Raw genomic sequence first — 57,671 nt, 5'->3', positions numbered from 1 at the left:
TTTACTGAATATAATGATAAAGAAGAATTTAGTGGTTTGGCTTATAAAATTCGTTATGACGAGAAAGGAAATCGGGTAACTCATATTAAAATTGATTGTGGTATATTAAATGTTAAGGATGAATTGAAATATATCAATGGAAATGAAATTATCTCTGAAAAAATTAATGAAATAAGAGTTTATAATGGAAGCAAGTATAAAATAGTAGATAAAGTTGCTGCAGGGGAATTATTTGCTGTAGTTGGGTTATCTAAGGTTACAGCAGGACAAGGATTGGGAACAAAAAAAGAAAATATAAATTATGAAATAGTGCCTACGCTAAAATCAAAAGTGATTTTTCATAGTAGTTTAAACATTAAGGAAGTGTTATCTAAATTTAAAATATTAGAGGCTGAAAATCCAAGTTTAAATGTGATTTGGAATGAGCAATTGCATGAGATACAAGTGCATATTATGGGGGTAATCCAACTAGAGGTACTTCAGCAAATTGTAGAAGAAAGATTTAACTTAAAGGTTGAATTTGGACCTTGTGAGGTATTGTACAAAGAAACTATTACTAAAGCAGCTAAAGGGTACGGTCATTTTGAACCATTAAAGCATTATGCAGAAGTGCATTTGCTTTTGGAACCAGGGGAAAGAAATACTGGAGTTACTTTTAAAAGTGAATGCCATGTAGATAATTTACCTACTGGGTACCAAAATTTAGTTGGATACTACATTCAGGAAAGAGAGCATAGAGGGATCCTTACAGGTTCAGGTATAACAGATATAAAGGGTACTCTTTTAATAGGAAGAGCTCATTTGAAGCATACCAGTGGTGGAGATTTTAGAGAAGCAACTCTAAGAGCGCTAAGACAAGGTTTAGAGAAGGCAGAGCCAAAGGTGTTAGAACCGTATTATAAATTTAAAATAGAAGTTGAATTGGAGCATATGGGAAGAGTTATTTCTGATATTCAAAAATTTTATGGAATATTTGAAGATCCAATAATAAGAGAAAATAAAGTAATTATTAGAGGGCGTGGGCCCGTGGCTACATTTATGAATTATGGTATGGAGCTAGTATCTTTCTCAAAAGGTAAAGGAAGTATATTATTTAGATATGATGGTTATGATTTTTGTCATAATGAAAGTGAAGTCATTGTAAATATAGGATATAATAAAAATGCAGATATAGAGTACACAGCAAATTCCATATTCTGTTCAAAAGGGCAGGGATATGTGGTGGAAGCTGATAAGGCAGAAGAATATATGCATTGTTTAAGATAGGAGTTGTGGTAATGAAGGAAGGTTATGTTAAAGCAATAGAAGTGGCAAAAGAATACAAGGTATATTTAAAGGTAGTTACGGCAGTAAGAAGTTTTGATAGCTATAATAGTTTCTTTAATATATACGATGAGCAGGAAGAAGCTTGCAGAAGAATAGCAGTATTGACTTCTTTTAGGGACTTAGAAGAAGTTTATGATAAAAATCCTAGTGAAAAAATAGAAAATAGTATAATAGTTGATGAAAACATATGGTTAACAGAGTATCCACTAACCACAAATCCAGCTAAAATAGTTTTAGATGATATAATGGTTGATGTAGAAATGGTAAATAAGGTATTTGCAAAAAAAATAATTTAAATAGATTAAAAATGCGAAGGGTAGTGAGTATAACATGGTTAAAATACAAAAACCAAAGTTTATTGATGAATTAGAAGAAGAATTTGATCTTGATGCTTATGATTTTGATGGAGATAAAATCCAAAATAAAATTGTACAAGGAATTACAGTAAGTGATAAGTACGGAAGAGGTGCCACTATCGATTCTTGTATTTTTAAAAATGTAATCTTTGAAGAGAGTGAGTTTAAGAATATTGAGTTAATAGATGTTAGATTTGAAGGTTGTGATTTATCAAATATATCATTTATTGGCGGAAGCTTGCATAGAGTTGAATTTGTAAACTGCAAGCTTATAGGAGCTAGATTGGATGAGACAAGTATGAAGGATGTTCTATTTAACAACGTATTAGGTAGATATGCTAATTTTTCTTATTCAAAGCTTCAAAATGTGAGTATTGAAGAATCTAACTTAGAAGAAGCAACATTTCAAGAAGTTAAGCATAAAAATTTGATATTCAAAGAAAGTAATCTAGCTAATAGCTATTTTAATAAAACTTCATTAAGTAAGGTGGATTTTACTACCAGTGAAATTACAGGAATTGATGTAGATTTAGAGAGTCTAGTAGGAGTTATAGTTACATCGTATCAAGCATTAGATTTAACTAGACTTTTAAGAATTACAATAAAATAAGAATTAGCACTTAAATGATATGCGTAACTAATATATTTATAATGAGGCATGTAGAACTATTCCACTTAAATGTTGGTAGAAAAATGTCGAATTGTTGTAGCTTGTCCACCAACATTATTATGGAACAGTTCTACATAGGTGGTAGGTATAACAATATAATCTACACATTCAAATATATAAGTCTTATTGCATAAATTAGAAACATAAAAACATAATCCAGATAGGTGATATAAGCCCCTGTCTGGATTATTTTTGTTAATAGTTAGTTATTTAGTTTATTTAATAAGTTTTCTAGCATTTCTTCTGTCATCTTGCCTTGAGAAAAACCTATAATTGTTCTTAATGGGAAACCATATATAAATGACAACATAGTAGCATCTAATTCATCTATTTTACCAAACATACCCAAAGCATCAGCAAAAGCTTTATCTGCAAGGACGTCTTTTCCACGTTGGTCATTTAGTATATCTCCTAAAAGTGAATTTAGTGTATAAGTTTTCTTTAATGATGTAGTAGATTTTACAATTACTTTTTCTTTTAATAAAATATCTTCTGATGACTTACCAACTAATATTTCAAAATCACCATCTTCTACATACCAATCATTTATATCTACATTATAGTATGCAAAAGCACGTTTATTTAATGTAAAAGTAATTTCCTTTTCTTCATTAGGCTTTAATTCTATTTTTTCAAAAGCTTTAAGTTCTTTTTCTGGCCTGATTAAAGAACTGCAAACATCACGAACATATAGTTGAACAACTTCCTTAGCAGTGATAGAACCTGTATTTTTAATACTTACAGTTACATTTAATGACTCATTATCTAAAAGTTCATTTTTATCAACTTTAATTGACTTATAATCAAAGTTTGTGTAACTCAATCCAAATCCAAAAGGAAATAGTGGTTTTAATTTCTTTTTATCATAATATCTATAACCTACAAATAGTCCTTCTTTATACTCTACTACATCACCTTCACCAGGGAAGTTTAAATAAGATGGATTGTCTTCTAATTTTATTGGGAAGGTTTCTGCAAGTTTTCCACTTGGACTTACTTCACCGAATAGTATATCTGCAATGGCTGAACCAACGGCTTGACCTCCTAAGTATGCTTCTAGTACACCTTTTGTTTTATCAATCCAAGGCATTTCTATAGGGGCTCCATTCATGAGGATTACTATAATATTTTTAGTTACAGAAGCTAGTTCATTAATTAACTTAATTTGATTTTCTGGAATATGCATATGATTTCTATCATAGCCTTCTGATTCGTAGACATCAGGTAATCCAGCAAATAAAATTGTTATGTCAGATTGTTTAGCTAATTCTTTTGCTTCTCCTATAATATTTTGATTTATATTATCATCAGTTAAATTATAACCACTGGCAAAAGCAACAGTGGCTTTTTCTTCACAAGTTTTGCAAATTTCATCGTAAGGAGCATCTATTTTAGTAGCATTTACTCTTGAACTTCCACTGCCTTGGTATCTAGGAGTTTTAGCAAATTCACCGATTACTGCTATTTTCCCTTGTTTCTTTAGAGGAAGAATATTATCCTCATTTTTTAATAGTACTGTAGATTCTATTGAAGCTTGTTTAGCTAGTTTATGTTGTTCCTCTTTACTATAGGATATATCTTTTTTATTCTCTTTTGTCTTTAATACTATTTGTAATATTCTTTTTACAGCTTCATCAAGAGTTTTCTCATCAAGAGAGCCATTTTGAACGGCCTTTACTACTTCAGCGCTGCTTGCACCATTAGTTCCAGGCATTTCTAGACTTAATCCAGCTTTTATTGAATGTACTAAGTTAACAACTGCACCCCCAATCAGATACAACAAAACCTTCATAACCCCATTCATTTTTTAATATGTCTGTTAGTAAATGATGATTTCTTGAAGCAAATTCTCCGTTAACTTGGTTATATGAGCACATAACTGTCCAAGGTTTTGCTTCTTTTATTGCAGTTTCAAAGCTTGCTAAATATATTTCTCTAAGGGTTCTTTCGTCAACTTGAGCATCTATACTCATTCTTCTATGCTCTTGATTGTTCACTGCAAAGTGCTTTATTGAGGTACCTACCCCTTGATTTTGAACGCCTTTAATGTAGCTGCATGCAAGGTTAGAGCTTAAATATGGATCTTCAGAAAAATATTCAAAATTTCTTCCTCCTAGAGGTGAACGCTTTATATTAACCCCAGGTCCAAGTACTACTGCTATGTCTTCTGCTTGTGCAGCTTCACCAATAGCAGCCCCCACCTTACCTAAAAGCTCCTTGTTCCAAGAAGCACTAAGTGCTGATGCTGTAGGAAAACATGTGGCCGGAACACTGTCATTTAAACCAGCATGGTCTGCTGCAGAAGCTTGTTTTCTTAATCCATGAGGGCCGTCAGTTACCATTACAGATGGAATTCCTAATCTTTCTACAGCATTAAGATGCCAAAAATCAAGACCAGAGCAAAGAGAAGCCTTTTCTTCTAAGGTCAATTCTTTTATAATATCGTTAACATTTTTCATAATTAAATCCTCCTAATATTGGTTCAAATATTAAATAATTAATAGGGTTATAAAAGGGAAGTATACGTTTTCCTTTGTAAAGTTTATATTGATTTCCCTATAAATGAATATTATCATTAATGTAGAGAAATTTTTATATTATTATCACTTTTTTATAATTATTTTATTTTAGAAGGGATTAAATTAATGTTTAAGGATGAAAATATAATTGAAAGTGTAAGGAAAAAATATAATCAAATATTAATACAAAATAGACAAAACTCTCAGTTTCATCATTCAGTAAATCGGGAGAAAAAAATATATAAGAGTATTATGGCAGGAGATAAACAAGCTTTAGCAGAGATTCATAAAGAACCTATGGATGGTCTAGTTGGAGTATTAGCAAAAAATAATTCACTTAGATCAGAGAAAAATCTTTTGATCTGTACAATAGTAGTTGCTACAAGAGCTGCTCTTGATGGGGGATTAGATCCTGAAGTGGCTTTTACTTTGAGTGATGCGTACATTCAAACTGTTGAAGAAATATCTGATATAGATACAATAAGACAGTTACATAATTGCGTTGATTTGGATTTTGCAGATAGAGTACATAAATTACATATTAATAAGTATTCAAAAGTCATTAGAGCTTGTGAGAATTATATAAAAAATAATATATATAATCCTTTGAGCTTATCTAATGTTAGTGAGTATGTTAAACTAAGTCCCAATTATTTATCTGGATTATTCAAAGAGCAGATTGGTATTACTATAAGTGAATATATCCTTAAAGAAAAAATAGAAGAAGCAAAAAAACTACTGAAAACATCTAGCAGCTCAATATTAGATATATCTGTTTTATTAAATTTTAATAGCCAAAGTTATTTTGCAAAGATGTTCAAGCGTTATACAGGTTTGACCCCTAAAAAATTTAGAGATTATAAATAGAAGAATATAAGTTAAAAAAGTCCTTGAAATCAAAATATAAATGCTGATTTCAAGGACTTAAATTTATCTTTTAGTTAATGCTAAAGTTTTTATCTGATTTTGAAGTCTTATAAGAACCTATTACAAAGAATGCCATTGCAAATAAAAGTATTATTCCAATGTTTACCCAGATATCACTAAAGGATGATCCTGCCTGCATATCAGTGAATGCTTGCATTGCCCATCTTGTTGGGGTCACATAAGATAAATTATTGAATGCTTTTGGCATAAATTCTAGAGGAATAAAGCAGCCACCTAACATTACAAGTATCATTACAATAACACTAAATATATTATTAGCTATACTTTGAGAATCAAAGAAGGATCTTATACAAACAGATAAAGCTACTGAAACTAAACCAAGAGCTAGCAATATAACTAAGGCAATTCCATAATCAATACCTAGATTTAGCTTTAATGCAGCTATGCCTAAAATTCCTAGAGTTGCTTGTGCTGATACTACTAGATAGTTGCTTAATACATCAGCTAAATAATATTGCCAAGTTTTAATTGGAGCTATAAATATTCTAGTATAAATATTTTCTTCTTTTTCATTATATTGATGACTTGCACCATCAAAACCTCTCTGTAGCATGAATAAAATCAAGAATCCTATAAAGACTAATCCATAAGTGTAATTATTATGAAGGTCAGAAAGACTTTGTTTTTGAATTTTACCATTATTAGCACTAATATAATTTTCTAAGGCTTTACGATAAGAATCAAGATTCCCTTGTGAAACTTTTCCTAAGTTGCTAAGGTTAGAAATTTCTTCTGAAAGCAATTTCTTTAACAAATCATTAGTATTGCTGTCCTCAGTAGAAGTTATATCTAAAGTAAGAGGAGAGGTTTTTATAAAGCTTTCTTCATAACCCTGAGGTATTTCTATTACTTCTGTTATTGATTTCTCAGAAAATCGGGTATCAATTTCTTCTTTTTTTACAGGAATAATATTTATACCATTGCCTTCTTTTAAAGTAGCAATTAAGTGTTTGCTAGTATTTGATTTATCATTATCTATAACGCCTATATTTAGGTATCCAGAGGAAGAGCCTAGTACATTAAGCATAAGTAATAAAATACCTATCGGAATTAATAAACCTAGAATAAATCTTTTAGGTCTTTGACCTATAGAGATCTTCAAGTTATTTTTTAGTAAAGTCCAAACATTATTCATAGCAGCGTTCCTCCCTTTTGCCAAAGATATAAATAAGAAGCATTAATATGGCTGTTGCAGCTCCCCCTATAATTAACCATTGTATTAATACAGAATTGTCAGAAGCGTATATGGATCTAAAAAGAGATTTATTGAACCATCTTAATGGTGACATATTTGTAAGAATATTTAGTACAGGGCCCATATCACCGTCCATAACCACATATCCACCTCCAAGGAAGTTTAGAATTATTATAGCTAGGTTTATAATAGTGTATAGAGCTTGAGATTTATCTTTATCTTTAAAAATAGTTGCACATAAAGTACCTATACCTATAATTATTCCTACGAAAGGAAGCGTAGCTAGTGGCAATAAAAATAAATTCGAACCATAATTTACGTTAGCCAAGTATTTGCAGGCTATAGCTGACAACATTGAGCTACAAAAAGCATATATAGAAAAGCCTATAAAGCAGCCCAAATAGTATTTTGTTGGTGAAATGCCGGCAATAATTATTCTATCTTGGATATTAATCTTTCTAGATGTTTGTATATATAATATTGGTATTTGTATAAAGTAGAAGATCATTAATCCTATTTCTGCAATTCCATAGTAGCTCATGGCATTTGGAATTGATTTTGATGGAATAGTTTTGAAATTAAAATATTTTTGTTCTGAATCACTTTTCATTATCTGTCCAGCCTTTGCTGGGTTGATTTTGAACATCTCAGTAACAGCATTATATTTATTACTAATAGCTTTTATTGTAGAAAATACAAATGAGGATTTAACTATAGATTGATCATTTGAGTAGAAGTCAATTTTATCTCCATTAAGGTGAAGAAGCATTTGCTTATCAATTCTAACTTTCTTTTTTCCCTCATCTAAAGAATTTATTTTAACAAAGTTTATTTTCAAAGTACTTGATTTTTGAGAAGTTACATCTTTAAATGTATCAAAGATTTTTTTTGTATTATCATTACTTGAATCAACATAGGATACTGTAATGGGTTTTAAATCAGTTCCACTAGTGAAGTAAGCACCTGATAAAAGATTTCCTAAAAGTATTACAAGGAATATGGGAAAGACAAGTAAAAATATTAAGTTCTTCCTGTCCTTAATTGAATGTAAAAGACAAGATTTAATTATAGATAACATAAATATACCTCCTAATCTCTTAGACTTCTGCCAGTTAAAGATAAGAATACAGTTTCAAGAGAAACTTCTTTAAAGCCTAAATCTAGAATTTTTGCACCTTGATCTTCAATGACTCTGATAATTTTATCTAAATTACTTACTTCTTTTGAAGAGTTAATTAAAATTGTATTTTCATCAATACTTACTTCCATTACTCCTTCAACATTATTGATTTTGTTTATATTAAGCTCATATACATCATTAACTGTAACAGCAAGAGTTCTTTTATCGCTAATCATATCTTTAAGCTCTTCTTTAGTACCTTCAGCTATAATCTTTCCTTTGTCGATTATAGCAATCTTAGAACATAAAGCTTCGACTTCTTCCATATAGTGAGTAGTATATATTACGGTTGTACCATTTTGGTTTAGCTCCCTTACTGCTTCCATGATATGATTTCTTGACTGAGGATCAATACCTACAGTAGGTTCATCCATTATTATTATTTTGGGTTTATGGATAATTGCACAAGCTATATTCAATCTTCTAAGCATGCCACCTGAAAAAGTTTTTGCCTTCTTATCTTTAAATTCTGATAATCCTGTAAAATTTAATGCTTTTTCGATTCCTTCTTTAAGGTTTGTACCTCTTAAACCATACAGTTCTCCAAAGAATTTAATATTTTCATAGGCTGTAAACTCTTTGTATAAAGCTATGTTTTGAGGTACTAAGCCTAAAGATTTTTTCACTTCTGTAGAATTCTTTTTAGCGTTAACTCCAAGAAGTTCTATGCTTCCAGAGGTAGGATGTAAAAGAGAGCATATCATGCTTATAGTAGTACTTTTACCAGCACCATTAGGTCCTAGAAGTCCAAAAATTTCACCTTTCTCTATGTTAAGATTAATATTATCAACCACTATTGTGTCATCAAACTTTTTAGTCAAATTTTTTATTTCTATAATACTCATTTTTATTTCCTCCAATCAATTTCTTTTCGGTTCCTAATCTATGATATAAGTATACAAAAAAACCTTTGCTGAAAAATCCAGCAAAGGTCATAATCGTACCATGACAAAAGTCATAAAATATTTTATTAGATGTAGACAAAAGGCATTCTTTACTTTTTTCCTGTTAAGTAGTAAATAGCTATTTGGGTTCTATGTTCTAAGCCTGTCTTTTGAAAAATGGAGGTAATATAGTTTTTAACTGTTCCCTCTGAGATGAATAAAGTCTTTGCAATGTCTTTATTGTTTAAACCATCTGCGATTGCCACCATGACTTCTAATTCTCTGTCAGTAAACAAGCTTTCATCAATATGGCTAGTTTTAGCTTCAGTTTTATTTTGAATGTTATCAGATATTTTGTTTAAAACCTCTTCTTGAAATACACAATTTCCCTCATGAACCATGTGTATGGTTTTAATAATTTTTTCTGGATGAGTGTTTTTTAAAAGATAGCCTTTAGCACCATACTTTAGTCCGTCTTTAATATACTCATCCTCATCAAAGGTAGTTAAAATTACAACCTTTGTTTCAGTTCTATTGGAAATTTCCTTCGTAGCTTGTACACCATTAAGCAAAGGCATTCTTACATCAAGGAGCGCAATATCCACTTGATTATTTAAAGTATAATCCACAGCATCTTTACCATTTTCAAATGTTTGTAGAACTTCAATATCTTTATCAGTAGATAAGATGATTTTTAAACTCTCTCTAATTAGTGTATCATCATCTGCTAAAATTAATTTAATTCCCATAATTTATCCCCGTTTCATAATTTATATTTTTTGTTATGTTTTAAAACAATGTTGATAAGCTTTGAAATTTTATAGTATTCAGATAACTCTCCAAAATATGATTATCCATATTACAATTTAATATGGAATCAATAGTATTGTTGAAAAACCATTATCACTATTTATAATAAGCTTACCGCCAGCAGAGGTGACTTTATCTTCTATATTGGATAATCCTATGCCTTTTTTGAATTTAGCTGTTCCGTTTCCATTATCTTTAACTTCAAGCTTAATTATTTTTCTTAGTATATCTATTTTAACTTCAATTAAATTACAACGAGCATATTTAATTGAGTTGGTGGAGAGCTCCATTACGCTGTTGATAAATAATAACCAGGTTGAAGCTGAAATATTATCCAAGTCTCCGTTATATGAAAGTTTAAAGTTTATGTTTGTATTTTTTGTTTTTTCTTCTAATATAAGCTTTATTCTATTTATACCTAGTTCTTCTTGAGCTGGTCGTATATTTCTTAGAGTCATTCGTATATCATCCATGCCTGAACGTAAGGTTTCGATAGAGCTATCTAACATTTCATTACCTTTTTTATTATCCATATTGATTATAAACTTTACAGCTTCTAGTTGGAGAAGCACTGCTGAAATTGTATGTCCAAGTTTATCATGTAGTCTTCCAGAAATTTTATTTCTTTCTTCGAGTCTAGCAGTATAAAGATCTTGACCGTGCACCTCTTTCTCTTGAATCAATTTACGTTCCAGAGAGTGTATTAAATTTCGCTTAATTTCATCATCCTCTCTTAAGTTTAGTATCTTAATTGTATTCCTATGATTACAAACTATAGTTATAATCAAAAGAAGGGTTATTAAGATTTGTTCTTGTGATATATTTTGAACATTGTTAAAAAAGAGAGGTATAAATGCACCTATAGAACCTAGCAATACCAAATTTCTTTCTACAATGAGATATTCCATTAAGGCTACAGAGCATATAAAAATTGCACAAGGAATATAATGGATTGCAAAGTAGGCTGATAATCCCACTTCAAATATACAAACTATAATTCTAAATTGCTTTTTTATAAATTTTCTGCCAAAAGATGAAATTATAAAAGATAGCATAAATCCTATTATTAATACAAGTGATAGATCATTGGTAAAACCATCTCTAACAATATATGCTATAAGTATTAATTTCAATAATATAATAAATTCAATGTTTTCTAAAATTTAAATTTCCCCCTGTCATTTAAACTTTTACCAATATGCTTAAAAGCAATTGGTAAAATATATAATAAATTATACTTTATACAGACACAAAATTAAATAGTTTATAGCAGATTTTATAACGATCTTCTAGGAATCTTAAGTTTGATTTTTGTTTCTATTTCTTCTAAAATTCTGGTGTCTTTTGGATCTACGAAAAGACAAGTGTAGCCTTCTTCACCGGCTCTACCAGTTCTACCAATACGATGTATATAGGTTTCTGATTTTTCAGGAATATCATAATTATATATATGGGTAACACCATTGATATCAAGACCTCTTGAAGCTACATCTGTGGCAATCAAGTATTGAATATCAGCATTTCTAAAAGCTTTCATTATACGTTCACGTTTAGGCTGAGGAACATCACTATGTATTTTTTCGCAGTCAAACCCACGTTGATGTAGAGCTAACTCTAATTCATCAGCTCTTCTTTTAGTTCTGCAGAATATAATAGCCATAAAAGGATTATCTTGCTCAAGAACTGTACATAAAGCATTACGTTTTTCTCTATCTAAAGTTTCAACAACTTCCTGATGTATGTTCTCAAGAGTGACCTTTACTTTTTCTATCGTAACTACTAATGGATCTGACATATATCTATAGGCTAATTTTTTCACAGCTGAATCCATAGTAGCAGAAAAACATAGGGTTTGATGTGATTTAGAACTTTCTTTAATTATTGATTCTACTTCATTTTTAAATCCCATAAGCAACATTTGATCTGCTTCATCTAAAACTAAGGTTTTTAGCTTTTTTAGGTTTACAGTATTTCTTTTTATATGATCTAGAAGTCTTCCTGGAGTTGCAATAATAAGGTGAACACCATTCTTTAATTTCTTTAGCTGAGCACCGATGTCCTTTCCTCCGTATGCAGCTAAAACATTAATGTTTTTACCATCCTGCAATTTTTTTGCTTGCTCAGTGATTTGGATAGCAAGTTCTCTTGTTGGAGTTATTATTAAAGCTTGCGTTTCATTTACAGAGGGAGAGATGTTCTCAAAGATAGGTAGTAAAAAAGCAAGGGTTTTTCCTGTGCCTGTTTGAGCTTCAGCTATTACATCTCTCCCTGCTTTTATGGCTGGAATGCTCTGTTCCTGAATAGGTGTAGCTTCGGTTATGCCTGATTTTTTTAATATGTCACAAATTTCATTGTTAATTCCTAATTCTTTAAAATTCATAATATTTTCCTTTCATTATGTATTATATATATTCTAATAAATAAACTATATATTTAAGTATACTTCACTGTTTATTGATGCGAAATGTTGTTTAAAACGTATATATTAAATTTATTTCATTCTATTATTTGAATCTCTTAATGATATCATACAATATAATAATTTACCAAGGGGAGAGAATATAAATTATTTTTACACATCCTTGTTAAAAATTTTAAGTAGTATTGACATAAGTATAATAATACTATATTATCATGTGTATGTACAAACAATATAAAAGTTCTTAGTTTAAAACGTAAGGTAACACTAATATTTGGTATAAATTTTACTGGTGGTATAATGTTATATAAAATATTAGATTATTAATTAAATATATAATTTTTATATAGAAAGAGAGAAATATATGACAGATATAAATGAATCATTAAGTGGATGTTTATATTTTGCTTCAAATAAGCTAGCAAGATCAATAAGTAAGATGGCAGACGAAGAATTTAGAATAACGGGGCTTTCACCAACTTATGCTTTTTTAATTTGTATTGTAAATGAAAATACAGAAATTAGTCAGAAGGAAATATCTGAAAAACTTCATATGACCCCTTCTACCATAACAAGATTTATAGATAAACTTGAAAATAAAAACTTGGTAATTAGAAGAAGTGATGGTAAAACTACATTGATTTCTTTAACAAAAAAAGGAGTAGAGCTAATACCTTGTATAAGTAAGGCGTGGCAGAACCTACATGAAAGATATTCAAGCATTTTATCTGAAGAAGAAAATCAAGAACTTGCCATAGCCATAAATAAAGTTGCAAACAAGTTTGAAGGCAAATGTTAGCTTTTAATAAGTAGGAAATATGTTAAGCTTATAGTTGTATGTACATCTAAATATAATATAAGGCATCTTCAAAAAATAAGTAAGTCCATATGATAGTCTATTTAGACTTGTTATTTATTTTCAGATGCTTAATTGGAGGGATTTATAATGAAAGAAATATTTAATAGAAGAAGTATAAGAAAGTATGAAGACAGACCAGTTGAAAGGGAAAAGATAGATGAGCTTTTAAGAGCAGCAATGCAAGCTCCTTCAGCAGCTAATCAACAACCATGGGAGTTTATAGTAGTTGAAGATAAGAACAATTTAAATAAATTATCATTGGTGAGTCCGTACTCAAAATTAGTTGCAGGTTCTGCAGTTACTTTTGTACTTTTAGCCAATAGTGATAAATTTAGAGTACCTACTGCTTGGCAACAAGATATGGGAGCTGCAGCACAAAACATTCTTTTAGAAGCTACACATCTTAATCTTGGAGCTGTTTGGCTTGGAGTTGCAACAGCAGATTCAGTAGTAGATAACGTAAAAGAGATGTTTAACTTGCCAGATAATATTAAACCTTTTGCTTTAATCTCAGTTGGATATCCAGACAATCAAAAGAATGAATTTGTGGATAGATATGATGCAGAAAGGGTTCATTATGAAAGTTGGAAATAGTAAATAACAATTCTATAGGAGGATACAGGAATGATTAAAGTTGTAGCAAAGCATTTTGTTAAAGAGGATAAGATCAATATATTTTTAGAAAGTGCTAAAAAATTAGTAGAAGCAACAAGAAAAGAAACAGGTTGCATAAAATATGAATTACATCAAGATATTAAAGATCCTAAAATTTTAACTATGATAGAAGAGTGGGAAGATAATCAATCACTAGACAATCATATGGCCTCAAAACATTTCCGTGAAATTGTTCCTATGTTAGGAACTCTAATGGAAAAGGAAGCAGAAATGAATTTATACAAAAAAGTTATATAAATTCATAATGATTTAATTCAACAAGTTAAAAATATATCTTCCTTTTTAGGAAGATATATTTTTTTGTACTATTTATGAGTTGTATGTACAGATGGCTCGTATTTTCCATAAGGACTATCTTGGATAGCCTTATTTTTTTCTATTTCACGATAATTAGGTGATGATGGATCAGAAGCTGTTGCACCCAAAGAATTATGTGATGATGGATCGGAAGTTGTTTCATTCCAAGAACTATCTTTAGTATTCTTTATATCTTTCATATGTATTTCCTCCCATTATAATATTTATTTTCAGATGCCTAATGCTCTCTAGTATATTGAGTTATTTATTATGTGATAATTTTGATCTCTTGGTGAATTTCTTACCATTTGCATGAGCGCCGTTCTTTTCGCCATGTTCAATTCCTATTTCAGCACCAGCCTCACAATACATTTTTCTTAATTCAGCATTTGATTTTGGTCGATCTTTAAGTCTATTCTTATTATTATCCATATAGAATCCCTCCTAATAAAATAATTAGGGCATCTGAAAGCAAATTGTTTTATATGCTAGTTTGTTTATTTTCAGATGCCTAGAATACTATATTAGCTTATCCACATTACTAAAAAATATTATTATTTATGCCTAGATAATAGAGGAATTACTATAGTTTAAACTCCTATACAAAGGAACAATTGTTAAGTGTGGTGAAGATTAAATGAATAATTAAGTTTAAGTATTTGAAACTTTACTTATTACAAAGATTTTTTAGTAATATGATATACTACAGTTGTAGGTAAAGAAGATAAGGCATCTGAAAATAAATAACAAGTCCAAATATGCGACGGATATTTTTAGTTAAACAAGGAAACAGGTTCCGCAGATAGCGAGCTATCTAAGGGTTCTGTTGACGCAGTATAACTGAAAATAGACTAGTATATGGACTTACTTATTTTTTGAAGATGCCTAAAGTTATACATAGGAAGAGAAGTGATAACATATGAGATTAGACAAATTTTTATCAGAATCATCTGTTGGAAGGCGAAAAAATGTTAGGAATTATATTAAAGAAGGCATGGTTAAAGTAAATGGAGAAGTGATAATTGAACCAGCAATAGAAATTAACGAAAAATCTGATGTTATTGAGTATCTTGGTAAAGTGGTTGTTTATACTGGAAAGGTATATTATATGTTTAATAAGCCTGCTGGCTATATTACTGCAAGAAGGGATAAAGTTAATAAAACAGTTTTTGATTTTTTTGATGATGTTAACATGAATGGAGTATTTCATGTTGGACGATTAGATAAAGATACAGAAGGATTATTGCTATTTACTAACGATGGTGAATTTGAACATAAATTAATGTACCCAGAAAAGCATGTTGAAAAAACTTATTTTTTTTGGGCGTTGGGTTCTTTAGACGAGGAAGATAGGAAGCAATTAGAGCAAGGAATTTACATAGGTAAAGGTCAAATACTAACGAAACCTGCGAAAATAGAAGTGCAGAAATGTGGAATGTATAAAGAACTTAAAAATGAAATGTCTATTGAGAATTTATCTAATATAGATTCAAACCAATATAATCAACCAGTTATCTCTGGATATCTTACAATTTCGGAGGGACGTAAGCACCAAGTGAAACGTATGCTAAAGGCAGTAGGCTGCTATGTGGTGTATTTAAAGAGAGTTTCTATTGGTGGATTAAGGTTAGATGAATCATTGGAAAAAGGGCAGTATCGATTGTTGACAGATGTAGAAATTAAAAAGTTATTCGAAAAGTTGTAATTGGAAAATTTTATTATAACTTTTTTATTTTTTGGAGATGTTTTATTACAAAATTGTTATAATTCATTAAACCTTACAGTAATATTTGGATTGTATTATATGAGTATGATGAATGACAGGGGGAAATTAAAATGGTTGTAATAAAAACTGAAAGATTAAGCAAGATTTATGGAAAGAAAGACAATAAGGTTGTTGCTCTAGATAATGTTAGCCTTGAGGTAAACAAAGGTGAGTTTGTAGCAGTAGTAGGTGCCAGTGGATCTGGAAAGAGTACTTTGTTGCATCAAATTGGAGGAGTGGATCGTCCAACCTATGGGAGTGTAATTATTGATAATCAAGATATATACAAGTTGAAAGAAGAGAGCTTAGCTATATTTAGAAGAAGGAAGATTGGTTTTGTGTTTCAATCTTTTAACTTGATTCCAGTTTTATCTGTAGAAGAAAATATAAAGATGCCAGCATTACTTGACCATCAAAAAGTTGATGATGAATATTTTAAGGATTTAGTAAAAACTCTTGGTTTAGAGGATAGATTGAATCATCTACCTTCAGAACTTTCAGGTGGACAACAACAAAGAGTAGCTTTAGCAAGAGCTTTGATAAATAAACCAGCTATAATTTTAGCAGATGAGCCAACAGGAAACCTAGACAGTGAAACTTCAAAGGAAATCATGGAGATGTTGAAACTTTCAATTAGAAAGTATAATCAAACAGCAATAGTTATAACCCATGATTTATCTATAGCTGAAAATGCAGATAGAATCATTAAAATAAAAGATGGAAAAGTAGTTGAGTAGGAGGTTCAAATGAAAAGTTATAGTGAAATATCTACAAGATATATAAAGCAAAACAAAAAAAGAACTATATTAACCATAATGGGTATAACTTTAGCTACAATTTTACTTTTTGCTATAGGAACTTTTCTATTAAGCTTTAGGGATGCAATGATTGAACGTGCCAAGAAGGATACAGGAGATTTTGAGTTTCAATTAAATTATCTAAGTAAAGAAGAAGCAGAAAAAGTTGTGAATAATGCAGAAGTTAAGAATACAGCAATAGAGAGAAATTCTGATACTCTATATTATTTATTGCAACAAAATCAACAAAGGCAAGTTGCAGTTATATATGTTGATAAAGGGTACTATGAAAGAATTTTTACATCAAAATTAGTTCAAGGTAGGATTCCATCTGCCTCAGATGAGATAATAATAGATACTTATAATACAAAGAGTCTTAATGTTAAATTAGGAGACACTTTGACGCTGACTACAAAAGGTGGAGAAGGTAAGAAGTTTAAAATAGTTGGAGTTACCCAGCCTGAATATTATCGTGGAATTAGTATATATTCATATTTTGATAGTACAAGATTAGAATCAGAGTACAAATACAATCTAAGTATAAATTTAAAGAGTGAAAAGCATAAACAACAAATTGTGCAAAAGATAATATCACAAGCAAATATAAAAGTAAGTGATGATACTAAACATGATAATAGTCAACTTTTATATTTAACTCAAAATGGAGGAAATCAATTTAAAGCAGAAGGCCTAGAATATATATCTATATTTGTTATTGGCATGATTATGATAAGTACAATCATTGTAATTTATAATTCTTTTAACATATCAGTTATAGAAAGGATGAGATATTTTGGTATATTAAAGGCTATTGGAGCTACACCAAAACAAATAAAAAGAATTGTATTTAAAGAAGGATTCTTAATGGGGGGGATTGCGCTTCCTTTAGGCTGTTTAATAGGATTTTTTTCTCTTAAGTATGGTATAAAGTTATTTATTGGTGATAAATTAGTATATTTTGATAACTTTAAGGTAGGATTCTATCCAATAATTATATTAATAACAGCAGTTTTAGTAAGTATCACTATATTTTTATCTTTGATTGGACCAGCTAGAAAAGCAAAAAAAGTATCAGCTGTTGATGCAATGAGAAATAAGAATGAAATTAAATTAGGTAAGCTTAAAAGAAGAAAGGGGAGAATAGTATCTAAATTATTTGGAGTTGAAGGTAGTATTGCTTACAAAAATATTAGAAGAACTCCTTTTAGATTTATAGTGACGACTCTAGCCTTAACTATTTCTATTATAATGTTTAATGTGTTTTATGGGACCATAGATTATGCAAAACAATCTATTTCGCAAGAGTTTGTTAATTCATCTTATGAAGCAAGGCTATTTAAAGGTGGCTCACAGCCTGTTTTTTCAGATAAAGAGATTAAAGAATTGGAAACTAAAGATTTCTTGAAAAATAGGTATGATTATATGACTTCTAATATTGATTTTGTTTTAAATAATCAATATATAAATGAGGAATACAGTAGTAAAACCCAAAATTCTCTTGATGATAAAACATATAAAAGTGCTGGATATACTAAAATAGAAGGGGCAAAAATAATTTCTAGTAAACTAAATGAACTTCAAATAGCAGAGAAATATATTAAAAAAGGAAAGTTTGATAAAGAAGCCTTGAAAAATGGAGGAGTAATTCTTCTTGATGGTTCTCAAAAAAGAAATAAAAACGGAGAATTAGATACTGTTAGAGTCACAAATTATAAGGTTGGAGACATAATAAAAATTCCAAAGATAAAAAAATATACTGATTATAATCAGTTGGAAGATAAAGAAATCGCTTATGAAAAATGGGATGAAGATATGAAAAGTCAAATTTCAATGGCTATAAATAAGGGTGAATTTTATGAATTTCCTATAATAGCTATTGCAGATAGAGAACCATTTGATGGTTATAGTGTAGATGGTGCAGGTTTAATGATGAATGAAGAGTTATATAGCAAGTTAATAGGAAAATCTGAACCTACAAGATTATTTTTTGATTTTGATAACAATAATGATAGGATAAAAGCAGTAGATTATTTTCAAAGTACACAAGCTTATACTAACTATATGTTTGCAGATATGAAAGCAGAAGTAGATCATGTTAATAACATATTTAAACAAATAGGTTTCTTTGTTTACTGTTTCATTATAATAATAACTATTATATCTATAGTTAATATATTTAATACTATTTCTACAAATCTTTTATTGAGAAAGAAGGAATTTTCAACACTTAAGGCTATTGGAATGACTGAAAAACAACTTAGAAAGAGTGCGATGTTAGAAGGGACTCTCTATGGAATAATTGCAGCTGTATTTGGAGGTGTTATTTCAGCTATACTTTTGGAAGTGATGGTAAAGCTAGTGTCAGGGCTTGCAGAGTTACAATATAAATTTGATGTTGTGCCATTTATTTTATCTATAGTTTGTGCAATTTTGGTAACTTATTTATCCACTTTAGCACCATTAAAGAGAATAAAAAAACTTACTATTGTTGAAGGAATAAGTGACGAAGAATAAGCAATAACTTTTAAATACTCCCTCTTTAGATTATACTAGGAATAGCATTAGAGTTTTTATGTACTTAGAGTCTAGGAGGAAATTATGAAGATTTTATTAGTAGAAGATGATATGACTTTGGCTATGGGAATAGAGTATTCATTAAAGAATGAAGGGTTTGAAGTAATTCATGCTAATACCTTAGCAAAAGGCAGACAAGCTTATAAAGATTTAGAGATAGATATGATTTTATTAGATGTTACTCTGCCTGATGGGAGTGGATATGATCTTTGCAAAGAAATTCGTAAAGGTAGTGATGTCCCTATAATATTTTTAACTGCTTGTGATGAAGAAGTTAATATTGTTCTGGGACTTGATATGGGAGCAGATGATTATTTAACCAAGCCTGTTAGAGTAAGGGAGCTTATTGCTAGAATTAATGCAGTGGCAAGAAGAAAAAAGAAGGAAGATAGCAATTCAGATAAAATTGCATTTAGGGATTTAACTATATTGCCTCTAAAGTATGAGGTGTATAAGCAATCAGAAAAGATAGCGTTAACTTCAGTGGAGTATAAGTTATTGTTACTACTTTTTGAGAATAAAGGTAATGTGCTTACTCGAGTGCAATTACTTCAAAAACTCTGGGATATAGAAGGAGATTTTATAGAAGAAAAAACTCTAACAGTATATATTAAAAGGCTAAGAGAAAAGCTTGGAGAAGATAAGGATAACCCTTATATAGAAACTGTACGAGGTGTTGGATATAAGTGGATAGGTGAAGAAAGATGAATTTAAGAAGATTTTATACCAATCCAGAGGTAAAAAGAATTACGTTTAAATTTATAATAATTTTACTGTTAGGTACGGTCAGTATATTTTTGTTATCACTAACTATAGTAAAAAGCATAAATAAGATCTTAGTAAATCAAAATGCAATAGTATTAGCAGAGACCTTAGAGAATAAGCAGCCAAAAGATTTAATTAGAAATTTCTATACAGTAAAATCTAAGGATGAACTAAGCAAGGCAAAAGCATTATTAAAAAGCTATGGTTATGATGAGGAGCTTGCCTTAGAAAGCAATGATATAACCTATGGTTTTTTTAAAGAAATACTGATGGCATTTATACCAATTTATATATTTTTTGTTGTAATTCTGTATTTGCTGTTTATGAGAGAAATGAAGAATGTATTTTCTCAGATACAAAAGATAGTAAAGGAAACCAATACTATGTCAGATGGTAAATATGTACGAATTGAAGGTAGGTTTGAAGAAGGAGAGATGGCAATGCTAATCTCTTCTTTAAATTACATGGGAGATAGGGTTAACAATTCTATTGAATTGCTAAAAGAAGAAAGAGAGTATCTAAAAGATTTTCTATCTGACATATCGCATCAATTAAAAACACCTCTTGCATCCTTAATTATGTTTAATGATTTATTAAGAGAAAATGAGAATATGCCATATGATGATAGAGTGAATTTTTTAAACAAGTGTGAGGAACAGCTTGGTAGAATGGAATGGCTTATAATGAATTTATTGAAGGTCGGCAGACTTGAAGCTGGAGCTATTAACTTCAGAGTAGAAAATCAGTCAATAGAAGAAACAATTAATATTGCAGTATCTTCATTAAAAGCAACAGCTAAAAATAGAAACCAATGTTTAACTATTGTTGGAGATTTAGATTCGAAAATTAAGCATGATAGAGAATGGTTAGCAGAAGCTATATCTAATATTGTAAAGAATGCTATTGAGCATACAGGTGAAAATGGGGAGATTATTGTTAAAGTGGATAGAGGAAAGCTTATTACTAAAATTTATATAAATGATAATGGACCAGGTATTCCTAAAGATATGCAAACAAAAATTTTTCAAAGGTTTTACAAAGGAGAGAACTCTGTAAATCCAAAGAGCATAGGCATAGGTTTATCTTTGGCTAAAACTATTGTTGAAGAACAAAGAGGAGAAATAAAACTTATAAGTGAAGAAGGAAAAGGATCAAGTTTTATTATTAGCTTTATAAATTAGATATTTGGAGGTAAATAACAAGTTAAAATATGCCCCAGATATTTTTAGTTAGGAAAGGAAAATAGACTAGATAAACTTAATTACTTCTAGTTAAAATATTTATATATTAGAGTGAAAAAATGAGTACACAAGTTGTCTTGGCTGCATATAAATATATAAAATCTCTTTGCACTGCATATAAATCTACAGTACAAACTGATCAGGCCATGATTACATATGTTCATGGAGCCGGGCCAAAAGGCAACAGGATACAAATACCTGTGGGACAGTATAGTATATTGTTCTATAGGTATTTTTTTATTTACCTTCAGAACAGTATAGCACAAGATAAAAAGATGCAATGCCATAGAGCTATCAAACAAAATATTCTTGATAAGGTCAGGAATTAAAATGGAGGTAACTTTTTATGACAGAACAAGAAAAAGTAAATCAAATGCAAGGGTTAACAAATGAGGAAGCTAGGAAGCTCCAAGAAAGGTATGGAAAGAATGCACTAGTTTCAGAGAAAAAAGAAAATTTCTTTCTCAAAATTATAGAGGTATTAAAGGAACCAATGTTTCTACTACTTATTGTAGCAGCCATAATATACTTTATCCTTGGTGAACCTCGTGATGGAGCCATAATGCTAGTATTTGTGGTTGGAATAATTAGCATTGATGTAATTCAGGAATGGAAGACAGACAAGACATTAAAAGCATTGAAAAATTTATCAGCACCACATATAACAGTAATTAGAGATAGAAAAGAACAGTTAATAAGTAGTGAGGATTTGGTACCAGGAGATTTGATGATAATAACAGAAGGTGTAAAAATACCTGCAGATGGAACAGTTATTAAGGCTAATGATCTCTGTGTGGATGAATCATCATTAACTGGTGAAGCAGAGCCAGTATGGAAGGTAATTGAGGAGCAGGATAATAAGGATTATTGGAAGAAGAATTATTGTTATGCTGGCACATTAACTACTCAAGGTTGTGGTATCATCTTGGTAGATAAGATAGGTGCTGAAACTGAATATGGAAAGATAGGCAAAAATATTGCAGATGCCCCAGATAGACCGACCCCTATGGAAAAGCAAACCGGTAAATTGGTTAAAGTATGTGCAATAATTGCTGCAGTTTTATTAATGTTGGTCTGTGGTATAACTTATATGAACTTACATGATTACATTTTTAAGGATAGAATTATTGAAAGCATACTATCAGGAATAACTCTTGCCATGGCAATGATTCCCGAAGAGTTTCCTGTTATATTAACGGTATTTTTATCTATGGGAGCTTGGAGATTAGCTAGGAAACATTCTCTTATTCGTAGACTTCCAGCTGTAGAAACTTTAGGTGCTGTTTCAGTGCTTTGTGTTGATAAAACAGGCACCGTCACAATGAACAAAATGAAAGTACAGCAGTGTTGGTCATTAAATAATGATATATACAGTTTAAGTAAAGCAATGGGAATGGCTTGTGAGACAGAAGCCTATGATCCTATGGAAAAGGCTATGGTAGATTATTGTGAGCAAAATAATATTACAAAAAAAGAGTTATTTAGCGGAGAGCTAATTACTGAATATTCTTTTACTAACGAGAATAAAATGATGGGTCATGTTTGGAAGTCGCCAGAAGAAATTGTGATAGCAGCAAAGGGTTCTCCAGAAAAGATATTAACTCTTTGTGGATTATCAGCAGATGAGTTTACAAAGGTAAAGAATCAAATATATGAAATGTCCTCTAAAGGTCTAAGGGTAATTGCTATAGGAAAAATGAAGGTAAATGATGTAGAAAATATACCATCCACTATTCATGAATGCAAATTAGAATTATTAGGTTTAGTAGGACTTGCAGATCCACCTCGAGATGGAATAAATAAAGATATACAGAGGTGCGTAAAGGCAGGAGTACGAGTTGTAATGATCACTGGAGACAACGGAATCACTGCAAGTTCAATTGCAAAGCAAGTAGGAATTCCACACAGTGATGAGATTATCACAGGTGATGATTTAAATAATATGGAGGATGATGAACTTAGAGAAAAAATAAAGACTGTAAGTATATTTTCGAGAGTAGTACCAGAGCATAAGATGCGTATTGTCAAAGCTTTTAAAGAAATTGGAGAAGTTGTTGCTATGACAGGAGATGGAGTAAATGATGCTCCAGCTTTAAAATATGCAGACATTGGAATTGCTATGGGGAAAAGAGGCTCAGAGGTTTCAAGAGAGGCAGCAGACTTAATTCTATTAGATGATAATTTTTCTACTATAGTTGATACAATTAAAGATGGCAGAAGAATATATGATAATATCAGAAAAGCTGTGGGGTATGTTTTCACAATTCATATACCAATTGCTTTTGCTTCATTATTAGCACCTCTTCTTGGTGTAGAATCTTCACTATTATTGTTGTTGCCTGTACATGTTGTCTTACTTGAATTAATAATTGACCCAACTTGTTCAATAGTTTTGGAAAGGCAGCCTGCAGAAGATGATATTATGGAAAGACAGCCTAGAAATGCAAAGGAAAATATATTGACACCAAATTTATTATTAAGAAGTGTACTTCAAGGGATGGTACTATTTATTGCTTCATTTGGAACCTATTATTTATACTTGCAGCAGAATCCACAGGAAGCAGCTACAGCTCGTTCAATGGGATTAGCTATAATAATGATTGCTAATTTATTGCTTGTACAAGTAAACAGTTCAAATAAAAACTTGGCTTATGAATCTGTTGCTAACCTAAAAAAAGATAAAGTTATGTGGGCAATATTCATAGGTACAATAGTAGGACTTGCTGTGATTTTATACAGTCCTATTTCTATATTTTTAAATCTTGCTCCCTTAAGCATTATGCAATTAGGAATAGTAGTTGGAATTGCAGTAATCTCAGTTATGTGGTACGACATTATGAAGTTATTTAAGAAAGATTAAAGATAAGTAAGTATTAATAATTTATATTATTAGAATAGAATACCTGTTGGATATGCATTTCAACAGGTATTTATTATTATTTTGTAAAACAAAATGTGCCTTTACAGCCTATTAATTGTTAAAGTTACAATTTGTTTTTTTAAAAACTGATTGAATTTAATTTAATCAAATCACTTCTTATAAGCAAAGTTCAATATAGACATGTAGATGTATAGCAAATGAAGCTGAAATTTGCTATGTTTTGAGGGAAATTATTCATCATAAGGCAACTAATGTTTTGGATAAGTGTATCGATAATGTAATTGTATTCCTTATATGTAAGTAAAGTTGTTTTGTTTAGGCAGCAAAGAAAAGTAACTTAACATTGAGGAGAGGGGGGCTATATATTAAATCGTTTTAAAGGAGGACAAGTATGGAAATAAGTATGAATGCAGGCATTAATGCGCATAGGTATTATACTATTAGCCAAAATAATAGTGGAAAGTCTATTAGTAAATTATCAAGTGGCTTGAGAATTAATCAAGCTGCAGACGATGCCGCTGGACTAAGTATTTCAGAAGGGATGAGAGCTCAAATTAGGGGTTTAGATCAAGGGAGTAGAAATGTTGAAGATGGAATTTCACTTGCGCAGACAGCAGAAGGAGGGTTAGATGAAATTCATAAGTATTTGCAAAGGGGGAGAGAACTATCTGTTCAAGCTAATAATGGTACATTAACAGATGATGATAAAAAGCAAATACAAAAAGAAATTGATCAAATCAAAAAGGGAATAGATGATATTGCGAATGGTACAGAATTTAATAAAATACATCTTTTAAATGAATCTAGTATTTCTGCAGGTAATAAAGTTAGCGCTGATAATATCATAAAGGGATTAAAAGGCGGTTGGCTAGAGAAAGCAGAAGATCGTATTTTTAACACATATGGTATCAAGGGAACAGGAAGTTCAAACTTAAATATTTATTTAGATGAAGGAACACCTTATGGGGAATTGGCACATGCAGGTGGACCAACTGGAAATCTTGAACTTCATATTGATTTAGCTGATTTTAACCCTGCTTCAGGTCAAGATGGCCAAACAATTGAAGGGAAGGGCTACTATGCAGATAGAGTTATTGCTCATGAAATGACTCATGCAGTAATGGATGAGGTTTTAGGAGCCACAAAGATGAATGATATGCATACTAATAATGCATTATGGTTTGTTGAAGGTACTGCAGAATTTACCTCAGGAGCAGATGAAAGATTAAAATCAGTAATCGGAAAATCTGATCAAACAGGCATAGATACAACTAAAATGAATAGTTTGATATCTAGGGCAAATGATTTGTTAAATGGAGCAGCATGGAATGGTGATGATCAAGACTATTCTGCTGGATATTTAATAACAAAATATGTTGAAAATAAATTAAAAGGCAATGGTAAAGATTTAAAGGATGTAGTCAACGACATAAAAGTTGATTCTTCAGGTACATCTGCTACAACTGTATTACAAAATTCAATTGGAACTCGAACAGGTTCAACATCATATGCTAATTTTAAAACCGATTTTGCATCTAATGTAGGCAATTATATAACTAATAGTATTCATTTAAATTGGGGGGCAGATGAAACAGACACAGGTTCAATAGCAGGTAGTGATAATGGTGGAAGTGCTTTAAATGCCGAAGATGTTATTAATGAAAGTGGCGTTACAGCTAAAGACCAACCATTAACTGGTTTTAAAGTGGTTTGGCCTAAAGAAGATGATACTAAGCCATTAACAGTACAAGTAGGAGCAAACCAAGGCGAAACTTTAGAAATTAAAAGAGTTAATGCTACTAGTGCAGCACTAGGAGTAGATCAAGTTAATGTAGTTAGTGGTGCTACAGATGGAATAAATAAATTTGAGAGTGCCATCAATAAAGTATCTCAATATAGAGCAGATATTGGTGCAATTCAAAACAGATTAGAGCATACAATGAGCATTGATGATAATACTGGTGAAAATCTACAGTCATCTGAATCAAAGGTTAGAGATGTAGATATGGCTAAGGAAATGATGAGTTTTGCTAAATCAGGTATATTAAGCAAAGCAGCTATGTCAATGATGAGTCAAGCTAACTCTTCAGCTAATAGTGTATTATCATTACTACAATAAATTTATATATAGTTTAAAAAGATATTGTTTATGAAAAATAGTAAATTAAGATATAGCCAGAAGTAAAGTATTTGTTTAAAATGATGATGATTAGTTTGTATACAAATTTACGTTTATATTACAAAACTAGTTATTTAATATATTGACAAATAAGCCTATAAATGATATTTTTTCTATAGAGTTATACGACTGACGGAAGTGGAATTAACCACATGAAGTATAACAGAAGTAAGCCGACCGTCTGGGCAAAAAGTCCGGATGGTGGGCTTTTTCTTGTTTAAAAAGGAGTGTATAAATTAGATGAAAGAATTAACATTAAAGTATGGTTGTAACCCAAATCAGAAACCAGCTAGAATTTATGCAAAGGAAGGAGAGCTTCCTATAAAAATTCTTAATGGAAATCCAGGCTATATTAATCTTCTAGATGCTTTTAATAGCTGGCAACTTGTAAAGGAATTAAAGGAAGCTACTGGCTTAGCTGCTGCTGCATCCTTTAAGCATGTAAGCCCAGCAGGAGCTGCTGTAGCTGTTCCTTTAACTGAAACTTTGAAGAAGGTATATTTTGTTGAAGGTATAGAACTATCAGATATTGCTACAGCATATGTGAGAGCAAGAGGTGCAGATAGAATGTCATCTTATGGTGATTTTGTGGCCTTATCTGATGAATGTGATGAGCAAACAGCAAGATTTTTATCAAGAGAAGTTTCAGATGGAATTATTGCACCATCTTATTCAGAAGCTGCTTTAGAAATTTTAAAAAATAAACGTAAGGGAACTTATGTGGTTATACAAATGGATGAAAATTATGTTCCAGCTGAAATAGAAACAAAGGATGTTTATGGAATAACCTTTGAGCAGAAAAGAAATGATGTAAAGATAACAGAGGATATGTTAGAAAACATTCCAACCCAAAATAAAGAGATACCTGATAGTGCTAAAAGGGATTTAATTATTTCACTAATCACATTAAAGTATACACAATCAAATTCTGTATGCTATGTTAAGGATGGGCAAGCAATCGGTATAGGTGCAGGACAACAGTCTAGAATTCATTGCACAAGATTAGCAGGGAATAAGGCTGATATATGGTTTTTAAGGCAACATCCTAAGGTTATGAATCTTCCATTCAAAGAAGGAGTAAGAAGGGCAGACAGAGATAATGCTATTGATGTTTATATATCAGAGGATCATATGGATGTATTAGCTGATAGAGTATGGGAAAATATTTTCACTGAGAAACCAGAGATATTGACAAAGGAAGAGAAGAAAGAGTGGTTATCACATTTGACAGATGTTGCATTAGGTTCAGATGCTTTCTTCCCATTTGGTGATAATATAGAACGTGCTGAAAAGAGCGGAGTTTCATATATAGCTCAAGCAGGAGGTTCTGTAAGGGATGATAATGTAATTGAGACTTGCGAAAAATATAATATAGCTATGGCGTTTATAGGAATACGTTTATTTCATCATTAATTAGAGATAGTTAAAGTAAAGTTATAAATGAGATATATGTTTACTAAATATATGTATAGAGTTGTTCCACTTAAATGTTGGTAAAAGAGGTAGAATGTTTGTGACTTATTCACAAACATTATTATGGAATAGCTACATATAGGTAAGTGTTAATAGAAAATAGCATATGTGTTAGAATGCATATGCTATTTTACTTAAATATATAATTAAAAAGTTTAAATATCTAGAGGAGTACAGCAGTCCCCTGCTAAATATTTTAATGTGGATAGTGCATAAATTTTAGAATATTTATGATTATTAAGGGGGAATACTAATATTAAAATACAATAAATTTATAGAGAATTTATGGCAGGTACAACAAGATAAAAATATTATGTAAAAATTCAAATAGAAGAATATTAAGAAAAAGACTTGCAAAATTTAGTGGTTGCACTGTATAATCTAAAAACGAGTAGAGACTATATCTGCTAAAACGTTAGATAAGACTAAAAGTTATTTTTAGTAGAAGCACAGAGGAGGAAAATAAATGAATCAAAAACTGCTTATAATTAATCCAGGTTCCACATCAACTAAAATTGCTGTTTATGAAGGTGAGAAGGAACTTTTTGAAGAGACACTTAGACATACTACAGAGGAAATTGATAAGTTTAAGCATATCTCTGATCAAGAAGATTTTCGTACTAATATTATTTTAAAGGTATTGAAGGATAATAATATTGATGTAAAACAAATGGATGCAATAGTAGGAAGAGGTGGACTTTTAAAGCCAATAGTTAGTGGTACCTACAATGTAAACGATGTTATGTTGGGTGATTTGAAAGATCCAACAAAAGGAGAGCATGCGTCAAATTTAGGAGCCATAATTGCTAATAAAATTGCTACATCTATTGGAAAAACTGCATATATAGTAGATCCAGTAGTAGTAGATGAAATGGAGGAAATAGCTAGGTTATCTGGAGCCCCAGAATTACCTAGAAAGAGTATTTTCCATGCATTAAATCAAAAGGCTGTAGCTAAGAGATATGCAAAGGAGAATTCTAAGAGATACGAGGATGTAAATGTTATTGTTGCTCATATGGGTGGAGGAGTTTCTGTAGGTGCCCATAAAAAAGGTAAGATAGTAGATGTCAATAATGCACTTGATGGTGAAGGCGCTTTTTCTCCTGAAAGAAGTGGTGGAATTCCTTCTGGTGATTTAGCAAGAATGTGCTTTAGTGGAAAGTATACACTACAAGAAATACTAAAGAAAATCACAGGTCAAGGTGGATTTGTAGCTTATCTTGGTACAAATGATGCAAGAGTTGTTGAAAAAGCAGCATTAGAAGGTGACGAAAAATCAAAGTTAGTTCATGATGCTATGGGATATCAAGTTGCAAAGGATATAGGTGCGGCTGCAGCAGTACTTAATGGTGAAGTTGATGCAATAATCTTAACTGGTGGCATGGCATATGGAAAACCTATTGTAAATTTAATTAGTGAAAAGGTATCTTTTATTGCTCCTATAGTCGTATATCCAGGTGAGGATGAAATGCTTGCCTTAGCTCAAGGTGTGCTTAGAGTATTAAATGGTGAAGAACAAGTAAAGGAATATAAGTAATATATCACAAAAGAGCGTATTTACAATACGCTCTTTTGCTTAATTTAAAATATTATTAGCGTTTTAAATCAGGATAGTTACTTTGTTTTGTTACCATTTAAAGTTAAAGTATTAGCATTTCCAACTTTAACTTTTACATAGGTTACATCGCCGTAAACATCTTTTCCAGAAGCGATACATTCCTCGTCACTATTTAATAATTCACTATAAGAAGTTTTAGTTTTCAATGATGTATTATTTGATTTTACATCAGAACTGTTTCTATTATGAATTTTTAAAATGTAGTATTTAGTATTAGGTGTAAAGCTACCAGTCTTGTCACTTAAATCTACCTGTACGGAACTTGTTTTATCTTGTGCAGATATAGTTTGTTTGAAGTATTCACCTTTTTCATATTTATAAGTTGCACCATCATCGTCGTAATAATTAAAGTTTGTTTTTTGTGTATCAGGGAATATATCAACATACATATTAGTAACTGGTTTTTCACCTACATAATTTTGATAATCTTGATTAGGAATTATAGCTCCACTCTTAATAAATAGAGGTATATCATCCCAAGTATCTTTGTTTACTGCATATTCTATAGTTTGACCACCTTGATAAACTTTTCCAGTGAAGTAGTCTGTCCATGTTCCAGCAGGAAGGTAAATCTTTTGACTAGTTGCATTTTCATCAACAACAGGAGACACAAGAAGGGAATCTCCAAACATCCAAGCATCAACGTAATTTGCAACCTTATCATCGTTTGGATAATCAAATATTAAAGGTTTTACTAAACCGACTCCACCTTCATAGGCTCTTCTATCATAAGAGTAAATGTATGGGATTAAACTGTATCTTAATCGGATTGCTTTTGTAGCAGCAGCTTCAGCAGTTTTTCCAAATACCCAAGGTTGTCTTACTTGATTTTGATTTCCGTGAACTCTGAAAATTGGCACAAAGGCACTGAATTCCATCCATCTAGCATAGTTTTGAGGTGTTGGATCTCCGTCATTAAATCCACCAGTATCCATACCCCACTTAGGCTCTCCAAGATTAATGGCTGATAACATTCTTTGTCTTTGAGCTGCCATGGAGTAGAAGCCTGTTGAAATATCACCTGACCACATTCCATAACCATAACGTTGAGATCCTAAATAGAAATTTCTATTTATAGACCAGACTCTCTTATCGTTATATGATCTTTGACCTTCATATAATGATTTTTGCATATTCATAAATTGCATATTATCATCAAGCTCATCAGCTTCATCATTCCACCAGCCTGATATACCTGTATCAATTGCCTTTTTACAGTTGTTAAAGAACCACTTTTGAGCAGCTGGAAGTGAAAAGTTTAGATCACTTACTGGTTTACCTGAAAAGTAATCATTATTACTAGAATAAGAATCACCACCATACCAAAGTTTATTATCTGTAGCATATTTTCCTTCCACTGTATCTAGATGTAGTCTAGGCTTCATTATGCCTGTAAGTTTTATTCCTTTTTGATCCATCATTTGCTTTAGTTTACCTGAAGTTCCATCTGGAAATTTTGTATCATTCCATCTAAATTCTCCATAGTTATCGTCTCCCCAAGCTTTCCAGTCAAAATCAAGGGTATAATTGTCTATAGGAATATTCTTTTTACGATAAGTATCTACTATGTCAATCAACTGCTTTTCATCAATTCCCCATTGACTGTTAGTAAATCCCATTGCCCATTTAGGATACATTGGTGACTTACCTGAAACTTTTGATACAGCTCCCATAATATCAGTAGGGGTACCTACAAATACATAGTATTCTGTATCAGTTCTTGATGAATCTGTAAAGTTTAAGGTATCCTTATCTATATTGAAAGTACCTCCATTTGAATCAACTAAAACACCATATCCCTTGGTGCTCCAAGTGAAGGGACCACCACAATGACCTTGTTTACCAGCAGCAACTTCTACTTCATTGCTTCTTAAAATATTAGCAGAAGCATCTTCAGTGTTATCATAGCCACTTATTCCATAAAATTTGTCTTCAGAATTATGATTTAATTGAACACCTTTATTGTATACATCTTTAACATCTTGTTCTTTTATTAAAAGTTCTCCTTTAGCATTAAAAACTGATACCCTATGAGTTGACTTATCAATTTTTACTGTCATCGTATCTGTTTTCATAGTAATTGGATTTGAAGATTTATCAATGGTAACCTTTGCTGGTGTCCATTGATTATCACCAACAACAGCGGTGTGAGTACCTTCTTTTCCATTGATTAGATTATCAATTTTTACAATGTCATTACTGCATATTTGCACTGAAATTTTGTTTTTTCCATCTGGAATTATAACAGTAGATCCATTTATTTTTATTGTTCTAGAGTTAAGGTAAAAACCACCGCCAGCTATAAGAGCAACAAGCAAAACAGATGAGCCTATAATTGCAGATTTTTTATTGATTTTTTTCAAGACTATCCCCCCTCATGTTTTGGAAACGATTCCAAAAATAATTATACCACTTTTTCTTTTTTATTACAACTAAGTGAGTTTTGTGTAAGCTCAGTAAATTAGGTACGTTGAAGTTAAAATAAGCTTGTTTGTAGATTGAAAATATATCTATGTATATAGTTAAGATTATTTATATATTTATATGTTTATGTTTAAATATATAAATATTTACAGTGAATATGCTACATTGAAATAAATACTGCCATTATGTTACTATTAAATAAATTAAAAAATGTAAATTAGAAAGTTGGATTGATTGAGGGGTATAAAGATGAAAGGCAATATTTATGATGAGATGTTTCAATATGTAAAACAATATTTAGAAGATAATGATGGAGAGGTTTTCAATATTGGATACTTTCCATTTAGAAAGCGTTCAGAGCATATTAAGCGCGTATTAATATGGACACAGAGACTTATGGAGGAAGAAACTTGTATTAATAAAGAGGCAGTATTGGTATCTGCAATATTTCATGATATAGGTTATGCTCTTTCTTTGGATAATTCAACTCACGCACAAAATAGTGCTGTTTTATGTGATAAATATTTAAAGGAAAATGGATACAAGCCTGATTTTATTAACTTTGTTACATATCTTGTAGAAAATCATTCTAATAAAGAATTGATGAAAATTAGTGATACTCCATTAGAATTAATTATATTAATGGAAGCTGATTTACTTGATGAAACAGGGGCCTTATCTGTGGTATGGGATTGCATGATGGAAGGTTCTCAAGATGTACAATCCTTTGAAAAGACATACAAACATATTTTAAAGTATTCTTATAAAACATTAAGTGTAAATCCTATGATTACACCTAAAGCAAAAGAATTTTGGAAAAACAAGCAAGATCTTATGCAAGAATTTATTAGACAATTATCCTTTGACTTGGATATAAATTTTTAATATATATTTTTACAGAACCAAAAGCTAAAGTAATTGAAATGAAAGTAAGAAGTAGAATTCTATGAAAGAATTAATTCTACTTCTTATTTTTGTGCATAATTAAAACTTTTCTTAATAAAAAATGCAATATACTATGAGTTTACAATACTAACAAATGATAGTATTATGGAAATATAAACTAATAATTGATAGTAAAGCGTGAGCGGGTAATTAGGAGGTTTTATGCAAAATAGTGAAGTGAAAAAAAATACAAAGCAAAAAATATTTGAAGTAGCAGCAAATTTATTTGCTAAAGAGGGCTATAATGGTGTATCTATGAGGGAGATAGCCAAAGAAGTAGGAATAAAAGAAAGTTCTATATATAACCATTACAAAAGTAAAGAAGAAATTCTTAGTAGTCTATTAGATTACTTAGCTGAATCATTAATTACATATAAACCTAGTGAAGAAGAAATCGATAAGATGCTAAATTACATGTCTATTGAAGATGTTTTTAAGCAGTTACTTATGGGATTCGGAAAATCTTTAAATGTTACCATAGATACTATTGCCAGAATAGTATACACAGAGCAGTTTAGAAACGAAAAAGCAAAGAAACTAATGTTAGAAAACTTGATTGGTGAGCAATCAAAATTTTTTGCCAATGTTTTGAGAATTATGAAGAAGAAAAATCTAATTAGAGATGTTGATTTACAATTGGTAGCTGATCAATATAATTATGCTCTTTTAGCTATAACTGTTGAATACGCACATGCTGTAAATAATGGTGCTGACACAGCACCTGCTATTAGAAAGATGTTTAGAAATGTGAATTTTATATGTGAATATTTGAAACCAATTTAGATTAATAAAAGTAGAGAACAAGAGGGGGAGTAATTAATGAAAAAATTTGAAAAAATAACTATGCCATTGGGGATGGTTGGTGTAATTGCATATATGCTACATACTATTCTTGGAAATTTACTATGGGAAGAATATAATCCAATTACAACAGATATTAGTTCTCTAACAGCAGTCGGTGCTCCAAATGCTGTATTACTTAAAACTTTTACAAATGCATATGGTATTTGTACAATTTTATTTGTGGCAGGACTTATAATTAAATCTTTTAGAAAATATCACTTAGTGACACGAGTAGGATATATTGTAATGATGATTATGCAGATTATTTCAATGGTTGGCTATAGTCTTTTTCCATTGACAGGCAATAAAAAGGTTATGAATTTTCAAAATAGTATGCACATCATAGTAACGGTTGCAGTAGTATTTACTACAATTGCATTTGGTTTTATACTTGCAGTTGGATACTTAAAGCAAGAAAAAATAAAACAACTCGGAAGTTTTGTTATAATAATGTCCATTATTATAACGATAACAGGAGCAACTAATCCCATAGGAATGGGGATGCAACTTAATATTTTAGGTTTAACAGAACGCTTGGTTATATATTCTTTACAGTTTATGATGTTTACACTATCTTATTATTACACTTTTAATAGATATGAGAAAAATGATTTTGCTGTATAAAAAATAATCAGAAAAGTAATGTTTATTGAAAGACAAGTGTATTAATTAGTGGTTTGATTACTACAAGGATTGATATATAATATAAGTTATGTTACAAAATATGAAAAGAATAGCATCAAGGGGTAGAGTTAAATGAATAAGAGATATTTGAAAATTTTGAAAAAAATAGCATTGATATTGTTAGGTAATACAATTTATGCTTTGGCTGTTACTATGTTTATTTTACCAAATGGGTTAATTACAGGTGGAACCACCGGATTAGCATTGATATTTAACCATCAATTTGGTCTTCCTATTACTGTATTTGTTTCTGTTTTTAATATAAGTATGTTTATTTTAGGTGCACTTGTTTTGGGAAAGGCCTTTGCACTTACCACACTAATTAGTACCTTTTATTATCCATTTATTTTAGGTATTTTACAGAAAATTTCACCTTTACAGCATATGACTTCTGATCATTTGCTTTCAACAATTTATGCTGGTCTTATGATTGGATTTAGTATTGGAATTGTAATAAAAGCAGGGGCTTCTACTGGAGGTATGGATATACCACCACTAGTATTAAATAAAAAGTTTGGGCTGTCAGTTTCTGTAGTGATGTATGGTTTTGACTTTACTATTTTAATATCACAGATGCTTTTTGCAAATAAAGAACAAGTGCTTTATGGACTTTTGTTAGTGCTAATTTATACAGTGGTATTGGACAAAGTGTTGTTGCTTGGTAAATCTCGTACTCAAGTAAAAATAGTCAGTGATAAATACGAGGAAATTAACCAAATGATTATTAGGAATTTAGACAGAGGATCAACTTTGATTCAAGCAGAGACAGGGTATTTTCATAATGATAATTTAGTAGTTCTTACTGTGATTTCAAATAGAGAACTTCCAAAGCTAAATGAACTTGTTTTGGCTATAGATCCAAAGGCATTTATGATTATCAGTAGAGTTAATGAAGTCAAGGGACGTGGTTTTACCATGGATAAGAGTTATGCACCAGCTAGCGAAAATATAGGAAAATAAATTTAATATAAGTATGAGTATACAGAAAGTATTGTATACTCTATGGCTATCTTAAAAAGTTAAATATAAAACTAAGATTGTATACAAAACTATTACAATGTTATAATATATTATAAAATGAATTATTAACCAAAGTGGGAGGCGTATGCATTATGACAATGGTTGCGATAGTAGGCTCCGTGCAAAGACTGCATAGAGATATATAGAACAATGTCTTGTTCGGAGCCGAATATAAAATAGATAGTATAGGCTTAAATATTTTTGTGTAGGCTTTGCTTCTTTATTTACAAAAATAAGAGTAGATAGGAGCAAATGTTATGAGATACGAAAAAGCACAGAATATATTGCCAAAGGATATAGTTGAATTACTTCAACAATATATAGATGGTGGCTATTTATATATACCTAGAAAAGAAGATAGTAAAAAATCTTGGGGAGAGAACAGTGGTATAAGAAATAGTCTAAAGCAAAGAAATAGAGAAATATTCAATAAGTATAATCAAGGAGTTTCTGTTAAAGAGCTTACTGAGGAGTTTTATCTTACTGAATATAGTATTAGAAGAATAATACGTGAAGAAAAACAAGTAACATAGATTGAAACGGTATTTTTATATTATCATTTTTGATTATATATAAATACCATTTTTTGTATTGAACTTTACAGATGGATAGAACTTGTTTGTTGCAGAAGTATTTGTGAACTAGAAATCATAACCAAGATAAAGCTATAATTTAACTTATAAGGAGTTGATAGAAGTGGAACAAAAACTAAATGCAAATAAAATTTATCCTAGAACGGATGATTATAGTATAGTTTATTTAAAGAATGTAATAACAAAACCTAATATAATTATTGGTGATTTTACTATGTACAATGATTTTTATAATGATCCAAGAGATTTTGAAAAGAATAATGTTTTATATCATTATCCTGTTAATGAGGATAAGCTTATTATTGGCAAGTTTTGTTCAATTGCCTGTGGAGCAAAGTTTATGTTTACAAGTGGAAATCATGCGTTAAAATCATTGAGTACCTATCCATTTCCTATTTTCAGTGAAGAATGGGATAGTTCTATGAATGTAACTGAAGCTTGGGACAACAGGGGTGATATAGTAATTGGCAATGATGTTTGGATAGGATATGAAGCTGTTATTATGCCTGGGGTGCATATTGGTGATGGCGCAATCATAGGAACTAGAGCTGTGGTAACAAAAGATGTACCACCATATGCTATAGTTGGTGGAGTACCAGCAAAAGTTATAAAGAAGCGATTTGATGATTCTATTATAGAGGATTTGCTTAAAATAAAGTGGTGGAATTGGAGCTATGAGAAGATATCTGAAAAGCTAACTTTTATTAGAAGTGGAGATGTAAAAACATTAAAAGAATAGGAAAGAAGTTATGCTGAATAATAAAATTTTAATTATATAGAAAATAAGAGAATGTAATTTTAATTATGTATGGACATAAATTGGAGAGGTAAAAATGAATAATTGTATATTAGATGAATTAATAGAATCAGTTAAAACACAAAATCTTCAGGTGCTTAGTGTGGTAGTGAGAAAGGATGGGGAGATAATTGCAGAACATGATTTTGAAGAATCAAAACCAACATTACTATGGTCTGTAAGTAAGACCTTTACATCTATGGCAATTGGTATTGCAGAAAGTGAAGGATATTTTAAACTTACTGATAAAATTTTAGATTACTTCGATGCTGATATTCGTGAAATTAGTGATAACTTAAGAAAAATGACTATTCATGATTTACTTTGTATGGGAACTGGACATGCTGAGTGTCCAATGACAAAAGCTATGAATGCAAATCAATTACTTGATGATATTTCAAAGCTTTTCTTTGATGAGCCTGCTGTTTTTGAACCAGGTACACATTTTGTATATAATAACGCTGCTACCTATATGCTTTCAAAGCTTATTACTGTTACAACGGGACGGAGCTTAAAAGAATATCTAATGCCTCGTATTTTTGAGCCACTAGAAATACCAGAACCACAATGGGAAGTGGATGTAAATGGTATATGCTATGGATGTTCAGGATTATATTTAACAGCAAGAGAACTATCAAAGTTTGGACAATTATTGCTTAATAAAGGCGTATGGAACGGAAAACAGCTCATACCTGAAAATTATATTGAACAGGCTACAAAACCTCAGATTGATACGTCTGAATTTGATGCATTTTTTGCAACGGCAGATCATAAACAAGGATATGGCTATCAATTATGGATGAATTCGTACCATAATTCATATAGATTAGATGGTTTGTATGGTCAATATGTAGTGATACTACCGAATAAGAATGCAGTGGTGACTTACGTGTCAAATGAACCAACAAATATGACTGGAGTTTTAGAATTAACATGGAATACATTAATTGATAAGTTATGATGAATAATAAAATTTTAATTATATAGAAAATTAGATTCAGATGGGAGTGAAACCCAATCTGAATCAAGTTTTACTTGATAAATAATGCTGTAAATCTCAATTGGGTAAAGAAGAGATTTGCAGCATTGATTTTTTTTAATCAAATATGCAAATCAATATATATTTATCGTTTTACAATAAAAATATATTGAATTGTGATTAAGGGTGTGGTATTATTTTGTAAAAGAAATATTTAATACTTCTTTAAATTATTGTTTCTTCATGTGTAGCACATGAAGAATGGAGGATTTTATGGTAAATAATTATGAAGGAGATATCCCTAACTCTGACTATCAAGGACTTTGTGAGGTAATGGTGGAGGAGACTAAAGGTATAAAGATAATAAAAGAGAATTCTTTATTCTTTATTTTACTTAGTGTTGTGTTCGGTATATTTTGTACAGTATGTCTCTATAAGAGCTTGAGTGGAATTAATATACCATTGTTGGTAATTGTTTGGATGTTTTGCTGTATGACAGCATTAAATAAGCTGGAAATTAAGATTCCAAGGATTAGTTATTTATATATGACAGCAATTATGTTATTTAGTATTTCTACTATTTTTACTACAAGTAGTTTTTCTTTATTCTTTAATGCATCTTCTATAATTTTTTTTGGCTATATGCTACTTCAAAGAAATTTTTATGAAACTAGAAATTGGCAACTTCTTGGTTTTTTATTGGATATCCTTAACATGATCGTTCAGGTAATAGCAAATATTTTTACACCATTTAGTCATTTAGCAGCCTGCAGAAAGAAGAAGGTAGCAAAGGAGAGCAAATTTAAATATGTAATAATAGGACTTATTATAAGCATTCCTTTGGTTATGATAGTTTTAAGTTTGCTCATTAGTGCAGATTCAATATTTTCTCAAATGTTTGCAAGTATTTTTGAAAATATTAATTTTGAAGATTTATTTGGTATATCCTTTGTTTTTGGTATTGGGAGTATCGGTTTCTACGCTGTGTTAGCAGGTTTTGCTTCTCAACAAAATTCAGATAACCTTATAAATATTAGGAAGGGTGAACCAGTAATTGCTATTACAGTTACTAGTATTCTTACATTAATATATTTAATGTTTTCATTAATTCAAATTAAGTATCTTTTTATTGGAGGCGTAAATTCGTTACCAGCTGGATTTACATACTCAAATTATGCACGCAGTGGCTTTTTTCAGTTAGTTTTTGTAAGCATAATCAACTTTGGGTTGGTTCTTCTTTGCATTAGCGTATTCAAAGAAAGTAAAGTTTTAAAGGCCTTATTACTAATTATTTCTCTTTGTACTTATGTTATGATAGCATCCTCTGTATATCGTATGCTTTTGTATGTGGCAGCATATCATTTGACTTTTTTACGTGTGTTAGTTCTTTGGTTTCTTGCAGTATTAACTGTTCTGATGACAGGAATTATTGTTACTATCTTTTATGAAAAGTTTAACTTATTACGTTTCAGTCTTATTGTGGTTCTTTCATTTTATATGGTGTTTTCATATGCAAAACCAGATAAAATTATAGCTGAATATAATATAAGTCATATTAATAGATTGACTTATTCTGATGTATCATATATGCTAAATAATCTATCTTATGATGCAGCTCCTGCCATTTCAAAAATTGATTTATCCAAAGTAAATATGCATACAGAAAGTAAGCAAACTTTAAATAGTGATTTTCAAGAATACTTTGAAAGAGTTAAAAAAGATTATAATGACAGGGGAATTCGTGGATTTAATTTTTCTAGTTATGAGGCAAATAAGGCAGTACCAAAATAAAGTATATAAAATCATAAATCTCAGGTACAAATATTTTGATTCAATTTGTACCTGAGATTTAATGTTGAGTTAATTTATCCGATAGCTAGCATCCGTAACACTCATGGATAAGTTAAACTAAGATTCAGATGGGAATCAAACCCCACCTGAATCAAGTTTCACTTGATAAATAAGAATTTATCGTAAAACAATAAACAATTATTGACATGATGATTTCTAAAGTGTATTTTTATATTAAATGGAAAGGAGGAGGATTATGGAACAGTTAAGTTTATCAAAATGGTTAAAATCAATTGCTGTAGGAATAGGAATTATAGGACTCATAATATATTTATTAATAGTCCCTTTATGGGGAAATGACTTGGTGCAAGCTAATCCTAATTTAACTAATTGGTATTGGCCTTGGCTAATATTTATTTGGATAACAGGAATTCCTTGTTTTATGGTTTTATTTGAGTTTTGGAAAATATGTTGTGAAATAGGCAAGGATAATTCTTTTTCTAAGGAAAATGTAAATTCATTAAAGAGAATTAGTCAATTATTAGTTATCGATTCCACAATTCTTTTTGTAGGAAATGTAGTTTTATTTTTACTTAAGATGAATCACCCAGGTATTGCTTTAATAATGTTGTTTATCATGTTTGCTGGAATAGCAGTTGCTGTGTTATCAGCGGCTCTTTCACATTTTGTATTGAAAGCATGTAAAATAAAAGAAGAAAATGAATTAACGATTTGAGGTGAAGTCTTTGGCAATTATCATTAATATAGATGTTATGTTAGCGAAGAGAAAAATGAGTGTGACAGAGTTAGCGGAGAGAGTAGGAATAACAATTGCAAATATATCTGTGTTAAAGAATGGGAAAGCAAAAGCTATTAAAATCTCTACTTTGGATAAAATATGTGAAGCGTTGCAGTGTCAACCTGGAGATATTTTAGAGTGGAGAACTGAGGAAAATGAATAGAATGATTAAATAAAGCACCGTATTGGAGAAATCCTATACGGTGCTTTCATGTAAAAAATAGTTTACTTAATAAATTGCCGAGTTCTTCCCATAGTATATGCAAGTTTTATTATTGATTGCTCTTCTTTGGTCATTTCTCTATCATACATCTTTTCAAATTGCTTTATTAAAGCAGCAGTATCTACATTCTCTTTTGGCTGAGTAATTCTCTTTGGTGAATTTGGAGAATAAATGCTAGGTTTTATACTGTCATCATAGATTTTCTTGAAAACTTCAACAGTATAGTAAGCATCATAAAAAGCATCATGAAATTCTCCATCAATTGGTATGTTCAAAAGCTCTATAGCGGTTCTTAACCCAACTTGTGATTGCTTCGGAACTTTTAGATATCTTGAAGCATGCCTTTGAATATCAATAAAGTATTTTGAGAAAGAAGGTGTTGGAAAGTTAAAATATTTAATGTTTCTTAGCAATTCTTTGATATCTACCATTCCCCAAACGCATAATACAGTTTCATCTTCGCCAACAAACTTTTTAAAATCTTCATATACTTGAGTGAAATTTTTACACGAACTCACTTTTTCATTAGTTATTTTAGTTAAGTTTTCTATGTAAGGATGAATAATAGGATAAACTGTTGGTTTAACCAGAGCATTAAATTCAGAAATTGTTTGAAAGTTTTCATTAAGTTTTAATGCTCCAATTTGAATGATTTCAAAAGGTAACTTAGGATTTTTAACAGATTCAACATCTGAAGAATCAGAGAATTTCTGATTAAACTCTAAATCAAATATTATATAATTCATGTTTTTCTCACTTCCAAATTATTAATAGCAATAACTACTTTATAATTTCAATAATAACGTTTCTAAAATCGTTCTTTTCTATTCTATTTATAATACAGTATAATTGTTTTATGGATAAATGATCAAGTGAATTATAGAGCATCTTGAAAAATATATAAGTCTATATGAGATGGTTATTTAGACTTATATATTTTTAGGAACCTAAAAGGAGTGAAAAAGTATGGGTGAAGCATTACAGAAAAATAATTTGTTTCAATTTTCAATTCAGACAAAGAAGGAAGAGGAATTTGTAGATATAAACAGTTTGATCTACGAAGCGATTGAAAAATCATGTGTGGAAAATGGTATTGCTATTGTATATTGTCCTCATACTACAGCAGGTATTACAATAAATGAAAATGCTGATCCAGATGTGGTAAGGGATATAATAGTAACTCTTGATAAGGTATTTCCTATTAAAGGGGAATATAGACATTTTGAAGGGAACTCACATGCACATCTAAAGTCATCCTATATGGGAGTTGAAAAGGCAATTATTATTAATGAAGGAAAACCAATTTTAGGAAGATGGCAAAGTGTATATTTCTGTGAATTTGATGGACCGAGAATTAGAAATGTATTCATTAAGATTATAGCTGACTAATACACGGAAAAAATAAACCCTATTTAAGCTTTACTTAAATAGGGTTTTGATTTATACTTAAAGTTAGACATAAAATTACTATTTTATATATTACTTCATAATAATTATAGCATATAGAGAGCTTTGATGTCAATAAAAAAATATAAAGTTTTTAAATAATAAGGAGAGTGGTTTTTTGAGTAGTTATGAAAGTGAATTTCAAGAGGAAGTTGTGTATTTAAATAATGCAGTTACCCTTATCAATAGGAACTTAGATCAAGAGTTGAGTTCAATTGTTTCGGCAAAAAAGGAGTTAATAAATGAGCATAGAGATATGTGGGAAAACGCTGTACATTTCACTGATGATATTGATAGAATGGCTGAAATAAAACAAGATTTATCTGTTATTCATGTTAAAAGAGAGGGGTATGAAAAAATAGATGAAAGAATACAAAAATATAATGGCATGCTTAATAAACCTTATTTTGCAAGAGTTGATTTTAAGGAAGAGGGTGAAGAGAGTGCAGAAAAAATATATATAGGGTTTAGTAATCTTTTAGATGAAGATACTTATGAAGTTTATGTTTATGACTGGAGGGCTCCGATAGCTAGTATATTTTATAGATATGAATTAGGAGGTGCAAGGTACAATTCACCTAATGGGGAGATAGGTGGGCAGGTTTTAATTAAAAGGCAGTATGAAATCAAGAATGGGAAACTTGACTATTTTATCGATTCTAATTTAAACATTGCTGATGATGCTCTTAGAGAAGTCCTAGCTAAAAATACTTCTTCCAAGATGAAAACTATTGTAGAAACTATACAGAGAGAACAGGATATTATTATTCGTGATATTGAAAGTGAATTGCTTATTGTTCAAGGTGTAGCTGGAAGTGGAAAGACATCTATTGCATTGCATAGAGTTGCTTTTCTAATGTATCAAGGGTTTTTGACAAAATTATACGCTAACAATATAATGATAATTTCTCCTAATGACTTCTTTGGCAATTATATAAGTGATGTTTTGCCACAACTTGGAGAAGAGAATATTAGAACAGTTACATTTGAATATATATTTAAAGAAATTTTTGAAAACAGTATTAATGCTAAATCTAGAAATGAATTGTTAGAGGATATAATAGGCTGTGAAGATGTTAAAAGAAAAAATATAATGAAATCAAGTATGGAGTTTAAGTCTTCAAAGGAATTTGTCATTATATTAAATAGATTGATATGGTTTTATGAACACAAAATGATAGAAATTTCAGATATTTATTATAATGGAGTATATATTGCTGATAAACATTCCATAAAGGAATTTCTACTAAAGGATACTATAAATATGTCTATTGAAAAGAAATTGGCAATTATAGAAAATAGGATATTTGAAAAAGTTACCCCTATTAGAAAAAAGCGAAGAGAAAAGTTAGAGAAATATATTGTTAATTTTCCAGAGCATCAATTTGAAAGAAGAGCTATAGCAAGATTAATTACAATAAAAGAAACAAACAAATTAAAAGCACAAATTAGACGTTTTACTAAAGTTGATTATAAGAGAATTTATGAGGCATTGTTTAGGAATAAAAATTTATTTTACACATTGGCAAAAGGACTGAAGCTGCCAGAAAATATAGAAGGAATAATTGATAATTTTAACTGCAATTTTGAGAAATCTATATGTTATGAAGATATGTTAGCAATGTTGTATTTGAAGGTACGAATGAGTGGATGTAGCATATTTAAAGAAATCAAGCAAGTTGTTGTGGATGAAGCTCAAGATTATTATCCAATACATTTTCAAATTCTAAAGGAGCTATTTAAAAATTCTAGATTTACTATTTTAGGAGATATAAATCAGTCTATAGAAAAGGAAGCAACCTTATCAATTTATGATGATGTGAAAAATATACTAAACAAAAAAAGAAGTTCTACTGTAATTTTAAATAAAAGCTTTAGATGTTCATATGAAATTAGTAAGTTTAGTAATAAGTTTCTTGATGAAAATATCCAGATAGAAAGTTTTGAAAGGCATGAAGAAGAGCCTAAAATAATAGAGGCATTAAATATTGAAGATTTAGATAATAAGATAATTAATACTATAGAAGTATATAGGAATTTAAACTATGCTTCTATAGCGCTACTATGTAAGAGCATGAAAGAATGCGAAGAAGTTTATAATAGACTTAAAAATAAAATTAATATAAAAATTATTAGTAGAAGTGATGATGATATTAAAGGTATAGTAATAATGCCTATCTACATGTCAAAGGGATTAGAATTTGATTGTGTTATTGTTTATGAGGTAAATTGGAAAAATTATAAAACTGAATTTGATAGAAGATTATTATATATTGCATCTACTAGGGCATTGCATAAACTATCTTTATTTTATACTAAAAAACCTTCTAAGTTTTTATGATTTAGTTGTTATATGAGTATTAATTAAGGGAAAATGGCTTTAATAGTATATGTAGTATTTTGTATACAGTTGCAATATAATATAAATACAAAAATGTAATTAATAATAAAGATGTACTATATTGAAGTACACGGCTTTTTAGGGGGAAGAATATTAAATGAGATTTAAAGCGAAGGAAGATAATGTAAGACTATTAGGAAGAACGAAGTTAGTAGATGATATTAGATACATTAACTATACTTGTTCAGGAATTGAATTTGAATTTACAGGTACAAGTGCAAGTGTTGTGCTATGTTCAAACAGATCAAAGTGGGATGAGCAATTTAAGGCTTGGGTAGCTGTTTTTATAGATGATGAATGCGTTCCTAGCAAACGTTTTGCATTAGAAAGTGATGAGGCAGTTTATAAAATATATGAAACAAGCACACCACGTAAGGTGAAGATAAGATTAATGAAGATGTCTGAAGCAGCTTTTGCTAAGACAGCTATAAAAGAAATAATTATAGAAGGTGCAAATGAGATAACCCCTACAACAGGGAAGAAGCACCGTATTGAGTTTATAGGGGATTCCATAACTTGTGGATATGGTGATGAAGGTGTTTTAGATGTAGATATATTTAACACAACTCAAGAGAATCCGTGGGAAGCTTATGCTGCTAAAACAGCACGTCACTTCAATGCAGATTTTAATTGTGTATCATGGAGTGGTATTGGAATTATTTCAGGGTGGACAGATTCTGGAGATGCAAATACAGATTGGTTAATGCCAATGCTTTATAAATATACTGATGCTGCCATGGATAATGATGCGGGTAAGAAAGAATTTGAGGTTTGGGATAATAGCAAGTTTGAGCCACATTTAATAGTTATTAATTTAGGAACAAACGATACAAGTTATACAAAGGTAAATGAAGAAGAGAGAGTGCCTGAATTTGTAGAAGGATATTATAAATTTTTAGAGCAAGTTAGACTTAATAATCCTAGATCAGAAATAATCTGTGCTTTAGGTGCTATGGGGCAAGAATTATGTCCAGCTATTGAAACTGCTGTTAATAGATTTAAAAAAGATAAGGATGATAGTAGAGTTCATACATTAGTTTTTGATGTTCAATCAGAAAGTGATGGCATAGGTACAGATTCACATCCAAGCTTAAAAACTCAAGACAAGATGTCAAAACGGTTAATTGCTAAAGTTGAAGAAGTAATGGGATGGTAGAAGCTCCAGTTTATTAAGAAAAATAGTGGTAAAAGTGCCATAATCTTATGTAGATTATGGCACTTCTATTTTTGTAAAGCTTAATAGGGTTTCTAGATTAGTACTTATTACTCATATAGAACTATTCCATAATAATGTTGGTGGACAAGTTACAATGATTCGACATTTTTCTACCAACATTTAAGTGGAATACTTCTATATAAGCACCTCTGTTATACATAGGTGCATGCATATTTATCTAAATATTTGTTTTTGTAATCAATAATAGAAAGTACTTATGAATTATAAATTAAATAAAAAATTATGAAATATAAAAGTGCTTGACTTGGAGTTAACTCAAAGTGCTAAGGTATATCTAGAAAAGATTATTGGTGAAAGGAGAAAGTTATATATGAATATCGAAGAAGTAAGCAAAAAATATAATGTAACATTAGATGCATTGGATTCTTATGAGAAGCTCGGTTTAATCCCAAAAGTAAATACAAAGACAGATGAAATCAGAGAGTATACAGAAGAGGATTGTAAATGGATTTGTTTTATAAAAGTTATGATTGATGAAGGAATTTCACCTGAAGTGTTGGGAAGCTTATGTAATCTTGCTTCAATAAAAAGCAGCCTATATATTTAAAAATAATATCAATTTTAATTGACGAAACTTATATCAGAGAAACATTAATTTGATATGGTAAGTGGTATTATTATATAATAAGTGAAAGATAAGCAACAGTTAATATATTTTTGGCAAAATATAAATAAGTTTAAAGGAAGGAAGTTATAACTATGAATGATTTTATTTATGATGTTCCTGTAAAGGTGTACTTTGGTAAAGATCAACTTGGAAACTTAGGCGAAGAATTAAAGAAGTATGGTAAGCGTGTATTACTTACTTATGGTGGGGGTTCAATTAAGAAGATAGGATTATATGATAAGGTTGTAGCTGAAATTAAAAAGGCAGGACTTGAACTGTTTGAACTTTCAGGCATTGAACCTAATCCGCGTGTTACATCTGTTAATAAAGGAGCAGAGATCTGCAAGAAAGAAAAGATAGATGTTTTGCTTGCAGTAGGTGGAGGTTCAACTATAGATGCTACAAAATTTATTGGTGCAGCAACTTTTTATGAGGGAGATGCTTGGGATATTCTTACTGAAAAAGCGCAAGTTACTAACTGTCTTCCTATAGTTACAGTTTTGACATTAGCTGCTACTGGTTCAGAAATGGATCCAGGTGGAGTTATTAGTAATTTAGAGACAAAGGATAAGATTGGGTATATGCATCCATTGATGCTTCCAAAAGTATCTTTCTTAGATCCAACAAATACTTTTACAGTTAGTGAATATCAAACTGCATGTGGTTCAGCAGATATTATGTCTCATATAATTGAAGTATATTTTAATATGAATCAAGATATGTACATGTTAGATTGTGTTGCTGAAGGATTAATGAAAACTGTAATTAAATACACTCCAATTGCAATGAAAGAGCCTGAGAATTATGAAGCTCGTGCAAACTTAATGTGGGCATCATCATGGGCTATTAATGGATTCATTGATGGAGGCAAGAGACAGGCATGGAGCTGTCATCCAATTGAACATGAAGTGTCAGCAATCTATGATATTACTCATGGATTAGGTCTTGCAATACTTACACCACGTTGGATGCAATATACATTAGATGAAACAACAGTGTCTAAATTTTATCAATTTGGATGTAATGTGTTTGGTATTGATAAGGATATGGAACCTATGGCTGTTGCTAAGAAGAGTATTGAGATGCTATCTGATTTCTTCTTCAATACATTAGGTTTAAAGAGTACATTTACAGAAATAGATATTGATGATACAAACTTTAGCATAATGGCAGAGAAAGCATGCAGAGGTAGAGTGCTTCCTGGATTTAAACGACTTAACCAACAAGATATTGAAAACATATTTAAGATGTGCTTATAAAAAATTGTAATATATAATAACTCACTTACTTTTGATGTAAGTGAGTTATTATTTTATACACAAATTTTCATGTAAATGATGTTGTGGGGAGTAAGCTTTTACAATTGTTGTGATTTGGTACAGCTGGATTTAGGTAAATCCTGTGAAATCTTATGGTAATGGATTTTATCTGAGCTCGCTTCAAGGGCATCTTTATAATATTCACATTTATAATTTATGGTATCTAAGGTTGTCTGAAGATTAGCCATTTGCTCTTCAACAAGCTTTTTGCGTTCTACAAACATATCATATCGTTCTTTAAGGGTAGAATCTCCTTCAGCACACCAATCAATGAATGTTTTGATGTCTTTTATTGGCATACCAGTGTTTTTTAAACATTCAATAATATGGAGTGAATTTAAGTCTTCATCACTAAAAGTTCGGATGCCAGAATCATTACGTTTTACAAATGGGATAAGACCTTCTTTATCATAATAACGAAGAGTTGATGTTGTTAGGTTTAATTTTTTAGCTACTTCACCGATTGAATATTCCATAATATATAACCTCCACTAGAACTCTGTTTGAGTTAAAGTTAACTTTAATATTAAAATATCATGCAGAGATTATTTTAGTCAACATAAATTAAAGATTCTGATTAGTTGCATTTTAAATTTGATAAGCTAAATATTAATTTTACAAGAAGATTTTCATGTTTATACTAAAATACTTGACTTCAAGTTAACTTTAGGTGATACAATGAATTTGAAAAATTAGATTTCAAAAAATGATTTAATAGAAAGATAGATTTTTATAATATGCAAACTATAAAAAGATTTGAAAATATAGAATTGTATGAGGAGGAAAGTAAATTGAAGTATGATTTTGATAGCGTAATTAATAGAAGAAATACAAATAGCGTTAAATGGAATATGAATCCAGAACAAGATATTTTACCAATGTGGATAGCTGATATGGATTTTAAGACAGCAGAACCAATTATTAAAGTGTTGGAAAAAAGAGTTCAGCATGGGATTTTTGGATACGCAGAAACTCCAAGAGAATATTTTGAGGCAGAAGTTAACTGGTGGTATAAAAGACATAATTTTAGAATAAAAGAAGAATGGATTGAGCCTACAACAGGTGTTATACCATCACTTTCAGCTGTAGTCCAAGCATTTACGGAGCCTGGGGATAAAGTTCTAATTCAGTCACCTGTATATAACTACTTTAATTCATCTATAATAAATAATAAATGTGAGATAGTGCTAAATGAATTAAAGTATAATGGGGAGTATTATAAAATTGACTTTGATGATTTTGAAAAAAAGGCTTCAGATGAAAAAGTTAAAATTTTCATCTTATGTAACCCTCACAATCCAGTTGGAAGGGTTTGGAGTAAAGATGAACTTGAGCGTTTAGGTGAAATATGTTTAAATTATAATGTGATAGTGTTAGTTGATGAAATTCACAGGGATTTAACGTACAAAGGAAATAAACATATTCCTTTTGCAGCTATAAATGAAAAGTTTTTAATGAATTCTATTACCTGTACAGCACCAAGCAAAACCTTTAATATTGCAGGACTTAAAACATCAAACATAATAGTAGCAAATGAGGAGTACAGAAAAAAAGTAAACAGATCATTAAATGTTAATGAAACAATAGAACCTAATATTTTTGGTATCGAGGCTTTAATTGCTGCCTATAGCGAGGGAGAAGAATGGCTAGATCAATTATTAGTGTATTTAGAAGAAAACCTGAACTTTTTATATTCGTTTATTAATAAAAGGATTCCGAAACTTAAAGTTGTGAAACCTCAGGGTACTTATTTAATTTGGATTGATTGTAGAAGTATTGGAATAAGTTCAAAAGAACTTAGCAAGAAAGTTTTGGAGGAAGGCAACTTGAGAATCAGTGATGGAGGAACATATGGTGAAGCTGGAGAAGGGTTTATTAGAATTAATATAGCATGTCCTAGAACACTATTAAGAGATGGATTAGAAAGGTTGGAAAAAGTTTTAAAGAAGCTTTAGTAGAATCAATATAATTTTTGAAGATATTTCTTATTTGGAGGCGCAAAATGAAAACACTGGAACCGTCATATTATGAGAATTTTGAATGTATAGGAGATAGATGCAAGGATAATTGTTGTACTGGTTGGAGAGTTATAATAGATAAGTCAAGCTATCAAAAATATGAGCAAATGCAAGATGAATTTGGAGATAGATTAAATAGTAATCTTAGAAAAGTTGAAAATAGTGAAAATGATGAGGAATTTGCAGAGTTTATTTTAGATAATAATATGAAATGTCCGTTATTAAATGAAAATAAACTTTGTGACTTATACATAAATAAGGGTTCTGATCATTTATGCCATATATGTACTTCATATCCGAGGATTGTTACCTTATATGGAGAGGTAGCAGAAAGAAATTTATCATTATCATGCCCTAGCGTAGCTCAGTTGCTGGTAGATAAAAATGAAAAGATAGATTTTATAATGAATGATGAAATAAAGTATAATAAAAATGAGACTATCCTAATGGTTAATAAACAATATGATGAATTGTATAATTTAGTGTGGGAAGGAAGAAATCTATCTATAGATTTAGCTCAATTCACTGAAATTCCTATATGGAAGAGATTAATTATTATAAAATTAATAAGTGATAGAATACAAATTAGAATTAATAACGGTGAAATAGGTAATGAAGATATATTTATTGATGAGTTAAAGAACGAATTAATTAGTGAGAGTTTATTAAAAGCATTAGATGATATTGAAAAACCAAATAAAATACTGAAAATTAATTTAGTATTAATGATTTTTGAATTTGGGAAAAATCATGGAATGGGAAATAAGAAACTTACTGCAATAGTTGAAAACATAAAAATGTTATTAGATAAAAGCGAAGATATAGAAAAAACATTAAATTATAAGGAAGAACAATTTGATAAATATTTTAAAATGAGAGAATATATATTGGAAAATTATATAGTGTATAACTTATACAATTTATACATGAAGAGCTTAATAAATAAAAATTTAGATATAGAAATATTTGAATTAATTATAAATTATTCTATAGTTAAACTGTCTCTATTAGCCACTTGGGATAAAAATAATGAGAAGTTAACAGATGATGAAATTGTAGACGTGTTGTATAGTTTATCAAGGGAAATGGAACATAGTGATACTTTTATTCAATCTCTATACGATGATATGAGTAAAAAAGGAGTTAATACTATGGGACATTTAATAACAATGATATATTAATGTATCACATATAAGAAAAAGTCGTAGAGAATAATATAATTTCTACGATTTTTTATGCTTATAAGATAGTTTTTTTGTAGATTTAATTTAATGTTAGATTTATTGAATTATCTATTTACAAAAAGTTCATAATTCTCTTAAGGAAACTTTAAGGTTTGAAAATTACAATTTACCCATGAGATTGCAAGAAAATGTAATTATAAACTTTAATATTAGAATTAGGAGGAGTTATAAATAATGAAAAAATTTAAGTTAACAAGAGAAAGGATTGCATTAACAGCAATTTTGATATTATCTGCAATACTTAATTTTACTAATTTAAATATTGAGGGTTATTCAAATGAGTATTATTCAGCTGGGGTAAAGAGCATGCTAACCAGCTTTAAGAACTTCTTTTTTGTATCCTTTGATCCAACTGGATATGTAACTATAGATAAACCACCTGTAGGATTTTGGATGCAGGCTATTTCTGCTAAGGTATTTGGCTTCAATAGCTGGAGCATTATATTCCCTCAAGCTCTTTCAGGAGTTATTTCAGTTGGTATTTTATATTGTTTAGTAAAAAGATACTTTGGAGCTAAAGCAGGACTTGTTTCAGCTTTATGTATTGCAGTGACTCCAATTTTTGTTGCAGCAAGTAGGAATAACACTATAGATAATCAATTGGTGATGGTGTTATTAATCTCTGCTTACTTTCTATTTAAGTCTCTTGAGAGTAGAAAACTTAGAGACTTGATTTTGAGTTTAGTTTTTGTTGGAATTGGATTCAATGTAAAGATGCTTGAAGCATATTTTATAATTCCAGCTATATATGTAACATACTTTATAGCATCAAAAATTGAAATGAAGAAAAGAATTATTAATCTTACAGTTTGTACTGTGGTACTTATAGCTGTATCATTATCTTGGGCAATTGTTGTGGATTTGATTCCAGCATCAAGCAGACCATATGTAGGGAGTAGTTCAAACAATTCAGAAATACAACTTATAGTAGGTCACAATGGAATAGAAAGATTAAATAATTCAAATAAATCTGGAGGAAAATCAACCCGAGAACAAAGTATGCCTAATTTTGGAGAAATGTCAGGCTCTGATAGAAAAATGAAGAGTTCTAATGGATTTAATAGAGAAGGTTTCAATAATGAAAGAGGTAGCATAACCAATAGAACGCAAGATGACAAATTAGGAAAAATGCCAAGTGGTATGTCAAATAGTATGGGTGGAGGTAAAGCAGGTTTAACGAGATTATTTTCAAATGGATCTTTAGCAGATCAAATCAGCTGGCTTTTACCATTTGCTCTATTTGGATTTGTAGCAGGAATAATAAAAGAAAAATTAAAGAAACCTTATGATAATGGAAGAAAATTATCATTGATTTTTTGGATAACTTATCTTGTACCAGGATCAATTTATTTTAGTTTTACTAAAGGTTTATTTCATCCATATTATCTAACCATGTTATCAGCTCCAATTGCAGCATTAGTTGGTATTGGATTAAAATACATGTGGGATTTTTATAAAGAAAATACATGGAAAGCCTTCCTTTTACCTGCTGCATTTATAGTAGATGGAGTACTACAGCTAATAATACTTTCATATTATTTAAGGACATCAAGTATTACCAAACTATTAATGATGTTGGTTGCAGCATTAAGTTTTATAAGTGCAGGAGTATTAATTATTAATAAGCTTGAAAATAAACAAGATTTATCAAAAGATTTAAACTTTAGAAGAATTTTAGTAAGTTTGGCTATGATTGGTTTGTTGGTTACTCCAACAGTATGGTCAGGAACAACTTTAGTATACAAGATGTCAGGCAGTATGCCATCAGCAGGATTGGAGCTTTCAAGAAATAATCGTTCCAATGCTCAAGGAAGAGGAATTATGGTGGGATTAGCAGGAGAAGTTTCTCCCAATACATCAAAATTGATAAGTTTCTTAGAATTAAATAAAACTAATGAAAAATACCTACTTGTAACAGCATCAGCTTCAGGAAACGCTTCAAGCATAATTCTTAATACAGATGATTCAGTTATGGCTCTTGGTGGATTCATGGGCAGTGATAAGATTATTAATTTAGAGCAATTTAAGAATATGGTTAAGAATGGAGAAGTTAGATATATATTAGTTGATAGTATGGGAACACGTGGTATGAATTCAAGCAAGGAAGATGGAAACAGTGCAATAATGAATTGGGCTAAATCACATGGAAAGCTTGTTGATAAGAGTTTATGGTCAGATACTAAAGGTAAGGAGAATACTGAAAGCAATCAAAATATAAATAGTACTGACAATTCGAATGAAGAACTGAAAGGACAAGGATTTGTGCAAGGTGGAAACATAAGAAATTCTGAACTTTATGATTTGAGTGGAAGTTCAACTGAATAAAAAAATTATATTAGAAGTATTGTAATCATTTTGTTGATTATAGTACTTCTATATTTTATTAAAAACTTGACTTTAGGTGCTAAGGTATTAAACGTACAATATACTAATTTTAAATTAACTTTATTGAGTATACTAAGAACATGAAGTGGTAAGCATTAAATGCAAGTTGAGGGATTATTAAAGGATAGATTGGAAGTATTAAATTATAGGAAAATTACTTGACTTGGAGTTAACTCTAAGTGATAGGGTATATATATGTCAAAGAAATATATAGAAGATTATAGATGATATTTTTGAGGAGGCTTTTTCTATGACTATTACAGAAGTAAGTAAAAAATATGATATATCAGCAGATACTCTTAGATATTATGAACGAATTGGTTTGATTCCACCAGTAAATTGAAATGCAAGTGGTATAAGGGATTATACGGAAGAAGATTGTAATTGGGTTCATTTTATGAAATGTATGCGTGGGGCAGGTCTTTCTATTGAAGCGTTAATAGAGTATGTAACCATGGTAAGACAAGGAAGTTCTACAATTCAAGCTCGAAAAGAACCTTTAGTAGAACAACGTGGTAAGATTGGTGGAAAAATTAAAGAAATGCAAGAAACCTTAGAACGTCTAGATAAAAAAATAGATGGATATGAAGAACGGATGCTAGCAAAAGAAGAGAAATTGAGAAATGAAGATGATGAATAAAACCATAAGTAATATTTCAATCAATTGAATTCTATTAAATTGATTGAAATATTTTATTTGTAAGTATATAATAATACTAATTAAATGAAAAGAATTATTAATGTTATTATATAAGTTAGAAATGTTTTTATTTGCAAGACAACTTGTAATGCACAAAGGAGAATTATGAATGATTAGAAGTAATTTACTAAAAGGACAAAATGTAAAATTAACAGCATTGAGGGAAGAGGATATAGCTAAGTTAGAACAATGGTACAATGATATAGAATTTTTGAGATTTTACGACATGGTTTCAGCAGTTCCTAAGTCAAAGAAGGAGCTTCATGAGATGCTACATGAAATAACGCAAGCTCATGATAAATATATATTTGCAATTAGAAGCAATATTGATGAAACTTTAATTGGCGTAACAGGCTTTGAGAACATATTATGGAATAATGGGACAGCAGTAATTTATATTGGGATAGGAGATAAATCTTTTAGAGGAAAGGGTCTTGGAAAAGAAGCTTTAGCTCTCACAATGCAATTTGGATTTAATGAGTTAAATTTGCACAGAATACAACTAAATGTATTATCCTATAATACTCCTGCTTTAAATTTATACGAAAGTTTAGGGTTTAAAAAAGAAGGAGTATATAGAGAATTTATCCATAGAGACGGTATCAGGTTTGATATGTATCTATACGGAATCTTAAGAAGCGAATGGAGAATGTAAGTATGGAGTGTATTATGTTTGAGCAAAGAAGTGCAGATATTTATAGCAGATCTTATAATATTGATGAAAAAGAGCTCACTTTTAAGCCGTTAACAATGCAAGATAAAGAAATTTTTATTAAGTATTTATCTCAATATAAATTTGTTACTTGTGAATATTCTTTTGCGAATCTTGTTTTATGGAGAAAAGGCTGTGATATTAGATACACTGTTTATAACGATTCATTAATTATCAAGAAAAAAGATTTTGAAGGAAATTATTATTTTATGCAACCATTGGGGTATAACAAAGAAGACTTAAAATGTATTATTGATAAATTACAAGATTATAAGGAAAAGAATAATTTGAAATATCTTTTTAAAGATATTGAAGAACCATTTTTAAATGAACTTAAAGAAATATATAAACAAGAAATTTTAATAGTTGAAGATATAGATAATTTTGATTATATATATACACAAGATTCCTTAGCCAGTCTATCTGGAAAAAAGCTTCATGGAAAGAAAAATCACTATAATTATTTTATTAAAAATTACAGTTATGAAGTAAAAGATATTTCTGAATTCACAGTAAAAGAAGATTGTCTTGAAGCTTTAAAACTTTGGTTACAAGAAAAAGATGAAACAGATGAAAATTTAAATTATGAATCAGAAGGCATAAAAGAAATAATAAATTATATGGATGATCTTAATTTAAAAGGAATGGCAGTATACGTAGAGGGGAAGTTAGCTGCGTTTACTATTGGAGAAAGCACTAACAATGATATGGCTATTATTCATGTTGAAAAAGGATTACCTGATGTAAAAGGCATATATTCCTTTATAAACAAAACCTTTGTAGATAATTATTTTAGTGATTCAAAATATATAAATAGGGAGCAGGATTTAGGGATTGAAGGGTTACGCAAAGCAAAGAAATCCTATAATCCTGTAAAATTAGAAAAAAAGTATTGTGTATATATTTAAATTAGGAGTGTCCATTAATGGGCACTTTTTTTCTTTGTTAAATCATGAAAAAGTTTTCAATTTTCTATTGACGAAGATTGATTTGATGAGTAAAATAAACTTATTAAATGAATTTTAAAAAGTATTTTTTTAATTGAAGTAAAAAGTTTTTTAATAAGATTTAAGACAAGCTTTTGGAGAAGTGAATTAATTTTATAATTAAAAATTCCAAGCTGATAGGGGGATTAATAGTGAGATATTTATTAGGTTTAGACATCGGAACTTCCGGTACAAAAACTGCATTATTTGATGAGAATGGTAATACAATAGAAACTGCTACTTATGGATATGATTTGTTTCAACCACAAATAGGATGGGCAGAACAAAATCCAGAAGATTGGTGGCAAGCTTGTGTGATTGGTATTAAGACCGTTATAGAAAAAAGTGGTGTACAAGCTTCAGATATAAAAGGAATTGGATTAAGTGGACAAATGCATGGCCTTGTCTTATTAGATAAGAATCATGAAGTAATCAGAAATTCTATAATATGGTGTGATCAAAGAACTGAAAAGGAATGTGATTACATAACAGAAACCATAGGAAAAGAAAGACTAATTGCAATTACAGGAAATCCAGCATTAACTGGTTTTACTCTTTCAAAATTATTATGGGTTAGAAATAATGAACCTGAAAACTATAAGAAGATTTATAAAGTACTTCTTCCCAAAGACTATATCAGATATAGATTAACAAATGTATTTGCAACTGAAGTATCAGATGCTAGTGGTATGCAAATGCTAGATATAAACTCTAGAAATTGGAGTGATGAATTACTTAAAGATTTAGGCATCGATAAGAATATATTAGCTGATGTTTACGAATCAGTAGTAGTTAGTGGACACGTTACAAAGGAAGCTGCTGAGCTAACAAAACTTGCTGTGGATACACCTGTAGTAGGTGGAGCTGGAGATCAAGCTGCTGGAGCTATTGGAAATGGTATAGTTAATGAAGGTGTAATCTCAACAGTTATAGGAACTTCTGGAGTTGTATTTGCATCAACTGATACACCTAAGTTTGATAAGGATGGAAGAGTTCATACTTTATGTCATGCTGTACCAGGAAAATGGCACATCATGGGGGTTACTCAAGGAGCAGGATTATCTTTAAACTGGTTCAAGAGAACATTCTGTGCAAAGGAAGTTGAAGATTGTAAGACTTCAGATGTTAATATCTACGACTTATTAACAGAAAAGGCAGCAAAATCTAAGCCGGGTTCAAATGGAGTGGTTTACTTACCATACTTAATGGGAGAAAGAACACCTCATCTTGATCCAAATGTAAAGGGAGCTTTCTTAGGAGTAACACTAATGAATAATCATGATGATTTTGTACGTAGTGTTCTTGAAGGTGTAAGCTTCAGTTTGAAAAATTGTCTTGATATCATAGAAGATATGAAAATTAAGATAGATGATATAAGAATCAGTGGTGGTGGAGCAGAAAGTGAAGTTTGGAGACAAATTCTTTCTGACATATTCCAATATAAATTGACCACAATAAAGGCTTCAGAAGGACCAGCACTTGGTGTTGCTATACTTGCTGGAGTTGGTGCAGGAATCTATGAATCAGTAGAAGATGCTTGCAACAAAATAGTAAAGGGTGGGGATAATGTAGTAAATCCAAATCCAGAATTAAAAGAAGTTTATGAAAAAACTTATGAAGTTTATAATTCAGCATATCCTAGGATTAAAGATATATAAAATTTCCTAAAATTGAAGATGGTTTTGAATACTTGGTTATGCTGATTTATTCAAAACCTCCAATTTATAAGGTACAATATAATAAAATAAATTCTTGGAAAATGTTTATATTAAAATTGTACATTGTAAATTGTTAAAGGAGCAGATAAATTTTTATGAAAATAAATCACAGCAAAATAAAAGAAACAAATAGAAAGAGAATTATAAAGTTATTGCTTGAGGAAAATGAGATTACCAAACTAGATATCTCTAGAGAACTGGACATAAGCATAACAACAGTTTCTACTAATATAAATGAGTTAAAAGAAGAAGCAATAGTAGAAGATGTGAGATCTGTAGAGTCTACTGGAGGTAGAAAAGCAATAGCAATTAGAATAGATGAAAATTGCAGATATTCTATGGGCGTAGCTTTAACACCTAAACACATTAA

Annotated in this window: 51 protein-coding genes, 1 pseudogene and 2 riboswitches (2 of these 54 running past the window's edge); of the genes and pseudogenes, 39 read left to right on the top strand and 13 right to left on the bottom strand. The window is 30.2% G+C overall.

Features of this window, described 5'->3' with window-relative positions:
• The 3 genes in view from OCU47_RS12525 to OCU47_RS12515 are tightly spaced (at most 34 nt apart) and all read left to right on the top strand, a layout consistent with a single transcriptional unit that may run on beyond the window.
• Positions 1-1,266, top strand: partial view of a GTP-binding protein gene (locus OCU47_RS12525; protein ID WP_261828936.1) — the 3' portion only. Its footprint begins 690 nt before the window's first position; the window shows 1,266 of its 1,956 coding nt (coding positions 691-1,956); its start codon lies beyond the left edge, outside the window; it ends in the stop codon at positions 1,264-1,266.
• Positions 1,267-1,277: 11 nt separating this feature from the next.
• Complete coding sequence (locus OCU47_RS12520; protein ID WP_261828935.1) at positions 1,278-1,622, top strand: hypothetical protein; 345 nt, start codon at positions 1,278-1,280, stop codon at positions 1,620-1,622.
• A 34-nt stretch (positions 1,623-1,656) separates the two neighbouring features.
• A complete protein-coding gene (locus tag OCU47_RS12515; RefSeq protein ID WP_261828934.1) occupies positions 1,657-2,292 on the top strand; it encodes a pentapeptide repeat-containing protein in 636 nt (211 codons plus the stop codon).
• Positions 2,293-2,554: 262 nt separating this feature from the next.
• On the opposite strand, the gene OCU47_RS12510 is transcribed toward OCU47_RS12515, so the two are convergent.
• Both OCU47_RS12510 and OCU47_RS21860 read right to left on the bottom strand, forming a co-directional pair.
• Complete coding sequence (locus OCU47_RS12510; protein WP_482027095.1) at positions 2,555-4,144, bottom strand: glycoside hydrolase family 3 C-terminal domain-containing protein; 1,590 nt, start codon at positions 4,142-4,144, stop codon at positions 2,555-2,557.
• Positions 4,104-4,811, bottom strand: coding sequence for a glycoside hydrolase family 3 N-terminal domain-containing protein (locus OCU47_RS21860; protein WP_482027093.1), 708 nt, complete (start codon positions 4,809-4,811; stop codon positions 4,104-4,106). Before OCU47_RS21860 ends, OCU47_RS12510 begins: the two co-directional genes overlap by 41 nt.
• Positions 4,812-4,997: 186 nt before the next feature.
• Here OCU47_RS21860 and OCU47_RS12505 point away from each other — a divergent pair, with 186 nt between their 5' ends.
• Complete coding sequence (locus OCU47_RS12505) at positions 4,998-5,738, top strand: helix-turn-helix domain-containing protein (RefSeq protein WP_261828933.1); 741 nt, start codon at positions 4,998-5,000, stop codon at positions 5,736-5,738.
• A gap of 70 nt (positions 5,739-5,808) precedes the next feature.
• Here OCU47_RS12505 and OCU47_RS12500 read toward each other — a convergent pair whose 3' ends face one another.
• The 6 genes from OCU47_RS12500 to OCU47_RS12475 form a co-directional block, all read right to left on the bottom strand.
• A complete protein-coding gene (locus OCU47_RS12500) occupies positions 5,809-6,954 on the bottom strand; it encodes an ABC transporter permease (RefSeq protein ID WP_261828932.1) in 1,146 nt (381 codons plus the stop codon).
• Complete coding sequence (locus OCU47_RS12495) at positions 6,947-8,092, bottom strand: ABC transporter permease (protein ID WP_261828931.1); 1,146 nt, start codon at positions 8,090-8,092, stop codon at positions 6,947-6,949. The genes OCU47_RS12500 and OCU47_RS12495 overlap by 8 nt, the downstream gene beginning before the upstream one ends.
• Before the next feature lie 11 nt (positions 8,093-8,103).
• Complete coding sequence (locus OCU47_RS12490; RefSeq protein WP_261828930.1) at positions 8,104-9,039, bottom strand: ABC transporter ATP-binding protein; 936 nt, start codon at positions 9,037-9,039, stop codon at positions 8,104-8,106.
• A 149-nt stretch (positions 9,040-9,188) separates the two neighbouring features.
• A complete protein-coding gene (locus tag OCU47_RS12485) occupies positions 9,189-9,827 on the bottom strand; it encodes a response regulator transcription factor (RefSeq protein WP_261828929.1) in 639 nt (212 codons plus the stop codon).
• A 117-nt stretch (positions 9,828-9,944) separates the two neighbouring features.
• The gene (locus OCU47_RS12480; RefSeq protein WP_261828928.1) at positions 9,945-11,021 is read right to left on the bottom strand and encodes a sensor histidine kinase; all 1,077 of its coding nucleotides are present in this window, start codon (positions 11,019-11,021) and stop codon (positions 9,945-9,947) included.
• 143 nt (positions 11,022-11,164) lie between these two features.
• Entirely contained in the window at positions 11,165-12,268 is a 1,104-nt protein-coding gene (locus OCU47_RS12475) for a DEAD/DEAH box helicase (protein WP_261828927.1), read from the bottom strand.
• A 403-nt stretch (positions 12,269-12,671) separates the two neighbouring features.
• Between OCU47_RS12475 and OCU47_RS12470 the strand changes: the two genes are divergently transcribed.
• The 3 genes from OCU47_RS12470 to OCU47_RS12460 all read left to right on the top strand — a co-directional run bounded on the left by OCU47_RS12470 (position 12,672) and on the right by OCU47_RS12460 (position 14,078).
• Entirely contained in the window at positions 12,672-13,106 is a 435-nt protein-coding gene (locus tag OCU47_RS12470; RefSeq protein WP_261828926.1) for a MarR family winged helix-turn-helix transcriptional regulator, read from the top strand.
• 147 nt (positions 13,107-13,253) lie between these two features.
• The gene (locus tag OCU47_RS12465; RefSeq protein ID WP_261828925.1) at positions 13,254-13,760 is read left to right on the top strand and encodes a nitroreductase family protein; all 507 of its coding nucleotides are present in this window, start codon (positions 13,254-13,256) and stop codon (positions 13,758-13,760) included.
• Positions 13,761-13,790: 30 nt separating this feature from the next.
• Positions 13,791-14,078: a putative quinol monooxygenase gene (locus OCU47_RS12460; protein ID WP_261828924.1), complete on the top strand. Its 288-nt coding sequence runs from the start codon at positions 13,791-13,793 to the stop codon at positions 14,076-14,078.
• Between the two features lie 68 nt (positions 14,079-14,146).
• Here the strand turns inward: OCU47_RS12460 and OCU47_RS12455 are convergent, their stop codons facing one another.
• Both OCU47_RS12455 and OCU47_RS12450 read right to left on the bottom strand, forming a co-directional pair.
• Complete coding sequence (locus tag OCU47_RS12455; RefSeq protein ID WP_261828923.1) at positions 14,147-14,338, bottom strand: hypothetical protein; 192 nt, start codon at positions 14,336-14,338, stop codon at positions 14,147-14,149.
• A 61-nt stretch (positions 14,339-14,399) separates the two neighbouring features.
• A complete protein-coding gene (locus OCU47_RS12450; protein ID WP_261828922.1) occupies positions 14,400-14,570 on the bottom strand; it encodes a hypothetical protein in 171 nt (56 codons plus the stop codon).
• 487 nt (positions 14,571-15,057) lie between these two features.
• On the opposite strand from OCU47_RS12450, the gene OCU47_RS12445 reads away from it, so the two are divergent.
• The 9 genes from OCU47_RS12445 to buk all read left to right on the top strand — a co-directional run bounded on the left by OCU47_RS12445 (position 15,058) and on the right by buk (position 29,350).
• Positions 15,058-15,843 (top strand): pseudouridine synthase, encoded by a 786-nt coding sequence (locus tag OCU47_RS12445; RefSeq protein WP_261828921.1) that lies wholly within the window; start codon positions 15,058-15,060, stop codon positions 15,841-15,843.
• Positions 15,844-15,974: 131 nt separating this feature from the next.
• Positions 15,975-16,640: an ABC transporter ATP-binding protein gene (locus OCU47_RS12440; RefSeq protein ID WP_261828920.1), complete on the top strand. Its 666-nt coding sequence runs from the start codon at positions 15,975-15,977 to the stop codon at positions 16,638-16,640.
• A 9-nt stretch (positions 16,641-16,649) separates the two neighbouring features.
• Positions 16,650-19,214, top strand: a complete 2,565-nt coding sequence (locus OCU47_RS12435) for an ABC transporter permease (protein WP_261828919.1) — start codon at positions 16,650-16,652, stop codon at positions 19,212-19,214.
• An 84-nt stretch (positions 19,215-19,298) separates the two neighbouring features.
• Positions 19,299-19,982 carry a response regulator transcription factor gene (locus OCU47_RS12430; RefSeq protein WP_376778038.1) on the top strand — a complete coding sequence of 228 codons (684 nt, stop codon included), beginning with the start codon at positions 19,299-19,301 and terminating at the stop codon, positions 19,980-19,982.
• Complete coding sequence (locus OCU47_RS12425) at positions 19,979-21,220, top strand: sensor histidine kinase (RefSeq protein WP_261828918.1); 1,242 nt, start codon at positions 19,979-19,981, stop codon at positions 21,218-21,220. Before OCU47_RS12430 ends, OCU47_RS12425 begins: the two co-directional genes overlap by 4 nt.
• A 185-nt stretch (positions 21,221-21,405) precedes the next feature.
• A riboswitch (NiCo riboswitch) is annotated at positions 21,406-21,491 on the top strand.
• Between the two features lie 135 nt (positions 21,492-21,626).
• Positions 21,627-24,140: a cation-translocating P-type ATPase gene (locus tag OCU47_RS12420; RefSeq protein ID WP_261828917.1), complete on the top strand. Its 2,514-nt coding sequence runs from the start codon at positions 21,627-21,629 to the stop codon at positions 24,138-24,140.
• 412 nt (positions 24,141-24,552) lie between these two features.
• The gene (locus tag OCU47_RS12415; protein ID WP_261828916.1) at positions 24,553-26,280 is read left to right on the top strand and encodes a flagellinolysin; all 1,728 of its coding nucleotides are present in this window, start codon (positions 24,553-24,555) and stop codon (positions 26,278-26,280) included.
• Positions 26,281-26,455: 175 nt separating this feature from the next.
• A riboswitch (ZMP/ZTP riboswitch) is annotated at positions 26,456-26,534 on the top strand.
• Positions 26,535-26,580: 46 nt separating this feature from the next.
• Entirely contained in the window at positions 26,581-27,753 is a 1,173-nt protein-coding gene (locus OCU47_RS12410; RefSeq protein WP_261828915.1) for a phosphoribosylaminoimidazolecarboxamide formyltransferase, read from the top strand.
• A gap of 526 nt (positions 27,754-28,279) precedes the next feature.
• Complete coding sequence (gene buk, locus OCU47_RS12405; protein ID WP_261828914.1) at positions 28,280-29,350, top strand: butyrate kinase; 1,071 nt, start codon at positions 28,280-28,282, stop codon at positions 29,348-29,350.
• 77 nt (positions 29,351-29,427) lie between these two features.
• Here the strand turns inward: buk and OCU47_RS12400 are convergent, their stop codons facing one another.
• The gene (locus OCU47_RS12400) at positions 29,428-31,794 is read right to left on the bottom strand and encodes a TIM-barrel domain-containing protein (protein ID WP_261828913.1); all 2,367 of its coding nucleotides are present in this window, start codon (positions 31,792-31,794) and stop codon (positions 29,428-29,430) included.
• Between the two features lie 310 nt (positions 31,795-32,104).
• Here OCU47_RS12400 and OCU47_RS12395 point away from each other — a divergent pair, with 310 nt between their 5' ends.
• From OCU47_RS12395 to OCU47_RS12350, 10 genes are all read left to right on the top strand, one after another.
• Positions 32,105-32,740: an HD domain-containing protein gene (locus OCU47_RS12395; RefSeq protein WP_261828912.1), complete on the top strand. Its 636-nt coding sequence runs from the start codon at positions 32,105-32,107 to the stop codon at positions 32,738-32,740.
• A 222-nt stretch (positions 32,741-32,962) separates the two neighbouring features.
• Positions 32,963-33,583 (top strand): TetR/AcrR family transcriptional regulator, encoded by a 621-nt coding sequence (locus tag OCU47_RS12390; RefSeq protein WP_261828911.1) that lies wholly within the window; start codon positions 32,963-32,965, stop codon positions 33,581-33,583.
• A gap of 36 nt (positions 33,584-33,619) precedes the next feature.
• Positions 33,620-34,267 carry a DUF998 domain-containing protein gene (locus OCU47_RS12385; protein ID WP_261828910.1) on the top strand — a complete coding sequence of 216 codons (648 nt, stop codon included), beginning with the start codon at positions 33,620-33,622 and terminating at the stop codon, positions 34,265-34,267.
• A gap of 132 nt (positions 34,268-34,399) precedes the next feature.
• Positions 34,400-35,287 carry a YitT family protein gene (locus OCU47_RS12380; RefSeq protein ID WP_261828909.1) on the top strand — a complete coding sequence of 296 codons (888 nt, stop codon included), beginning with the start codon at positions 34,400-34,402 and terminating at the stop codon, positions 35,285-35,287.
• Between the two features lie 317 nt (positions 35,288-35,604).
• On the top strand, positions 35,605-35,880 hold the full coding sequence (locus OCU47_RS12375; protein ID WP_261828908.1) for a CD3324 family protein: 276 nt from the start codon (positions 35,605-35,607) through the stop codon (positions 35,878-35,880).
• Positions 35,881-36,043: 163 nt separating this feature from the next.
• Entirely contained in the window at positions 36,044-36,679 is a 636-nt protein-coding gene (locus OCU47_RS12370) for a CatB-related O-acetyltransferase (RefSeq protein ID WP_261828907.1), read from the top strand.
• Positions 36,680-36,773: 94 nt separating this feature from the next.
• A complete protein-coding gene (locus tag OCU47_RS12365) occupies positions 36,774-37,697 on the top strand; it encodes a serine hydrolase domain-containing protein (protein WP_261828906.1) in 924 nt (307 codons plus the stop codon).
• Positions 37,698-37,988: 291 nt separating this feature from the next.
• Positions 37,989-39,506 carry a DUF4153 domain-containing protein gene (locus OCU47_RS12360; protein ID WP_261828905.1) on the top strand — a complete coding sequence of 506 codons (1,518 nt, stop codon included), beginning with the start codon at positions 37,989-37,991 and terminating at the stop codon, positions 39,504-39,506.
• Positions 39,507-39,762: 256 nt separating this feature from the next.
• Positions 39,763-40,242 (top strand): DUF2975 domain-containing protein, encoded by a 480-nt coding sequence (locus tag OCU47_RS12355; RefSeq protein WP_261828904.1) that lies wholly within the window; start codon positions 39,763-39,765, stop codon positions 40,240-40,242.
• Positions 40,243-40,252: 10 nt separating this feature from the next.
• Complete coding sequence (locus tag OCU47_RS12350) at positions 40,253-40,468, top strand: helix-turn-helix domain-containing protein (protein ID WP_261828903.1); 216 nt, start codon at positions 40,253-40,255, stop codon at positions 40,466-40,468.
• Positions 40,469-40,530: 62 nt separating this feature from the next.
• Here the strand turns inward: OCU47_RS12350 and OCU47_RS12345 are convergent, their stop codons facing one another.
• Positions 40,531-41,274 carry a 3'-5' exonuclease gene (locus OCU47_RS12345; protein ID WP_261828902.1) on the bottom strand — a complete coding sequence of 248 codons (744 nt, stop codon included), beginning with the start codon at positions 41,272-41,274 and terminating at the stop codon, positions 40,531-40,533.
• A 220-nt stretch (positions 41,275-41,494) separates the two neighbouring features.
• Between OCU47_RS12345 and OCU47_RS12340 the strand changes: the two genes are divergently transcribed.
• From OCU47_RS12340 to OCU47_RS12320, 5 genes are all read left to right on the top strand, one after another.
• Positions 41,495-41,917 carry a secondary thiamine-phosphate synthase enzyme YjbQ gene (locus OCU47_RS12340; protein WP_261828901.1) on the top strand — a complete coding sequence of 141 codons (423 nt, stop codon included), beginning with the start codon at positions 41,495-41,497 and terminating at the stop codon, positions 41,915-41,917.
• A gap of 175 nt (positions 41,918-42,092) precedes the next feature.
• A complete protein-coding gene (locus tag OCU47_RS12335; protein ID WP_261828900.1) occupies positions 42,093-44,315 on the top strand; it encodes a HelD family protein in 2,223 nt (740 codons plus the stop codon).
• Positions 44,316-44,472: 157 nt separating this feature from the next.
• Entirely contained in the window at positions 44,473-45,531 is a 1,059-nt protein-coding gene (locus OCU47_RS12330; RefSeq protein WP_261828899.1) for an SGNH/GDSL hydrolase family protein, read from the top strand.
• 391 nt (positions 45,532-45,922) lie between these two features.
• Positions 45,923-46,159: a MerR family transcriptional regulator gene (locus OCU47_RS12325; RefSeq protein ID WP_261828898.1), complete on the top strand. Its 237-nt coding sequence runs from the start codon at positions 45,923-45,925 to the stop codon at positions 46,157-46,159.
• 152 nt (positions 46,160-46,311) lie between these two features.
• Entirely contained in the window at positions 46,312-47,478 is a 1,167-nt protein-coding gene (locus OCU47_RS12320) for an iron-containing alcohol dehydrogenase (protein WP_261828897.1), read from the top strand.
• Positions 47,479-47,576: 98 nt separating this feature from the next.
• On the opposite strand, the gene OCU47_RS12315 is transcribed toward OCU47_RS12320, so the two are convergent.
• Entirely contained in the window at positions 47,577-48,014 is a 438-nt protein-coding gene (locus tag OCU47_RS12315) for a MerR family transcriptional regulator (RefSeq protein WP_261828896.1), read from the bottom strand.
• Between the two features lie 315 nt (positions 48,015-48,329).
• On the opposite strand from OCU47_RS12315, the gene OCU47_RS12310 reads away from it, so the two are divergent.
• The 8 genes and pseudogenes from OCU47_RS12310 to OCU47_RS12275 form a co-directional block, all read left to right on the top strand.
• Entirely contained in the window at positions 48,330-49,493 is a 1,164-nt protein-coding gene (locus OCU47_RS12310; RefSeq protein ID WP_261828895.1) for a MalY/PatB family protein, read from the top strand.
• A gap of 47 nt (positions 49,494-49,540) precedes the next feature.
• Positions 49,541-50,737: a flagellin lysine-N-methylase gene (gene fliB / locus OCU47_RS12305; protein ID WP_261828894.1), complete on the top strand. Its 1,197-nt coding sequence runs from the start codon at positions 49,541-49,543 to the stop codon at positions 50,735-50,737.
• Between the two features lie 237 nt (positions 50,738-50,974).
• Complete coding sequence (locus OCU47_RS12300; RefSeq protein ID WP_261828893.1) at positions 50,975-53,125, top strand: glycosyltransferase family 39 protein; 2,151 nt, start codon at positions 50,975-50,977, stop codon at positions 53,123-53,125.
• Between the two features lie 310 nt (positions 53,126-53,435).
• Positions 53,436-53,825: pseudogene (locus OCU47_RS12295) on the top strand (MerR family transcriptional regulator).
• A 169-nt stretch (positions 53,826-53,994) separates the two neighbouring features.
• On the top strand, positions 53,995-54,540 hold the full coding sequence (locus OCU47_RS12290; protein ID WP_261828892.1) for a GNAT family N-acetyltransferase: 546 nt from the start codon (positions 53,995-53,997) through the stop codon (positions 54,538-54,540).
• A 14-nt stretch (positions 54,541-54,554) separates the two neighbouring features.
• Positions 54,555-55,505 (top strand): DUF2156 domain-containing protein, encoded by a 951-nt coding sequence (locus OCU47_RS12285; RefSeq protein ID WP_261830628.1) that lies wholly within the window; start codon positions 54,555-54,557, stop codon positions 55,503-55,505.
• A 230-nt stretch (positions 55,506-55,735) separates the two neighbouring features.
• Positions 55,736-57,241: a xylulokinase gene (xylB, locus tag OCU47_RS12280; protein ID WP_261828891.1), complete on the top strand. Its 1,506-nt coding sequence runs from the start codon at positions 55,736-55,738 to the stop codon at positions 57,239-57,241.
• Positions 57,242-57,396: 155 nt separating this feature from the next.
• On the top strand, positions 57,397-57,671 hold the beginning of the coding sequence (locus OCU47_RS12275) for an ROK family transcriptional regulator (RefSeq protein WP_261828890.1). 871 nt of this gene lie beyond the right edge of the window; the window shows 275 of its 1,146 coding nt (coding positions 1-275); it begins with the start codon at positions 57,397-57,399; the stop codon falls past the right edge of the window.

It is taken from the genome of Clostridium sp. TW13, from assembly GCF_024345225.1.
Taxonomy (GTDB): domain Bacteria; phylum Bacillota; class Clostridia; order Clostridiales; family Clostridiaceae; genus Inconstantimicrobium; species Inconstantimicrobium mannanitabidum.
Note: the sequence above shows the minus strand (reverse complement) of the source record. Positions and strands in the feature narration are given on the sequence as shown.

What these genes read in the sequence shown, in the direction of transcription:
- OCU47_RS12520 (WP_261828935.1), top strand. Translation starts at nt 1,278, where the DNA reads ATGAAGGAAGGTTATGTTAAAGCAATAGAAGTGGCAAAAGAATACAAG.
- OCU47_RS12515 (WP_261828934.1), top strand. Translation starts at nt 1,657, where the DNA reads ATGGTTAAAATACAAAAACCAAAGTTTATTGATGAATTAGAAGAAGAA.
- OCU47_RS12510 (WP_482027095.1), bottom strand. Translation starts at nt 4,144, where the DNA reads ATGAAGGTTTTGTTGTATCTGATTGGGGGTGCAGTTGTTAACTTAGTA.
- OCU47_RS21860 (WP_482027093.1), bottom strand. Translation starts at nt 4,811, where the DNA reads ATGAAAAATGTTAACGATATTATAAAAGAATTGACCTTAGAAGAAAAG.
- OCU47_RS12505 (WP_261828933.1), top strand. Translation starts at nt 4,998, where the DNA reads ATGTTTAAGGATGAAAATATAATTGAAAGTGTAAGGAAAAAATATAAT.
- OCU47_RS12500 (WP_261828932.1), bottom strand. Translation starts at nt 6,954, where the DNA reads ATGAATAATGTTTGGACTTTACTAAAAAATAACTTGAAGATCTCTATA.
- OCU47_RS12495 (WP_261828931.1), bottom strand. Translation starts at nt 8,092, where the DNA reads ATGTTATCTATAATTAAATCTTGTCTTTTACATTCAATTAAGGACAGG.
- OCU47_RS12490 (WP_261828930.1), bottom strand. Translation starts at nt 9,039, where the DNA reads ATGAGTATTATAGAAATAAAAAATTTGACTAAAAAGTTTGATGACACA.
- OCU47_RS12485 (WP_261828929.1), bottom strand. Translation starts at nt 9,827, where the DNA reads ATGGGAATTAAATTAATTTTAGCAGATGATGATACACTAATTAGAGAG.
- OCU47_RS12475 (WP_261828927.1), bottom strand. Translation starts at nt 12,268, where the DNA reads ATGAATTTTAAAGAATTAGGAATTAACAATGAAATTTGTGACATATTA.
- OCU47_RS12470 (WP_261828926.1), top strand. Translation starts at nt 12,672, where the DNA reads ATGACAGATATAAATGAATCATTAAGTGGATGTTTATATTTTGCTTCA.
- OCU47_RS12465 (WP_261828925.1), top strand. Translation starts at nt 13,254, where the DNA reads ATGAAAGAAATATTTAATAGAAGAAGTATAAGAAAGTATGAAGACAGA.
- OCU47_RS12460 (WP_261828924.1), top strand. Translation starts at nt 13,791, where the DNA reads ATGATTAAAGTTGTAGCAAAGCATTTTGTTAAAGAGGATAAGATCAAT.
- OCU47_RS12455 (WP_261828923.1), bottom strand. Translation starts at nt 14,338, where the DNA reads ATGAAAGATATAAAGAATACTAAAGATAGTTCTTGGAATGAAACAACT.
- OCU47_RS12450 (WP_261828922.1), bottom strand. Translation starts at nt 14,570, where the DNA reads ATGGATAATAATAAGAATAGACTTAAAGATCGACCAAAATCAAATGCT.
- OCU47_RS12445 (WP_261828921.1), top strand. Translation starts at nt 15,058, where the DNA reads ATGAGATTAGACAAATTTTTATCAGAATCATCTGTTGGAAGGCGAAAA.
- OCU47_RS12440 (WP_261828920.1), top strand. Translation starts at nt 15,975, where the DNA reads ATGGTTGTAATAAAAACTGAAAGATTAAGCAAGATTTATGGAAAGAAA.
- OCU47_RS12435 (WP_261828919.1), top strand. Translation starts at nt 16,650, where the DNA reads ATGAAAAGTTATAGTGAAATATCTACAAGATATATAAAGCAAAACAAA.
- OCU47_RS12430 (WP_376778038.1), top strand. Translation starts at nt 19,299, where the DNA reads ATGAAGATTTTATTAGTAGAAGATGATATGACTTTGGCTATGGGAATA.
- OCU47_RS12425 (WP_261828918.1), top strand. Translation starts at nt 19,979, where the DNA reads ATGAATTTAAGAAGATTTTATACCAATCCAGAGGTAAAAAGAATTACG.
- OCU47_RS12420 (WP_261828917.1), top strand. Translation starts at nt 21,627, where the DNA reads ATGACAGAACAAGAAAAAGTAAATCAAATGCAAGGGTTAACAAATGAG.
- OCU47_RS12415 (WP_261828916.1), top strand. Translation starts at nt 24,553, where the DNA reads ATGGAAATAAGTATGAATGCAGGCATTAATGCGCATAGGTATTATACT.
- OCU47_RS12410 (WP_261828915.1), top strand. Translation starts at nt 26,581, where the DNA reads ATGAAAGAATTAACATTAAAGTATGGTTGTAACCCAAATCAGAAACCA.
- buk (WP_261828914.1), top strand. Translation starts at nt 28,280, where the DNA reads ATGAATCAAAAACTGCTTATAATTAATCCAGGTTCCACATCAACTAAA.
- OCU47_RS12395 (WP_261828912.1), top strand. Translation starts at nt 32,105, where the DNA reads ATGAAAGGCAATATTTATGATGAGATGTTTCAATATGTAAAACAATAT.
- OCU47_RS12390 (WP_261828911.1), top strand. Translation starts at nt 32,963, where the DNA reads ATGCAAAATAGTGAAGTGAAAAAAAATACAAAGCAAAAAATATTTGAA.
- OCU47_RS12385 (WP_261828910.1), top strand. Translation starts at nt 33,620, where the DNA reads ATGAAAAAATTTGAAAAAATAACTATGCCATTGGGGATGGTTGGTGTA.
- OCU47_RS12380 (WP_261828909.1), top strand. Translation starts at nt 34,400, where the DNA reads ATGAATAAGAGATATTTGAAAATTTTGAAAAAAATAGCATTGATATTG.
- OCU47_RS12375 (WP_261828908.1), top strand. Translation starts at nt 35,605, where the DNA reads ATGAGATACGAAAAAGCACAGAATATATTGCCAAAGGATATAGTTGAA.
- OCU47_RS12365 (WP_261828906.1), top strand. Translation starts at nt 36,774, where the DNA reads ATGAATAATTGTATATTAGATGAATTAATAGAATCAGTTAAAACACAA.
- OCU47_RS12360 (WP_261828905.1), top strand. Translation starts at nt 37,989, where the DNA reads ATGGTAAATAATTATGAAGGAGATATCCCTAACTCTGACTATCAAGGA.
- OCU47_RS12355 (WP_261828904.1), top strand. Translation starts at nt 39,763, where the DNA reads ATGGAACAGTTAAGTTTATCAAAATGGTTAAAATCAATTGCTGTAGGA.
- OCU47_RS12345 (WP_261828902.1), bottom strand. Translation starts at nt 41,274, where the DNA reads ATGAATTATATAATATTTGATTTAGAGTTTAATCAGAAATTCTCTGAT.
- OCU47_RS12340 (WP_261828901.1), top strand. Translation starts at nt 41,495, where the DNA reads ATGGGTGAAGCATTACAGAAAAATAATTTGTTTCAATTTTCAATTCAG.
- OCU47_RS12330 (WP_261828899.1), top strand. Translation starts at nt 44,473, where the DNA reads ATGAGATTTAAAGCGAAGGAAGATAATGTAAGACTATTAGGAAGAACG.
- OCU47_RS12325 (WP_261828898.1), top strand. Translation starts at nt 45,923, where the DNA reads ATGAATATCGAAGAAGTAAGCAAAAAATATAATGTAACATTAGATGCA.
- OCU47_RS12320 (WP_261828897.1), top strand. Translation starts at nt 46,312, where the DNA reads ATGAATGATTTTATTTATGATGTTCCTGTAAAGGTGTACTTTGGTAAA.
- OCU47_RS12315 (WP_261828896.1), bottom strand. Translation starts at nt 48,014, where the DNA reads ATGGAATATTCAATCGGTGAAGTAGCTAAAAAATTAAACCTAACAACA.
- fliB (WP_261828894.1), top strand. Translation starts at nt 49,541, where the DNA reads ATGAAAACACTGGAACCGTCATATTATGAGAATTTTGAATGTATAGGA.
- OCU47_RS12300 (WP_261828893.1), top strand. Translation starts at nt 50,975, where the DNA reads ATGAAAAAATTTAAGTTAACAAGAGAAAGGATTGCATTAACAGCAATT.
- OCU47_RS12290 (WP_261828892.1), top strand. Translation starts at nt 53,995, where the DNA reads ATGATTAGAAGTAATTTACTAAAAGGACAAAATGTAAAATTAACAGCA.
- OCU47_RS12285 (WP_261830628.1), top strand. Translation starts at nt 54,555, where the DNA reads ATGTTTGAGCAAAGAAGTGCAGATATTTATAGCAGATCTTATAATATT.